Origin of the sequence: Lacticaseibacillus brantae DSM 23927 (assembly GCF_001436115.1) — a bacterium.
In the GTDB taxonomy this organism is placed as follows: Bacteria; Bacillota; Bacilli; order Lactobacillales; family Lactobacillaceae; genus Lacticaseibacillus; species Lacticaseibacillus brantae.
Window position 1 is genome coordinate 745,250 of record NZ_AYZQ01000001.1, and the last position, 55,528, is coordinate 800,777.

The following is a 55,528-nucleotide window of genomic DNA, read 5'->3' on the forward strand; positions in this document are numbered from 1 at the left end:
TTGTTTTCGATTAAGATTGACTGTTCAATCAGGTCAATCACATCATCGATAACATCAATCACGACCGTTTCAAAGCCGCTGTTCGTTGTACCGAGTTCAAGGATTAATTCATCCAACTGATCAATGACCGACTGCTTCATCGACCCGTCAGGATTTTGGATATTTTTCAGTTGAAAGTTTGGTAACCCAGCCTTCTCAGCGTTGTCATCTGTGTTGATAAAAAATGGATTTGGAAACCGTTCAGCGAGATAGCTCTTGCCCGACATGGTGGCACCCCAGATGAAAAATGTTCGCGGTGTGTCCATCGGTTTTTTGCGTTCGTTCTTTGGTAGTAGTCCCAATTAAATGACTCCTTTCTTTTTTGCCTGGTAGTATGCCCAGCCAGACTTATAATCGTGAGCCGTGGCGTAAAGTTGAAACTCTTGCAGGTTCTTCAACTCTGACGGCCGTTTACCGGCAATCAATTTGCTGGCGTTCTGCTTTTGCACCTGATGCACGATTTTTAATCGATGTGCAATCTCAGACTGGCGTTTCTTGGTTTGGTTGATTTCTTGTAAATCGCCATTAATCGTGACGACTTCACCACGTGCTTTCGGTAGGTCAGCACCACAATCTGGGCAGTGGCCGTCTTTGACTTCGGTCACATAAAACGATGAGAAACATACTGGGCAAACAACAACGTTTGGACTGGTGTTCTTTTCAGTCTCACGCTTGTTCTGTTTCTTGTTCTGCTCTCCGTCTAATGACCACTCGCGATAGTCAGTCGGTAAACCAAAGCGTTCGGCGTTTCTAACGTGATCTAAAATCACGGCTGTCTTGCCTTCACGCGGGTTCATCGCTCGCATTGCAAATTGTAGGTACAGCGACAGTGATTGAGTAGGCCGCAGTTGGATAACGCAATCCACGTTTGGTAGGTCCAGCCCCTCAGTAAATAACTCCACGTTCGTCATTACCGTGATATTTCCTGCACGAAAATCTTCAACAGCTTTAGCACGTTCCTCTTCAGGTGTCTCACCGTCAACTTCGACTGCTGCCACTCCTGCTGCATTAAACTCTTCCGCCAACCGTTTGGCTGATTCAACCGAGTAGCAATATGCGATTGCTTTCATTCCGTTAGCGTGGCGTTTGTACTGTTCAATCGCACTGCCGTAAATTTCAGACTTCAATGCACTGGCAATCGATTCATTCGTAAACTCACCATTGCGGCGTCTGAGCAATTCAGCATTGATATCAGGCGGTGCGTAATATTTAACCGGTGCCAGAAAGCCATTATCAATCAGCCACTGCACTGGTTTGCCTTGGATTAAGTCATCGGCGATAATGCCCAGGCCTTCACCAGATAGTCGGTAAGGCGTTGCCGTGAAAAGTAGCAGCACCGCATCTGGAAATGCTTCAATGATTTTTCGATATGTTTTAGCCAGCGCATGGTGCCCTTCATCAATGATGATTACTGCTGGCTCAGTCAGGCGTTTGATTCGGCGGCTTAATGTTTGAACCATCCCCGTTTGGCTGATAGTCATATCCACGCCCCACTTCTCGTAGGTGCCGGCAATCTGATCAACTAACTCTTTGCGGTGGACAACCGTCAAAACTCGGTTTCCCTTTTGCGTTGCCCGCTTTGCAATCTCGGCCATGATGACTGTCTTACCAGTGCGTGGTGGTTGCTGAACCACAATGCGGTGGTTTCCGGCAGCCATTGACTTGTAGATATTGTTAATCGTTTCTGTTTGATAATCACGTAGTGGCATTACTCTTCATCCGAATCAACATCCTGGATTTCCAGGTTGTCAAAACCATATCGAATCATCGTTTCTAAAATCGTGCGCATCGGGATACCCGTTTCCGCGGCCAGCATTTTAATTTTCTTGTGCAGGCTTAAACCAACAGTCATCATTTGATAGCCGGTCTCTTTCTCAAGTTGCTTTGTTAGCACTAAATTTTTGTTATTCATAATGTTGTCCTCCTATCGAATTCGTAGTGACTGGCCTTGCTTCAAAATTGCTCCTGGGACTTCCTTACCAGACTTCAAATCGTCCTTAATCTTCTTTTTGTCGGCGTGCCATTCATCGACATGCACCAGATAACTAACTGGCAGCTTAGTTTCGTCAACCAAATCAACTGCCGGCGGGTTAGCCTGGATGCCAAATGAAAAGTAGGGCGTCTTAAACTTCGTCTTGCCTGTCTGCTCCATGGCGTCTTGCAAGCGTTCCTTCAACCATTTGATGTTGTTGTCGATTGACTGAGCACGTTCACGGAGACGTTGCGCCTCAGCCTTAATCGTGTCGGATTGGCCCCTGAGTTCGGTGATGACTTTTGCGTAACCATCGGCCTTGTCTTCAATTGCGTCGGTGATTGACGCTAAGGTGTCAGATAAAACTTCTGGATCCACATCGCCATCCTGCATTAAATTGAGCAGTTTGCCGTAGTTCTCTGTTAGTGTGTATAATGTGGTCATGAGATAGTCTCCAATCTATTTTTCTTTGCCGTCTGAGGGTGCGACCTCGGCGGCTTTTTTGTATTTCGTTACGATACGTACCGCGTCACTATACGCTGCTAGTGAACCAAGCTGGTAAGCACGCTGCTGGTCTGTGCCGTCTGCGTAGTCATAAGCTTGCGTACGTGCGTTATCGGCTAGGTGCTGTAACTGTCGAATCGCTTCGTCCATAACTCTCTACCTCCAATTCACGTAACTTAATCTGAGTCAGTATCATCAGCCACTCCCACGTGTTGTCACCCGATAACACCTGATTAGTGGCGTTTTTATTTGCTTCGATGAGTGTTGTCACTCTGTCCATCTGTCTCTCCCCCAAACATGTCCATCATCAATTCTTTGAAGCTGTGGTAGCGTCCTAGTGCTCCGCCAATCAGTAATGCCATGAGCAAGCCGACCACTGTGGGCTGGTGCGTGATAAGCCAATTAATCATGTTTCTACCTCCTTGCGTGTGCGAGCGCGTGTTTAAATTGAGGAGATAACGCGATCAATCTCGCGTTTTGAAAAAAGAAGTTTGCCACCGTTTCTATGAAGCTGGAGCCCATGATTTTTGATCAAATTTTCTAAATTTCGGCGGCCCTTGCCAGCATATATTTCCGCATCTTGCCGGGACATCCACTCAGCGGCTGCGGCTTGAGTCTCTCTGCGAATGGTTAATTTAATTTGTTCTAGGTCTTCTGGAGCAAGCATTGGTATCACCACTTTCGTATGAGATAATTACCTCCAGGGAGGAGGTGTAAAAATGGATAACAAAATCGTAAAACCTTTGTTTTTAAGATCGTCATCAGATGGAAATTTCAGAGTAGGTACAAAAGATTCCGAAGCGTTCAAATTTTCTGAAGACATCACCATTGTTGTAGATTGGGAAACTCATCAGCTAAACATCATCGATATGGAAAATAAGACAGTTAAATCAAACTTGAAGGATTAATTTGTCTGATTGGTTTTCTCTAACCAGATAGAGCCCATCATTTGGACAATAAACTAGTAATCCATCTTTGCGTTCTGTACTGCGTTCCTCGCCCTGCATGGCTTGGAGCGCTTTTTTAATTTCATCAGGTGTGCCTTCGAGTGTTAATTTCATTGGGCCGCCTCCCTCTGCTTGGCATAAATCGTTTCGGCAACGCGAATGTCTAAGCCAAATTTGTCTTTAGCCGACATCAATTGCGTTGTGTCTTCCAGGATTGATTCCCTAGTAAGCATCATCTCGGGTGTCATCTCTGCCTTCTTGACCATCTTGGGATAGCCATATTTGGTAGAAACTGCCTTGTTAGCAATCGTGTTTGCTTTGATAAAGTCCAAACGAACGGGCCTTTTCAAGCCACGTGATAGATCAGCCATCATTTGCTTTTGATGTTCCTTGTCCAACATGCGGAAAATTTCAAACCCTTCAAGGCCAGACGATTTTCGGAGTTGTTTGATGACTTCAAAAACCCAACGCTGAAATTCAATGGCCTCTGCTTTCTTACTTTTAAAAACAAGTTTGTAGATGTTGAATTCGTTAATCACATTTGCTTGTTGCGCTCGCCCCATTGAATCGATGACCTTACTTGAAGTAACCCCATCTGGGTCTAATGAATTGACAGCTCGTGATGTTTGTTTAAGCCCAAGTGCAGAAGTAACATCTGTCGCCACTGCCCACCATTCACCGTCAACTTCAACAAAACGAATCGCGTAGCCGTTCCACTTTTCTATTTTCATTTACTCCCCCTAAAACTTCGGTTTTTCCGAAGTTGTGGACAAAAAAATATCGCTCACTGCGATTCCTAACACATCAGCAATATTTGCGATTGTGCTGTACTTAGCATTCCGCAGCATTGAGATGTTATGCTCGTAGTTGTAGATGGTTTTCTCAGTGACACCGGACTCAATAGCTAATTCTTTAACGCTGACATCTTTGATTAATCGCCACTGGCGTAGCGTCATCTTTTCTTTTACAGGTTGAATCATTTTCACGCCTCCTTTCGATAAATCGAGTATACAATTCGGTTTTTCCGAAGTCAATAACATAATTCGGATTAACCGAAATTTCTTTCAGAAAAGTATTTCCGTTTTTCCGAAGTTGTGATATAGTTTACCTATAAACGGAGGACATAAGAATGTTTTCAAACAACTTGAAATACTTACGCAAATCACGAGGATTAGATCAAGCACAATTAGCCGATGCATTAAACAAGAGTGCCTCAACCATTAGTGAGTGGGAAACTAACAAGTACACTCCAAAGATTGGTATCTTGGCAGATATAGCCGGATTCTTCGATGTTAAGCTTGATGATTTAATGAACGAAGACTTATCTCAAGCCAAAATGTTCACAGCTCCTAAGGCGACTATTGAAGACAATCTGAAAGATGAACTGCACGTTTCGACGTACCCGTATATCCCTGCTGAAATTGCCGCAGGTATCTTAACCTCAGTTGACCCATTCACTCATGAAGACATCGAGACAATCGAACTGTCAGACATCATGCTGGGCCGTTATGCTGGACGAAAAGATATTGTCATCATGAACATCAACGGTGAATCGATGAACCGCGTGATTCCAAACCACTCACTGATTGCTGTCCAAAAAGTTACTGATCCAGCTGATTTGAAAGATGGTGACATTGTGGTCTTCGCTGACAACGGGGAGTATTCAGTCAAACGCTTCTATGACGACAACAAAGCAAGCGTCTATACTTTCTCACCAGATAGCACCGATGAACGCTTCCGCCCAATGGTTTACCGGCATGAAGATTCTGACGGGCTCTCAATCTTTGGTAAAGTCGTCGTGTATACAGTTGTCCTTTAACCCACTTCAGCGGCAACCACGTGCAAGTCGTGGTGTGGGCGTTGCACCATAAAACATATTTGGAGGAGTCATTATGGCATTTTTGGGCGCTATATTTGTACTGATTTTACTGGTTGGCATTGTATGGTTGATTGTTAGCCTCATTCGTAAACATGGATGGAAAAAACCAGCCATCGCAATTGCGGTTGGTCTGGTTGGTTTTATTGTATCTGCTTCATTGACAGGCAACCCGACCTATGCCGGTGTGGAGGTAACCACTGAACAAAAAGATAATATTGCAAAACTTGTCAAAACCGAGAGCGATATTGCCTCTGATGTTAGCTCCAGCGATCAGGCAGGATATAACAAAGACGTAAAGAGTTATCGCACCACATACAAGGCCTTAGTTGGCAAAGATTTTAGCCGGGAAAACAACCTATCGAATGCCTTTGGTGCCTACAAAGGTGATAGTTATAATACGGCAAAGAGTGGACTTGGATCGGCGGTCTTTGTCTGGGCGCACGGCGATGTAGCAGCTAAAATCACTGGTAAAACTAGTGGCAAAGACTATAAAGCGATTATCAATCAGATGTACAAAGACTATTAAAAAAAGCCCACAACTGTTTGAGCGGTCGTGAGTAGTGGTAAAGATATCTATTGATAAATATATCTAACCATGGAGGGTAAAACATATGAAGCGAAGTTGGGTTATTGGAATTATTGTGGCAGTTATCGTCGTAGCTGGAGGCGGTTGGTTTGCCTATTCTCAGCACCAGAAACAAGTCGATATTGACCAGCACTCAGCTCCCTACTATTCTGACACTTCAAAAAAAGGTGAAATTTACGGCTCAGGCAAAGATATTTTGAACTCATATCAAATTGATCAGTTTTATAGTATTGCTCGTGGTGCTATCGACAGTCAAGTCCGTAAGGGTTTATCCGATCAACTAGACAATGAAAGTCTTTATGTTGAAAAGGTGAAGGGAAAAGGACGTTACTATATTGAGTATGTTTCAAAGCTAGATGCTGGAATAATTAAACGGAATTTTAGAACTACATTCACGGCAGGTCTCGAAACTGCTGACTTCCGAAAAAGTAAGACATTTAACATTTATAATTTTCAATCAGGCCTGAAAGATTTCGTTGATGAATATGATCCAGACTAAATAAAAAAAGCCCACCCCATTGGGTGAGCAGTTAAGGTGGTGATGCCAGATTTTTATCCCAATGCGTGTGCGAGCGTCAGAAAGGATAATCAAAAATGACAACCTACAAACAATATATCAAGAAAAACGGTGAAAAGAAATGGCGTGTCCAAGGATATCTTGGCATGGATCCAAAGACCGGCCTGCAAAAACGTACCACTTTAAACGGGTTTAACACTAAGATAGAGGCCAAAGATGCTTTTGAACGGGCTATTTACGATTTCAAATTCAATACCTCGGAACCAGAACCAGATAAACGAACGGTCCAATCTGTATTTGACGAATGGTGGCCAATGTACACTCAAACAGTAGAGTCAAGCACATCAAACAAAACTAAACAAATTTTCGAACATCATGTATTACCTAGTTTCGGGAGTATGTATATTAGCAAAGTTCAGATTATTGATGCAGAAAAATGGTCCCTTTCACTTGCAAAGAAAATGAGCAGCTACGGTAAGGTTCTTTCGTACGCTGGTATGCTCTTCAAGTTTGCAATGCGCATGGGTTACCTAACTAAAAATCCTTTTGAGTATATTGAGAGACCTCGGCGCCATAAAAAGGCTCAGCCATCGGTGACACAAAATTACTACTCAGTTGAAGAGTTACATGCTTTTGTGTCTGCCCTTCATAAATTGGCTAGTGATGAATCTTCATCCCGTTGGATAATGGCTCAGGCCTTTCTCTTATTGGCCGTATCGACAGGTTTAAGGCGTGGTGAGCTACTTGGGCTGAAATGGTCAGACCTCGACCTGAATGCCGGTAATTTGACTGTAAAGCGCGCTATCAAGCGTGATGCAAACGGCTCGTATGTTGGCGGCCCAAAGAATGAAAATGCCTATCGCACCGTTATGCTTGAACCAATGGTTATGAGCTCTCTTCAACAGCTCAGAATGCAGTCAATTCGACTTGCTGAATCGGAGGGGTTACCCGCAATCAGTCCGGATCAGTGGCTATTTCCTAGCAATAACAATCCGGATAAAGTGATAAGCTCTGATACACCTCGGAAATGGATGATGGATTTGTCTGAGTCAACTGGCGTTCGCCGAATCACAATTCACGGCCTGCGCCACACTAAGGCAACTCTTATGTCTGAGGCGGGAATTACCCCATCTGATATCGCTAAAATTCTGGGACATGCTAGCGGTGAGTTTACGATGAAGCATTATATCCATGCAACCGATGATGGCGTTAAAAAAGCCGAGTCAATTTATGGCCGGCTGTTAGAAAATGTAGTTGAAATGTAGTTGAAATCTCTAGCGAATAGATAGGATGTTGATAACACTGGGTTTTAAAGGCCTATCCGTCAACCCCCGTCATCTCCATTGTTAGAAGCCAAGCCGTAACCAGTTGGTTACGACTTGGCTTTTTTGTTTGCTGCTTATCACCCAGTCTGCCGAAAAAATGTGTGTAAACTTTGAAGATTGTGCGTGAATCCACAAAACTTCTGGATCACAGTTTTACGTAACCTTAACCGCGGCTAGTCACTGACCGTGCTATGCTGGAGCTATGAAAACCTACAAATTACCAGTCACCTTAGTCATCATGACGCTCCTAGTTCAGCTTCTGGCCACAAACTTCAGTTACATTGATTCAGCGGGTTATGTCCACGAGCCCGGGTTCTTTACCGTGCCTTTGGGCATATTTGTCATTTCTGGCTCGATTGTAAGAATTGTGTGGTTGCTGCTAAAACCTCGAGTCAAGAAAAGCCTAAATCGTTGACTTTCTGCGCAATCCCTCGAATAATTGACTATATTATTTGGAGGTGTTCACATGAATGAACAATCACGCTTTTTCTTAGAACCGAAAAAGCACACAGAATTTCCATTCCTTGATGGGAAAACTTCAGCAGGCCGCTTATGGGGCATGTTCTTTGGCGCAATCATTATCAGTTTGGTCATGCTCTTACCTCAGGTCCTTATTCCCGCTAGTGCAAGCCTGACCGTTGAAATCCTGGGCCAGATTATCCAATCAGTTGTGCCACTGATACTCTTCTGGGCACTCTATCGGTATGTCGGGCAAATTTCGATGCGCCAACTGTACAAGCGCATTACTATACGTGCATTAGGCTTTGGGATTGTAATGTTCGCGCTCAGTTCCGTTTACGCCGTCATTGTTGGCCTATTGCTCAAAGGGCAAACAACTGCCAATGCCAGCGCCGCTCAAGCAGCCCACATGAGTAAGAGTGCTCTGATTCCCAGTTACCTGTTAAATGAAGGGCTAGACCTCTTTAACCTGATGATTGAGGAACTCATCGCCGTTACTGCCTTCTTGGCAATTTTGGCCTTAGCTAATCACTACTGGCACTTATCTCGTAACGCCAGCATCTGGGTTGGGCTCGGAATTTCAATCATTGTATTCGGTGTGATTCACTTCTCTGCCTATGATTGGCACTGGGCCCAAATGATTCTCCTGATCGGGATGAGCCGCCTCTTTGACACAGGCGTCTACATCCGGACGAAGAACATCTGGATTTCTTATATCATGCACTTCGTTTGGGATACCATCCTGTTCACCATAGGTTTAATCACCAACCTAGGTGCCTAATTGCAAAAAAGCCTCGACAATTGTCGAGGCTTTTTTTATCGTGTTGAACGCGTTTGGAAAGTTCTGAACCCAAAGATGACGACAAGCCAGATCACAGCGAAAATCAAAGCTACCCTTGTTTGGGCGTTGAAGCACATCATGACCACTGTTAGAGCCAAGAAAGCTAAGACCAGGTAATCAGACCATGGATAAAACGGCATTGAGAACCCGGTTGCCTGCGGTTTCTGAGCTTTGAATTTCAGGTGAGCCAAGATGAGCATGACCCAAACAAACAAGAAACTGACGGTTGCGACACTAGAGACTAAGGCGAATACCGAACCCGGGAGCACCCCATTGAGAATTACGGCGACCGCAATGGCCGCAGTCGATGCCATGATTGCCCTGGCCGGCACCTGGCGCTTCGATAATTTTGCTAACCCATGCAACTTGCTGTTTTGCTCCGTCGAAGTCAATGAGAACAATAACCGCCCTGTGCTGAAAATGGCTGAGTTACAGGCTGAGGCAGCCGCTGTCAGGACAACGAAATTAATAATATCTGCCGCTGCTGGAATGCCAACGTTTTTGAATACCTGGACAAAAGGACTCGCATTGGTTGTGACCGCTGTCCACGGATAAATGGCCATGATAACAAACAAGGCCCCAACATAGAAAATAATAATTCGCAGCGGAATTTCATTAATAGCTTCGGGAATCACTTTCTGAGGATCCTTGGTTTCACTGGCCGTCAAACCAACCATTTCAATTCCAACGAAACTAAAGACTACCATTTGCAGCGACAATAAGAAGCCTTGAATCCCCTTGGGAAAGAATCCACCAAAGTTCACTAGATTACCAAGTGAAGCGGCGCCTTGGGGAGTTTTCCAGTGACCAATAATCATCACGGCGCCCAAGACAATAAGGCCAATAATGGCAACAATTTTGATCAAGGCAAACCAGAATTCCGCTTCTCCAAATAAGCCGACACTGACTAAGTTCATGACTAACAGAATGGCCAAGGCAATTAGTCCTGGTAGCCACTGAGGCACATTTGGTAGCCAAAAGCGGATGTATAACCCAATCGCAGTCACCTCAGCCATTGCGACAGCAATCCAGCAAATCCAATAGGTCCATCCTGTCACGAAGCCGGCTTTTTCGCCCAGGTATTGCGTGATGAATTCAATAAAGGTATGGCGATTCACGTCCGACATCAGCAATTCACCTAGTGCCCGCATTAGCAGGAAACAAATGCCACCGGTTAATAAGTAACTCAATAAAATGGCCGGTCCGGCAAGGTGAATTGATTGGCCGGCCCCCAAGAAGAGGCCCGTCCCAATTGTTCCGCCAATCGCAATTAACTGTACATGTCGACTTTTTAAATTACGCGCCAGTTCTGGTTCTGCTCCAGGTTCTTTCATCATCATTCCTCCAACTGTTAGTCAAAGTATACGCGGGAATGACACATTTGAAAAAGTACTTTTGTTCGAGATAAAATGAAATCTTTTCACCTTCAACTAAAAAAATTGACCGCGCCCCAAAGCGCCGGTCAATTTCTAATCACACAAAGTTACTAGGCTTGCCTATGGATTTGGTCTTCTGGAACAAACTTGGTTAATTCCTGCATCAATTCTGTGGTCGGCATCGAAAACTTCAATCGATTCACTACAATAGTCCCCACCTGCGACAGTAAGCGACTCTGATTGGGGCCGACTGCCTCAATCGTAAAACCGGTTAAATTTCCCAAAGGCCGGCTACTACCAAGACCGGCAATCACTGCGCTTGGCGTGATACCTTTCGGCCAGAAAGCAAAGACCAAAAACATGCCAAAAATAAACAAGTTGCGGACAAAACCATCCACGTCGGTTGCTGGGTAGAACCAGGCCACAAGCGCGGTCAAAGCGGCAATCAACAAATAGAATCCCCGCCGCCACCAACTGACAGTGGCCCAAAGCCGAACGCGCAAACGTAAGTACAACGTGCCGCCAATCGCAATTAACAAGATTAATAAATAAACCCAAGTGATGAGTGCCATTATGCCTCCTGCGTCAAAAACTTCGCCATACTAGGATCCTTGGCTAGGTCTGGACGACGTAAAATAATTTCTTTGATTGGCATATTGCGCACAATCTTATAAGCATGTTCATCCGATAACTCCGGCGCCGCATGCAAAATTGCTGCCCGCAGCGTAGAATCTGCCATCAAATCCCTAACCGGGGTTTCTTCCGGGGTTAGTTTTGGGGTGATAGGCGTTTGGCCGATTTCAGCGAATCGATGCACCAGCCAATCTTTTGCCAGATTAACCCACTGCGCAAAAGCTGGCTCAATCGCCTTCGCTTGACCATTAGCAGTGATCTGCGTCCCTAAAGCCAAGCCATGCTGACCTTTTTGAAAAAGGTGTAACTCGAGGGGGACCTCGGCCTCTTCAAGCGCCTTAGCAAAAATCAATGTGTTCTCTACCGGTACGAGGTTATCCTCGTAGGTCGTGAAGATAAATGTTGGTGGCAATCCAGGCTTAACCGCTTGGATTAAGTTAGGCGCCGTGATGTCCATGAACGCCGCAAATGAAGGCAAGGTCACAGGGTAGCCGAGAAGCAACGCCGCTGGCCGGGCCTTTGTGAGTACCGTCATCGCCACAGCCAAGTGGCCGCCGGCAGAAAAGCCAATCAAGCCAATACGATTCACATCAACCGACCATTCAGCAGCATGCTCATGAATTTGTGAGAACGCAAATTCGCCGTCTGCAAGCGCCGTCTCAAAATCTTTGAACGCAGCGACCGCGTACCGCAACACGGCTGCGTGATAACCAGCTGCCAGGAACTGCATCGCAATTGGTTCAGCTTCCCGATCACTTGTGAAATCATAACCACCGCCCGGTAACACGAGAATTAATGGGCGTGGCGATTGATCGGCCATCTCTTTGGAATCAGCCAATAAGAAAACATCCAGCCGGGTCTCCTGCTTGGCATTAATCGGAATGCTGAGTGTCCGCATAGGTTGCCTCCTAGTGTTGGTTGCTGAGCGTCATGACGTCCCGAGCAATCATCAATTCTTCATTGGTTGGAATGAGCAAAACGTCAACCTTTGAATCATCACTGGAAATTCGTTGTTCTTGGCCCATGACATCATTACGATCATCGTCAATCTTGGCGCCAAACACACTCAGACCATCGACAATCCGCTTGCGCATGACCTTGTCGCCCTCACCAATCCCGGCGGTGAAAATCAAGGCATCCACCCCACCGAGTTCGGCAATATAACCAGCCACATATTTGATGATCCGGTTGGCAAAAATATCAATCGCTAACTGAGAATCTGGCTGTGTGTCCCGTGAGTTCTCTAAATCACGCATGTCTGGAGATAGTTCTGATAACGCCAACAAACCAGATTCTTCATTCAAAATCTGCACCATCGCTTCAGGATCTGTAATGTTTAATTTTTGCATTAAGAATGCAACCAAAGACGCATCAATATCCCCACTGCGAGTACTCATCGTTACACCAGCCAATGGTGTAAAGCCCATGGAAGTGTCATAGGATTTGCCATTCTTAATGGCTGTGACTGAGACCCCACTGCCTAAATGCATGACGACCAAGTTCAAATCTGACAAATCCTTACCCAACATTTCAGCTGCTCGACCTGAGACATAACGATTGCTCGTCCCATGCGCACCATACTTGCGGGCCCCAAACTTGTCATAATATTCCCGTTTAATTGAATACAAATAATTCATTGGTGGCATGGTGGTATGGAATGAGGTATCAAAAACAGCGACTTCTGGCACATTTGGCAATAACTTACTGAAGGCCCGAATGCCATCGGCCTCAGCTGGATTATGCAGTGGCGCATATTCAGCCAAAGACTCAATGTTAGCCAAGGCTTTCTCATCGACCAGCACTGAGCGATCGAAAATTTCGCCCCCCGCAACAATCCGGTGACCCACGCCTTGAATTTCGGCATAATCTTCAATAATTTTCAGCTCAATCAGTTTCTTCAACAATAAATCGACCGCAATTTCTGGCGTCTTAATATCGCCAGTTTGAGAGAACTTCTGGCTGTCACCGTATTTAACCGTGAAGACAGAATCGGACAAACCGAGTCGGTCGACCATACCTGAAGCAATCACTTGTTCTTCCGGCATTTGGAATAACTTCCACTTCAATGTTGAACTACCTGAGTTAATTGCTAAAATTTTTGCCATCTGTGCCATCTGCTTTCTTTTCCGTCGCATTGCATGTGTAGGTTTAGATTTTACACATTGACGGGTAATTAACCGCGGATATTTTGGTCCGCCCAATGATTAATTTCTGACAAGAATTTAGAAAAGGCATCCTTGTCATTCAAATCGGGAAATTCTCCGAGTAAGACTTGTTTGGCTTGGACTGCTGCGCCACCCGGCCGTTGCAATACCAATAATGACTTTTGCGCGTTGGCGCTGGCAAACATCGTGGTTGGTAAAGTGAGTAAGCCTTGGAAATGCATGGCTTGCGTGAGCCAACTCGTCAAACCGTTTGCTTCTTCGGATTGGAAGACATTGCTTGGCACGAAGAAAAGACCTAAGCCACCTGGCTTCAACAGTTGCATACTTTGTTCAATTAACAAGTGGTGGGCGTAAGAGTGGCCCTCCTTTGCTGCTGTTGCAAAAGTTTTGGCGCGATCATCCAGCGGATAATAGCCCACTGGCAAATCTGAGACCATGATGTCCATGCCATTAAAGACTGGTGTATCAATGCCATCCTGATGAAATAACTGCACATCGAGGTGTTGCAAGGCACTGCTCATCCCCGCAAAAGCCAACAGGGTCTCATCATTGTCTACGCCAAAGCCTTTCACTGGGACATCTAGCGCGCTATGGAGTTGATTCATCACGGCATAGAGTAGATTTCCCGTGCCGACAGCTAAATCGCCAACAGACAGACTCGTCTTAATCGCAGGATAGAAAACCGTGACCAAATAACTCGCCAGGCTCGCCAGGGCATCTGGTGTGACTTGCTTGTTTGGTTCAATTTGATCTTGAGCAATAATCTTAACCAGCACCAATTGCCAAGCTTGGCGAATCTCCTCAGCACTAAAAGTATCCAGCGTGATTTGCGCATATAACTTCTCGAGCGCTTGAGTGGTGGAAGCATCTGGCAGACCATCCGCATGTGTGACCTCTCCACTCAGGAGGTTGTCACCCGTTTCAATCGCCGCTTCAAGTGCGCTAACATTCAAATTCCGACGCAACAGTGTGGTCGACTGATCCAGTACAGTGTACAAACTTTCTAAATGCGTGTTTGCCAAAAAAAAACCTCCCGTTTTCTACTACTTCTCAATTCTACTCAGGATACACCTGTTATTCAAGCGGTTACTTTCGCGAAACAACGCGCTTCATTTCTTAGACCTGGACACCCACAATTCCGTCATTCGCGCGTCATTCAATCGGATTTGAATTCGATACTGTGAGGCATATTGTTGATAACTCCGAATCAGAAATAAACTGATCGCCGCGGTAATCATCAATAAGACCACCACGCTCAAAAGCGCACTAGCTTCACGCCGCTTCATCGAATCTGACCCGTGTAAAGGCGACCGTGTTTGCGCAGCAGGTAACGCACGCCGTCATCTGTCGTAAAAGAAATATCATCAATTCCTAATAGTAATGGCATATGACCACCTTTATCTGTTGTTAGCCGCAACATGACTGCCCCATTGCCCCGATAGCGTTCCAATTGATAAACCTTATCTTCAGCCGTAAAGTCCAACCGATTACTCGTGACTTGGCGGACAGATTTATTTACCAGTTGTTGCTCCAACGTGGCATCAAGTTTTAACACGGCTAAGATATCTGCATCTGGTGACCCGTGAGTCAATAATTGTACCATTGGTCGCCAGAACAGGGTCAGGGTGATTAACAAGCCTAAACTAATAATCACCTCAATCATGCTGAATGCTGGCCGGTGCTTTAAAAAGATAGGTTTTATCATTAAGAATGACCTCGACTTCAGTTGTTTTCATTCGAATGGTCCCTTTTTGATCGACAAAAACCATTGATGTTAGACCGCGGTCACCAGACTTCAGCGCTGCAATCGCCATTTGTTGTGCGATGGCATACTGCTGCAGCGGTAACACTTGTTGGTGATAATAAGTGTTGAGGATTAATAACCAACCCACGACTAAGGTCAATACCACCAGCGCGGCCAGATGTTCCACCAACAACACTGCTTTTACCTTTGAATATCTAATTCCCCCCACCCCATTTGAAAAGTAATCCGGACATAACTGCCTGTTGGTCGGCGTAGCATAACCGTCTTGGGCTGCGTGAACATTTCGCTTCCAACCACTACAGTTGCTTCGGTCCGCTCAAACGTGGCTGGAATGGTTAGGCGCACGGCCCGTTGCGGATTCCCGACGTAGAAAATAGCAGTATGATTAGTAAACTGAACCCCGCCGCCCTGCCCCCGGGCCTGCACTAATGTATTTTGCCAATGGGCTTGAAGCGCCTCAAAGAAACGATCTTCAATCAAAATGTTTTGGACTCGGCGACTTAACCACAGGCCGCCCAAACTGACCGCGATAAAGATGCTTAACACCGCGACAACTTCAATCAGCGTGAACGCGGGCCGTTTCATCGCGGTAACACAAATTTCGGCGGTGCCGGGGTCAATTGATACCGCGCGTGGCCATCTTCCAGGGCCTGTCGCTGTTTATCACTAATCACTGAAGCAGAGACTAAGGCTGCTGGGCTATCAAAATTACTCCGATCGAGTTCTAATCGCTGATAATCCACTTCTATTTGCATATTCACAGTTTGAATCATGGCTTCAAGATTCCGTTGGTTCGCTTTCTTGAGCTGACTGTTGACCGTCATGACGACTGTTAATGTCAAAACAATAATAATACTCAACGCGGCAATCACCTCAATGAGCGTAAATCCCGGTCGTTTGCGACGCATTATCCCACCTCCATCATTTGATACATCGGCGCTAAAACCTGTAGATATGTCAACACGATTTGTATACCTAGGCCTAAAAACATCACCGGTTGCACCCAAATGATCACGCGCTCAATCTTTTGTTGCAAGCGATCAAACCATTGTTGCGTCAGAATTTTGACCGCGGCGGTAAAGCGTTCCGAAGACTGACCCAACGTCACGAGATTAAGCAACGCCTCGGGTACCAGTGGATGCTTGAGCGCATTGAGCAAGGATTCACCGCGGGCCAACCGGGCGCTAATCTGGTGTCCCACCTGCTGGAGCGCCAAATCAGGAATGGTCGCCAAATACGTCCCGTACGTGACCAAGTCTTGGCCAGCTTGAATAAACAAGCGGGCCCCTTCAAGAAACTCAAATTGATAAAAAAGTCGCCAAATCGATCCAATGATTGGACTGCCCAGCCGAATCCTGAGGCGTCTTTGTACTGGCAAAATCCGCCAACCACACCAGACTGCCCCAAAGCCTCCAATCATCCCTACCGGCCAGATAGGGATGGTGGCAGCTTGCCCCAGGCTAGGCAAAATAACAACAGAAACACCAACTTGCAATCCCAGCATCAACACCAACAAAATGACAGGATACAGCATGAGCTGCTTCAACCGTTGGCGTTGGCGACTCATCATCTCCAGGGTCTCGCTCACGATACTGAGTGTGAGGGCTAATTGGCCGTGAACTTCCGCTAGGGCCACTTGGGTGACCACAACAGAAGTAAATTTCAGTTTCGCCAAGACTTCAGCCAATGGTCGACCCTCGTCTAATGCCGTTTGCACCGCGACCACCACTGACTTCAATCTGGGTGCCGTCACAGCCATGTAACTGAGGGCGGCTTTTAGTGAAAATCCCGCGGTTAAAAGAGCCGCCAATAATTGGCAAAAGGCTTGCTGCTCAGCTAATTTCATGCGTTGCCTCCCCATCCTTCCAGGTCCAGAGATCTACCTGAGGATAAATTGTCTCCTCACTCATCAGGCTCACTGCGGCGGTTACGGTCACTGCGGCGGCGACCAGACTTGCATTTACACCTAAACTCATCAATCGCAAAGGCACATCCAACGGGTGACGGGCATGAACAGTCGTTAAAACAATGTGGCCACTAATGGCAGCCTCGCATGCCACACTCGCTGTTTCACGGTCTCTGATTTCGCCAATTATCAGGCAATCCGGTCGATGCCGTAGGGCCGCTTTCACCAATTGGCCATAGCTCATTTCAGCGGCAGCGTTGACCTGGAGTTGCAAAAAATCAGGCGCATCGATTTCGACTGGGTCTTCAATACTCATGACCATTTTAGCTGGCACCAACGTTTCGGCCAGTTGATACAGGAGTGTCGTCTTCCCAGAACCAGTCGGTCCGCTGAGGACAAACAGGCCTCGACGCCCCAGCAAATGCTGCATCTGAAGGAAGCTTGCCTGCTGCTGAACCGAAATTGGTGGAATGCCAGCAATCAAGCGGATAACGAGTGATTCTTGTTCGTGATAGTCACCAACCGTACTGAGACGCAAAGCCATGCCGATTTCGTCGGCATAGAATGCCCCTCCTTGAACACGCCGATGCTCTGCCACATTCATTCCCGCCCGGAACTTAAGATAATTAATCCATCTATCCCCTTTGGTCTCGTTAATCTGGGTCTCAGCGCCAATTCCCGTCGGCATCCGGAAGGAAAGCCTGTAGCCAACCGGACCGGGCAAAACATAGACATCGCTTGCTCGTTGTGCAATTGCCGTCAAAAGTAACTGCCACAGTTCATCCATCTTCTCACCTCACTTATCCAAAAATTACGCAAAAAAACCGCCAACAAAACGTTAGTCTTGTTAGCGGCTTAATCAGCAGTCAGTTAAATTCTGACTCTAGTCTTCATCTGGCCAGTCAGCAGCAGTATAAACATCTTGGACATCATCATCGTCTTCAAGGGCGTCAATCATGTTCTGGAAAGTTTCTACCTTATCTTCTGGTACTGGCACAAAGTTTTGAGGTACCATGGTCAATTCAGCAGTGGCTAAAGTAAAGCCAGCAGCTTCCAAGGCATCCCGGACTTGAGTGAAGTCTTTAGGATCGGTGTAAATTTCGAATGCTTCATCACTCGTCTGTAAATCTTCGCCACCTGCTTCAAGCACAGCTTCAAGCATTTGGTCTTCGTCGACATCCAAACCTTCGCGGTCAATGACAATGTAACCCCGGCGGTCAAACAAATAGGACACCGCACCGGCGCCTGCCATTGTGCCACCATGACGGGTAATTGCCACACGAACAGATGAACTGGTCCGATTGCGGTTATCTGTTAAAGCGTGAACCAGAACAGCAACACCGCCGGGACCATAGCCTTCATAAGTGACTTCATCATAGTTCGCAGCGTCTCCGCCTTCAGCCTTATCTAATGCACGTTTGATATTTTCTTTAGGCATGTTAGCTGCTTTAGCCTTATCCATGACCAAACGTAATGCTGGGTTACCGCTAGGGTCAGGACCACCTTGCTTCGCAGCCATGAAAAGCTCACGTGAGATTTTTTGGAAAATTTTTCCGCGCTTAGAATCCTGGGCGTTTTTACGGCCTTGGATGTTATGCCACTTGGAATGTCCTGACATGATAAACCCTCTTTCCTGAAATAGTAGTCCTTACAAACGTTAGTAGTATACCAAAAAACTAATCGCTAAACAATCGTTTCTAGTGTTTTCTTGCCTGCCGCCAAGTCCAGACAATCACGACTGCCACCAGGCCAGCCACCGTGTCGAGCATCACATCCTGAAACATCGGAGACCGATCGCCGGTCAACAACTGGTGAAACTCGTCATACGCCGCAAGCCCTGTGACCATGATTGGCGGAATCACCAACGCCGCAGAACGGCCACGTAAGTATGGCTTTAAGCCGATAGCTAAGCTGCCGCCCAGGGCAAAGTACGTCAACACATGAGCGCCTTTACGCACAAAGAACTCGACAAACTTGAAGTAACCCAGATGCGTTATGCTGATAACCTCCCCAGCATAATGAAAATGGATACCATTCAGTTGAGCTGCCAGCGGCCGGCCCGCCAGGACGCGTGCCAACCATGGCACACTGGTTTGTTGATGGTAAGTCATGGAGGAACTGATAAATAGAATGAGTAAGATCACACCACTCACGATGAGACCCCAATTAAGCTGTCGTTTCATGCGTCTCCCTCGTTTCTCGTCTCAGCATAGCACATCACCGAGCGATTAATGTATAATGAGAATCATTCATTTAATCTCATCTTTATCTAAGGAGTGTTCACATGGCCTATCCTATTAATTGGAACCTTGATCGCATTTTCCCCGGTGGAATTGACTCCCCACAATTGAAGCAGCGCCTAAGCGAATTAGCAACTGCCCTGCCAGCCTTTACCACGGCAGTCAATGTTTGGCAGTTTGAAACGGATCAACCGACCTTTGCTGGCTTCTCTGCGCTGTTGACAGAAAGCGAACGTCTCCAAAAGGGCATCGCCACAGCCGGTACCTTTGCCAATATGATTCTATCTGCAGACGCGAAAAATCAACAAGTTGGCCCAGTGTTAAGCCAGATTGCGGATTTAGACACGACTTATCAAGCGGCGATGACACCCTTAGTGAAGAAATTGGTGGCCTTAACGGCGGACCAATTTGCCCAACTGATTGCGGTGCCAAGTTTTGCTGAGATTCGCTTCAACCTCAGCGAAATCCGACAGCAGGGGCAAGAATTGCTAGATGATGCGACTGAAGCACTCATCACAGCCTTGGCCATTGACGGATACAACGGCTGGAGTCAACATTATGACACCCTCAGTGCAAATTTAAGTTTTGACGTTGATCTGCCAGACGGTCCAGTGCAATTGTCCGCTGGCCAGGCCCAAAACAGGTTTGAATCTGATCTCGATGCTGACAATCGAGCCAAAGTGTTTAACGTGTGGGAACAGACCTGGCAAGCCAACGCCCCGATTTTCGCTGACACGCTCAATCACTTGGCTGGCTTCCGGCTGACAAACTATCGTGCACACCACCAAAGTGACTATATGGCCAAGCCCCTGGAATTAAACCGGATGCAACCAAGCACCCTTAATCAAATGTGGTCGACCGTCAGCGCCAACAAGGGACCATTTGTTGCCTACTTGCAACAAAAGGCCAAACTTTTGGGGCACACTAGCATGCCATGGCAAGATCAATGGGCGCCTGTTGTGGTGGGCGACTTCACTCCAAAAATCTATACCTTTGACGAAGCTGCTGAATTTATTATAACTAACTTCAAGAAATTCTCTCCTAAAATGGCTGACTTTGCCCAACAGGCTTTTGAGCACGGCTGGATTGAGGCTGAAGACCGCCCAGGCAAGCGACCAGGCGGTTATATGACCAGTGTGCCAGACATCAAAGAAGGCCGAATTTTCATGACCTTTGACGGGTCAGCTTCTGGCGTCTCCACCTTAGCCCACGAACTTGGCCATGCCTTCCACTCCAGCCTATTAGAGGATCTGCCTGCTTTACGGCAAGACTATGCGATGAATGTGGCTGAAACCGCCTCAACATTTGCTGAACTCATTGTGGCCTCGGCAACGGTTGAGGCCGCCAGTTCGCCAGAAGAAAAACTCAACTTGTTAGACACCAAGATGAGCAACCCAATTGCCATGCTCCTTAACATTCACGCCCGCTATCTCTTCGAACGTAAATTTTACGATGCGCGGCAACATGGCACTGTCACTGTGCCCGCCTTGCAAAGTATGATGCAAGCGGCTCAAGAAGAAGCCTACGCAGGGGGGATCACCAGTTTCGACCCAATGTACTGGGCCGACAAACTCCACTTCTTTATTGATGATGTACCCTTTTATAACTTCCCCTACACATTTGGCTACTTGTTCTCAAGCGGCATCTATGCCAAGGCCCAAACCACGCCCAACTTTGAGGATCAATACATCGCCTTATTGATTGATACAGCGAATATGTCCACTGAAGACCTGGCCAAGAAGCATCTCGGTGTTGATCTCAGCCAACCTGCATTCTGGCAACAAGGCATCGATTTAGCTGCCAAAGACGGTCAGGCGTTCATTGACCTGAGTCAAAAGTATCTTAAGTAATGTTTCGAATTTAAAAAGCCACCGGCAGAACGTCATTTTGTCGGTGGCTCTTTTTAATCATTCAAACTCAGAACTACGGTGCCCACTAAAATCAAGGCAATCCCACTCAATTTGAGAATTGAAATCGGTTCATGCCAGCCCCACCAGGCAATCAATGTGGTCAACACCATCCCAATTCCGCACCACAGGGCATAAGTGACACTTAAAGGAATCGTGCGCATGGCGAGCGCTAAGCAATAAAAGCAGACACCATACGCGACTAACGCCAAGATTCCGGGTGAAAGCCGGCTAAAGCCACGAGATAGTTTCAATAGACTGGTTCCGGCCAATTCGCCGACAATGGCGACACCCAGCAGCAGATAGGCCCGCATCAGTATTCCCCTTTCACTTTGAAATAAGATCCGCGAATCGTGCCAGCTAGCTTAGACTTCTGGCGTGCAAATTTAAAGTTTCCTTCCAGTTCACTGGGAACTGGCATGCCATCACTCAATTTGAAGCCAACCGCGCGTTTGCCGGCATCATCGAGAGCGTACATCACATTCACCACTAAACCGTCAGCAAAAAAGACATACGCAAAACGAATTCCAGCCACCGTAAAGTCAGTCACTTCAAGCGGGTGGGCAGTAAAATGTAAGTCGCGCTCGGCTAGGACGCGGTTGACCCAATCGAGAACTGCGGGCGCTTCACTCGCAGGGACGACGGTAAAATCATGATTATACTTATTCTTGAAATAGCGCGCTTCGTTAGCTCGCAGCCCCGCGAGCGCCGGAGCCACTGGTGAGTCAGTCAGACCAACCGTTGATACAGTTTTAAAATCGACTTGATAACCCATAAAATCCCTCTCTTTTTGAATCCTGAATCTAGTGTACCCCGCGAGCAAACGACACACAAAAAAAGCGAACTACCAGGAAACTGGATAGTTCGCAATAAGTCAATCCTAGGCTGGATCATACGAGCGCTCAATGGCATTTAACATCCGAGTAAAATTCTTCTTGCGCTTAACTCCGACTAAGAAGCCAGCGATTTTCTGATTCATCGCTTGAATCGGACTGCGAAATTCAGAAGTTTCTTCATAGGTCACCTGCGTCTTGTTATCAGTAGTTGGCAGCATATCATAGCTGACTTTGAAAATTCCGCCGGTCGTGGTGGTCTCAAAGTGATAACTGCTGTTGATGACATTTTTGGTAATCTTGACTCGCGCTTTATGTCCCCGAGAGAAGTCTTTTTTGTATTCAAAGCCTTGAAGTCGTTCGGGTCTCAAGCTTTGACCAGTTTGCTGCTTAATATCATACAAAACTGAATCAATCACTTTAGCATAAAAATAAGTCACCGGAATATTTAGGGTTTGAACAATTTTCATGACTGATTCTCCTTTTGATCTTTCTTTTGATTATACGCCCGTTTGTCCATGATGTATTCATAGACGCCAATGATGACGACAACCAAACCGACCAGAAGCAACGGCCAGTTGGTTCGCATCTGTTGGCCGACTGGACTGAAGGCGATAATCATAAACCCTAGGCTCATGATGAACAATCCACGCTTTTTCATTGGCATTAGGCAACCACCGTGCTGAAGAAAATGACGCCGCCCCATGGCGTGGCTTTGATTAATTGCTTAGCCAAAGCCGCGGCTGCTTCTTTATCAGCCATGCTCGTTTCAAAGTAGAGTTTAATGCCAACCTTCTTATTAAAAGTGAAGGTCACGTCATCTTGCGAGTAATTGGTCAATAAGTCCTTAATTTCGTCTTGTTTCAGTGCTGAATTAATCACGATCATAATGCGTGTCCTCCTTTGATTGTGTGCTCGTGTGGAAAAAGGCTGACCTTTTCCCACACCAACAGACAATTGTCTGTCAGTGAAATTCGTTTAATCTTCCAAATTAGGATTGATTTTGTTCGCCGCGATAACAAACGGTGCCCAAATGGCAAACCCAATGAAGGCATTAAACAGTTGAAGTAAAGGCGCTCGCCAGTCAAATCCGGTGGCGAGGAATGAGTTAATAAATGGTGGCATCACCCAGACCGTTTGAACTTTGATTGGTGATACCCAACCCCATTGGATGACCCAATAAGCGATTGTAACCATCACAACTGGCGCCACGATAAACGGAATAAAATACACGGCATTCAATACGATTGGCATCCCAAACATGACAGGTTCATTGATTTGGAAAACCCCTGGGGCAATCGCCAAATTGGCCACCGCCCGTTCGTCTGCCCGCTTACTGAAGATAAAGATTGCAATGAGAAGCAAGACAGTGGAACCGGCACCACCAATCCAGGCATACATATCAAATGAAGACCGGGTCCAAAGATAACGCACCGTTTCATGCTGAGAGAAACGATTAATGTTGTCTAATTGAGCAGTCAACCAAATGGAATCGAGGACTGGTCCCAATACGTTGGTCCCGTGAATCCCAAAGAACCAGAATAGTTGCACCAGCAACGTGAGCAGTAAGACGGCGCCGTAACCTTGTGACAAGTGCAACAGTGGTTCTTGGATGGTCTTGTTGACCCAATCAAGAAAGACTTGGCCGTCGAAAATCTGCGTCCAGGCATAAGTGAAAATCCCAATTGCGTAGAGGGAAACAATCGCAGGAATAATTGCTGTGAAAGCTTTTGAAACTGCCGGAGGCACTGAATCCGGCATTTTGATGGTGACGTTCTTGCGCATTAACCAGATATAAATTGCTGCGGCCGCACCGCCAAGAATCATAGCAGTAAACAAACCAGTCGATCCGAATTGGGCGCCAAAGTTGAAATAGCCCCACGCATTGGTGGTAACCGTTTTATCAGCAACGGTGGCGCCGGCATCGGTGAGAATACGGGCCGCTGAACCAGATAACGCTTTGCCTAAGGTCAGCGTTGCGGCAGCAGATTGTGTCAGACCCATCAGAAATGCGCCTAAAGTAACAATCCCACCTGCCAGTGGCTCGACCTTGTATTGCAGAGATAAATTATACCCCCATGTGAAAGCAAAAATTAAACCATAAACCGCTAATGTGGCGGTCCAAACCTGACTATTGACCCCAATAATGGGCTGCATCGCGTTGACGAAACCGTCCATGTGATACTGACCTGGAATATCCCGTAATAGGGCGTTTAATAATACCGCAATTGATCCAGCCATGGTCGCAGGCATAGTGGTGATAAACGCATCACGCAGCCCAACAAGCCAACGAACCGAGCCAATTTTTGTCGCAACCGGAACAATATATTTTTCCAGCCATGCAATAAGTCCGTTCATCGTATGTTCCTCCCAAAAAAGTATTTAAATGTGGCTTTAAGCCCGCATTTACAGTAATGAGCTCGACTAAGTTACCAGCTTGGTCGATTAGTTCAGAGGGACGCCGGCGATCTTCTTGTACAGATCAACCATTTCGCCCGCTAAGTCGCGGAACGTGATCGCATTCATCATGTGATCTTGACTGTGTACCATCAGCAGGGTCACTTTGACATGGTCACCCTGCGCCTCTTTAGTGAGCATGCCAGTCTGAGCGTTGTGCGCCTCGGCCAAAAAGCCGTCCGCCTCTTTTAATTTCGCTGCAGCTTGGTCAAAGTCACCAGTTTTGGCCGCCATGATTGCTTCCATGGCACTACTTTTGGCATTGCCGCCATTGATAATTAAACCCATGACGGCTTCCAGATTAGCTTCCTCTTCAGCCATCTAATCCCTCCTTCTATTGTCCTGTGCTTTAAGTGTACCCGGTTAAACTACCCGCTGTCACGCATAACTAGCATTATTAAACGTTTTCGATAGCTTAAAACGGTTACATTTATTCAATTAAACAATATAGGCTGTTATTTTTTATTAGCACAGTCCTTATATTCAATATGCCATTGCCACCAGGCCATGTCAAAGGGAATTTGGCGCGTTTTGCAAACGGTTACACTGACCGATTTAGCGAATAAAAAAGAAGTGCGCCAACTGACACACTTCTAGCAAGTAGACCACCCCGCCTAATTATTTTTCTTCGGCTGGCGCTTTCCTTTATTCTTTTGATCCCGGGCACGATGTTTCTTATGTTTTGGCTTTTCAACGACCGGTTTAACCACGGTTGTTTTCGACTTTTGCACCACTTTTGGCGCGACAACTTGTGGTGTCTCGCTGTCAGGAGTGACTTCTTGCTCTCGCTGTTCTCGCTTTGGCGGAGTAGTCGTCAGTTCACCGTCCACCAAATAGCCACGCTTAATCAAATACTCGGGGAAGCTTTTCTTCAAATCTCTGCGGTCGTGATCATCCCCAAGGGTAATCACATAACCACTGGCTCCCATTCGCCCAGTGCGACCGGCGCGGTGAATGTATGCTGCCTGACGCTTGGGGACATCGAAATTAATAACGGCAGGCAACCGCGGAATATCCAAGCCCCGCCCAGCCAAGTCCGTCACTAATAACAGCGTTAGTTTACCAGCACGAAAATCTTGGAGGGCTTTCTGGCGAGCAACCTGGCGACCATTCCGGGATAGCACAGCAAAGCTAACGGCCTGATGGCGCAAAATGCCGGCGGCTTTCTCAAGGCTTGCATTCTGGTTGAAAAAGACCAAGGCCTGAAACTTAGGCAGATGCGCTAACCGTCGCAGCCAGTCGACTTGATGCTTGCGGTCAGTTTGGATAAATAAATGCGCCACGGGGCCTTGCGTTTGGTCTTGATCACGAACGTCAAACCAAGTGACCTCCTGGCCGAACCATTTCTCAAGTTCACGCATGATGGGACTCGCCGTCGCTGAGAAAAAGGCTAATTGAACATCCGCAGGCGCGCCCATCACAATCTGCCGAACTTGATCGAGACCAGGGTCACGTAACAATTCGTCGGCTTCATCGACGACGATAGTCTGTAGACCGGCAAGCTTAATCCGCCCACTGGTAATCAATTCCAGTAATCGGCCAGGCGTGGCCACAATCACTTCTGGCTTAGCTTTGAGTTTCTCAATTTGGCGTTTGACATTGGCTGATCCTGTCACCCCCTGTAGTTGGGCCCCGATTGCTTTAGCGTAGGGGGTGAGCACATCCCGGGTTTGAATCGCTAGCTCTTGTGAAGGGGACAAAATCAGAATTTGTAAACCGTCACCAGGCACAACTTTTTCAAGCAAAGGCAAGCCAAAAGCCAAGGTCTTCCCTGACCCAGTCGGTGCCAAGCCGACCAATGAGGTATCTTGTTTCAACGGTTGATAAACCGCTTCTTGAATCATCGTTTGGTTCGTGAAACCAGCTGCATCCCACAGTGGTTTAAAGGGTGTCGCAATTGTCAAAATGTTTCTCCTATTCTGGGTCGCCGGCAAAGATAATGCCAGCAGATTGGCGCAATGTGCCCATGACAGTATGAACCTGCTGGGCTAATGCGAATTGTTTCGTGAAAAAGTCGCGGTCGTGGTTCTCAATCGCTTGACCAAAAGCTTCTGCTTCAGCCACCATCGGATTAGGTAAAACCGGACGGCTCAAGTTCTGCTCGGCATCGCCTGATACTAAGGTCACCGACTTTAAATCGCCGACCGGATCAAACACAAGCGTATCTTTATCTGTATAGATTTCTGAAGCCAAATAACTATTGCTGGTTTTGCCAGTAATCAAGTTAACCGCGAATTGTGGGTATTGCAATTGCATCACCCCATCGCCATCCACGCCGCTATCCAGTAAATGGGCACGATAGGTTGCGATGTCAGGCATACCAAACCATTTGACGGCAGCATACACCAGATAAACCCCTAGGTCCATCAAGGCGCCGCCCGCAAACTTGGCTGAAAAGACATTTGGATTCTTGCCATCAATATAAGCGTCGAATTTGGAAGAATATTTCTTATAGCTCAAAGTGGCCCCAGAAATTGGGTGCTGGTGGACAAAATTATCAATGACAGCGAAATTGTCTTCGTATAGATGGCGCGCTGCTTCAAAGAGGAACAAATCAGGATGGTCTGCTAATGCGTCACGCAAAGCATCGAGTTGTTGGGGATGAGTGACAAGTGGTTTCTCTACAATGGCCGATTTGCCGGCTGCCAATGCCATCACCGCTTGTTGCGCGTGAAAGCTATTGGGACTAGCAATATAGACCACATCAAAATCAGCCGCAAAGAAATCATCAAGGTCAGTATACAATGCTGCCGAGGTCTTAATCTGTTGCGCAAAATCCGCGGCAGTTTCTTGATGGCGCGAATAAATTGCAGTCACTGCGTAACGGTTCGTTTGGTGTGCGGCGTCAACGAACTGTGCGCTAATCCAACCGGTCCCAATAATGCCAAGTTTTAACATCGAATCGCCCCTTTCTTCTTCATTGTATCAGTCACACTCAACAAAATCAGTAATCAGTTTTCCCGCAAAAAAAATTTTCGTGCTATGATTAAAGAAACCCACAAAGGAGGAAACGTCGTGGCCCGATTTAACCGTTTGAAACAAGCACTTTCCCAACTCGTGCACCCGAAAAGGGAGCCACCAATTCATGAGATTAGTAATCCCGCACTCGAATTGGCTGAGAACTTCACGGGTCACTACGCCTTCCTTGATGAGCAGACCAACAAAAGTCATCAGCTCATTATCGGCCCTGATCTGACCATCAAAATTGATGGCCGAGCGCTCCCCGGTCAGGTGATCGGCGTGACGACCTCGGCTTTGACTTTCCTTGATCATTATGGCTTTCAGCTCATTATTACCTGTGAAGCTGGGGTCCCTGTGAGTGTATACGATGAAGCCGAAGACGCCACCTACCAGATTATTACCCCAGAATAGAATTAACAAAGAGGCTGCGACGGACCCAACAGGGTCACGCCGCAGCCTCTTCTTTGTTGATTTACTCGTTTAGTTTAGCGAGTGCCGCCTTTGGCACATCTTTTTTAGGGACGGCCTCCCAGCTAGTCACACCTTTTTTATCATTATAGGTCAACTTTAAATACGCATTGCGCTTCAAGGGCCGAGTTTTATGCCCGTTGAATTCAAGCTGAATCCCATTACCACTTTCGTCATAACCCTTTTGATTGTACTGATAGTCAATGAACGCATTACCGTTATCGTCTTTTTCGTTGAGTTTCTTACCGTCATTGACAATTTGCGTGTAATAAGCCGTCCCACCGTAATTAGTCACTTCGTAAATTTTCAGGCCGCCAAACACCAAAACAATGAGCACGAGCAGGCCGATAATAAATTTCTTCATCACTTTCACCTCGAGATTATTATCTCAGGTTGGGGTTCGAGATACCATGGTTTGAGATAACAATCAACGAACAGTTTTGTTAGTTGCGGCTGCAAAGGCAGCTTGACTGCCGACAAACACGGCTGATTGATACCGCGGGTCGTCCGTCCCGGGCAGCGGTGCCCCATTTGAATATTGCCAGAATGTCGCAGCTTTAGGCCGGCTGGTGCTGATGACCCAGCGGCCAACAGTGGTCGGCAGAGTTTTAACCCGAGCAAGCATAGCCGGCGTGCCCATGATCACAAAATTTCGATTAAACCGAGTAGCGACCTGCTGCATAAACGTATTCACAGACGCGGTTAACTGCGCGTCACTGGGTAAATCTGCCTTATAGGCCACGAGATAAATCCCAATGGGCAGCGTCCCAACTGCACTCACCTTGCTGATAAAGTGCTGAGCCTGCGCGGTCGGGGTACTATCAAAGCTAAAATAATGATAAACCCCTAGTGGCAGTCCCTGCCCTTGGGCGCGATCATAGTTGATGGCAAATTGATCATCAACATAACTTGCGCCTTCAGTCGCCTTCAGATAAACAAACATGTTCGCCGAAAAACTTGAGAAATCCTGTGGGCCATCTGATTGATCCAGCCGCACGCCCATAACGGGATAGGTTCGACTGCTTGGCCGTGGATTGCGATTCAGCCACCAGGTGACGCCAAGGACAACCAAAGCCAACGCCAAGACGATCGCTGCGATTGTGACTAACCGTTGCCGCCGTGAATATGTTTCTGTATAGATTGGTCGTTTATCGTTCATAGTCCCCTCCTGGCTCTAACAATAAAAATTATAGCGCAACTCAATTCAAAAAGTCGGCTTCCCGCCAAAAATCAGCCCCAAGCCCGACCATGATTCGACATTGACCAATGTCCGCTTGACTCCCATAATAGCGGTAGAAACATAAAGGAGTGAGGACATGCTTGATGATCGGCTGCTTGGCCTGACCTTTACCTTAACCAGTGCGGCAGAATATGGCCAAGTCAGTTTCTTTGGCATTCGATACCAATACCATTTGTTGCGTCCGGCTGAAATCGGCACGCAGGTGATTGTCTTGCGCCATACCCCACGATACCTGGAAGTCGTGGCTGCCGATTCAGTATTGGCTTATTAGGAGGAGTAATAATGAATCTTGTGCTATTAATTGCGTCAATTGTGATCATTTTATTGATTCTTGTCGTGCTTTTTACTAGTGTCGCGATTATCCATACGGGGGAAGTTGGCATTGTGGAACGCCTTGGGAAATACACTGAGACCTTGGAACCTGGCTTCCATGTTGTCTTGCCCCTTATTTATCGCATCACAGAAATTGTAAACATGAAGCAAATTCCGCTGAAGGTCGATGAACAAGAAGTCATCACCAAAGACAATGTGGTCGTCCGGATTTCAGAGACCTTGAAGTATCACATTACCGATGTCAACGCTTATGTCTATCAGAACAAAGATTCCGTTCTTTCAATGGTCCAAGACACTCGCGCCAACTTGCGGGGAATAATTGGCAATATGGATTTGAATGATGTGCTGAACGGTACTGAGTCTATTAACCGGACACTCTTTGAACAGATTGGTGAAACGACTGCCGGGTACGGATTGAATGTTGACCGGGTCAATATTGATTCGATTCAAGTCGACAGTACCATCCAAGACTCCATGAACAAATTGCTCCGTGCTTCTCGGGAACGGGAAGCTAATATCATGGAAGCTGAAGGCCACAAACAAGCTGCCATTGCCAAGGCCGAAGGTGAGAAACAGGCCACCATCCTTGAAGCTGAAGCCAATAAACAGACCCAAATTCTACAGGCCCAAGGCCGCGCCGAGAGTCAGCGCTTGATTGCTGAATCGATTCACGATCAAATTGATTCCATTAAGACCGGATTAACAGAAAACGGTGATTTATATCTGCAGTTTAAGAATATCGAGGCGTTAGAAGAATTGGCCAAAGGCACATCTAATACGATTGTCTTACCAAGTTCTGCTATCGATTCACTTGGGTCCCTCCCCGCTGTTGGCCAAGTCCTTGCCAACTCAGCCGTCAAAACCAACAAAGACTAATCACAAAAAAACCAGCCCAATAGGCTGGTTTTTTTAATACTATTTTTTGTCCCCAAGATGACGCTTCTTTGGTGCAACGTGTCAAAGCTTTATATTTATGCGGCATCGAGCGTGAGTGCATTTATTTTTTTGGAGCTTCTGAAGCCGTTGGTGCACTGGGGTCAGCGACACTCGACGTTTCAGACTGTGCCGTTGCGGATGGTTGTGTGGCCTCATCAGCTGCCGAACTGTCAGCGCCCGCAGGCGTTTTCACACGGAAGAAGAACTTCATAAAACCATTACTTTCAGCTTTGACGGTGAATAAGTCCGTTGGTAACACGGCCATAATCAGGAAAATCAAACCAAAGACAAGGGTGACCCAATTAGTTAACCAAGGCTGGCCTGCAAAACCCGGCCGGCCATAAGGGCCTTCATATGCAAGTTGTGTGGCCATCCGCTGTGCCATCACGATCACTTCCAACACCACCATCACCGCCCAGATGACGAGCGTGCCGCGGCCACGAAGACCGACATCACGAGATCGCCGGACGGACAGCGCTAAATCTGGCAGGAATAAGGCTAAGCTTGATAAGATTAGCAGCGCGATAAACACAATCATCGCGGTAATCACAGTCGTGCTGCGTTCACCCGTGAAAAACTGCATGCCGAAATTCACCACGCTAACAGTGGTCCCAGTGAGTAAAATGCCCATCCAAACGCTAACGACTAAACGCATCCACCAGTAACCGGCACGAGTTGAACGCCCGTTAAATTCAATGTAACCCCGCCAAAAATCTTTAAAGGCTTGACCAAATGACACTTGGCCAGGTACTTCCATAATCTTCTTCATCATTTCCTCCTCCAGATGCCCAGTTGATTGAGACATCAGTTCATCAACCAATATAACATGTTATAGGCATGTAAGCGACTGAAAACCAGGATTGACAAGGCTTACAGCCAGAAAAGTTGCACCAACAGCCGGTAGAAAACGAGAATTACCCGGGAGTGATGATGAGGCTCAAATTGCGGCTTTGACTCGAGCCCTAACGTGTGCAAACTCGCAACGAGCGGAATTTTCTGTCTTTTGGAACGCGATTAACCTCTATTGTTCGAATATTAAAAAGCGGTTGGGCCCAAAACATCATTTTGGGCCCAACCGCTTTTGTCTTCGCTATTACCGTGTGAGGACAGTGATACTTTCAATATGCTGCGTTTGTGGGAACATATCCACGGGTTGAGTCGTGTGGGCTTGATAACCAAAGGCACCGAGACGATTGATATCACGCGCCAACGTAGCGGGATTACATGAGACATAGACAATCTTCTTGGGCTTCATATATCCAGCCGCATCGATGAACGCTTCATCTAAACCCTTCCGCGGTGGATCAACCATGAGGACATCGGCTTTTAGACCGGCATCCTTCCATTGCTGCATGACCTCTTCTGCCTTGCCGACAGTGAAATCAACGTTCTTAATGCCATTGATTTTCGCATTTTCGCGAGCATCTTCGACAGCTTGTGGCACGATTTCAACCCCGTACACCTGCTTGGCATGCCGGGCCATCGTCAGCGAAATGGTCCCAATCCCAGAATACGCATCAATCACGACTTCATTACCGGTCAGACCAGCCTCTTCAACTGCCCGGGTATATAACACCTCAGTTTGGGTGGGATTGACTTGATAGAAACTTAAGGCAGAAATGTGGAATTCACTACCCAACAAATGATCCGTCAGATAGTCCTTCCCGTACAAGGTTTTGGTCTTAGGGCCAAGAATGACATTAGTCGCCTTCGGATTGTAATCTTGAACAATACTGGTTACTTCTGGCAAAGCTGAAGTAATGCCAGTAATAATCTCTTCTTCATATGGCAGCGCCCAGGCCCGAGTGACTAAGACAACCATCATCTCATGACTGTAATACCCCCGGCGCACCATAATATGCCGAATTAACCCACTGTTATCTGCTTCGTTGTATGCGGGAATGTGATACTGCCGGAGCAAATCACGGACGACCAGAATGGCTCTATCAATTTCAGGGTCTTGAATATAAAAATCTTCGATCGGAATCAAATCATGGGTACGTTTCTTATAGAATCCTGTTTCTAAACGACCATTAATTTCCCGGACTGGGATTTGCGCCTTATTCCGATAGCCCAATGGATCAGCCATCCCTAAACTTGGCAGAACCTCGATGTTAAGATGGGCTTTCTTGTAAAGTTGGCGAATTTGATTTTCTTTGAAAGTCAATTGTGCAGGATAGGCCAAATGATGGAGTGGAGCAATCCCTGTTTGTGTGTATTCGCGACCAACAGTTTCCACCCGATCAGGCGATGTCGTAAGACGCTTGGTCACTCGAGCAAAACCAAATTGCTTGAGCGTCTTGATGACGTGAATTTCACTTCTCTCACCTGGCAACGCGTTGTCAATGAAAAGCGGATAGCCATCAACCTTGGCGACCCCCAGGCCTTCATAAGTTAAATCTTCAATTTCGACAGTTAAATCCTGATTCTTTTGTACTGGTGTTTGAACCAAAGTGTAGTCTCCTTTTTGTCTGAATGCTCTCAGCAGTATATCACATGTCAGCCTGAAAAATAAGTCACGCTCATCTCGCCACGCAAAAAGCCGAGTCCAGCAGAGCTGGCATCGGCTTTTAGCAGTGCTTATTTTTGGCTGTCATGATGATGGCCAATTTCACCATCACCATCGATATCTTGTTGGGAAATCGATTCAACTTCTTCAAGATACTCGGCGCTGGCAGACTGATCTGGCCCGATGTTCTTAGATGGAATTTCGTCGACATTGGCATACATTTCAATATGCTGGCGTAAATTGACGAAATGCATTGGTGAATCACCACCATACTCGCCGTCCAAATTAATCTTCATCGGTTCTTTATCGGCGAGACTCACGGTTAATTCCCGTGTCTTCGTATAAATAATTTGGGGATCATCCACATGCCGCCCGCCGTTGAAGACCAAAGCCATCAAGCGGAGAAATTCAGCCATGTTACCAGTTTTAACAATAATCAGTGAGAAACGCCCATCTCCCAGGGCAGCATCGGGTAAGATTTGCTCAAAGCCACCAATCGAGTTTGTCATCCCAAGCAAGAACATGCTGGCGGGGCCTTCATAAACCCCGTCATCATATTCTAAGCGCATTTCTTCCGTATGCACGGCCGGCAACATCTCTGCGCCCTTAATCAAATACGCGAGGTAGCCAAAAATTGACTTAAATTCCGATGGCACGGCGTAGGTTAATTCCGTCAGCAGGCCGCCGCCGGCAATATTCATGAAATAGTGATTATTGGCTTGGCCGATATCCATCCGCAACGTTTGTCCTTTAAGGATAATCTTAGCCGCATCAACTGGATTTTCGCGAGGAATTCGAAGCGCACGCGCATAGTCATTGGTCGTCCCAGCAGGGATAATCGCCATTTTTGGCCGCTGAGGGAACCCAGCAATGCCGTTGACCACTTCATTAATTGTCCCGTCGCCACCCGCGGCCACAATTAAATCAAAGCCTGTTTCTGTCGCCCGAATGGCTTCATTCTTAGCTGAAAATGGTTCTGGTGTGGTTTGGAAGGCACTACTTTCGTAGCCTGCTTCTTCCATCACTGCTAGAATGTCGGCCACGAATCGCTTTAAGCCTTCATTACCTGCTGTTGGATTGTAAATTAACCGTGCCCGTTGCGTCATGGTGCTACCCCTCTATCATTATCGTTTATTTAATTCAGTTAACAGAATGTCATTGACTACCTTTGGATTAGCTTGACCGTGCGTTTGTTTCATAATCTGTCCGACTAAGAAACCGACAGCCCGGTCCTTCCCGTTATGGAAGTCATCGATACTTTGTTGATTATTATCGAGAATTTCATCGATGATTGGTGTCAGAACGGCTGGATCAGACTCTTGAATCAGACCTTTAGCCTTGACCCAAGCGGCTGGATCCGTGTCATTCTTAATAATTTCTTGGAAGACCTTTTTAGCAATCTTGCTTGAAATCGTGCCGTCATCGATTAATTCGATCATACCGGCGAGATGAACTGGTGTTAAGGCAACATCCTTGAGTTCTAAATGGTTTGCATTCAAATACCCTGAGACTTCACCCATCAGCCAGTTAGAGGCCTGCTTTGGATCTGCGCCTGCTGTCACGGTGGCTTCAAAGAAATCAGACATTTCTTTGGTAGCCGTCAAAACGCCAGCGTCGTATTCTGGAATCCCCATCGCGTTAATATAACGTTCGCGCCGCTTAGCTGGCATTTCTGGTAGGCGTCCTTGGGCAGTCTCAATCCATTCTTTAGAAACGGTCACAGGTGGCAAATCAGGTTCTGGGAAGTAGCGATAATCATCTGCGCCTTCCTTCACCCGCATCAAAATGGTTTCCTTGGTGTTGGGATCATAGCGCCGGGTTTCTGGCCGGACACTGCCACCTGACAACAGTAAGGCTGACTGGCGGTTTTGTTCATAAGTCAATCCATCGCGCACGTGGGCAAAACTATTCAGGTTTTTGATTTCAGTTTTGGTCCCAAACGCTTGTTGGCCGATAGGCCGGACAGATAAGTTGGAGTCAACCCGCATAGAGCCTTCTTCCATCTTCACGTCAGATGCCCCGGTAAATTGGACGATTTGACGCAAGGTTTCCAGATAAGCGTATGCCTCTTCTGGTGTCGCAATATCGGGCTTCGAGACAATTTCGACCAGCGGTGTTCCCTGCCGGTTTAAATCGACATAGGAATAACCGTCGTCTTCGTGCTGGTTTTTACCGGCATCTTCTTCAACGTGTAATTCCGCAATCCCAATCTTCTTCTTGTGACCATCAACCTCAATTTCAACCCAGCCATTCGTTGCCAGCGGCGCTTCGCTTTGAGTAATTTGGTAGGCCTTGGGATTATCAGGATAGAAGTAGTTCTTCCGGTCAAAATGAGTCACCGGTGTAATCTCAGCGTGTAAGGCCAGCGCGACCATCAAGCCTAATTCATAGGCCCCGCGGTTAATGCTTGGCAAAACGCCGGGGAAACCCCAGTCAATGACATTGGTTTCAGTATTTGGCTCCGCCCCATAACTGACAGGACTTGGTGAGAACATTTTCGATTGGGTTTTTAACTCAACATGGACCTCAAGGCCAATTGTTGTTTCAAAATTCATTAGGCTTGCCCCCCTGGAATCTGATCCACATAATTGTTGGCATCTTCAAATGCGGCCCCCGCTTGATACAAGGTGGCTTCATCAAAATGCTTGGCAATTAATTGTAAGCCCACAGGCATCCCGTCAACGAAACCGGCAGGCACCGACATTGCAGGTAAGCCGGCCAAGTTCACAGGAATGGTCAGAATATCATTCATATACATGGTCAATGGATCAGTCACCTTATCGCCAATCTTAAAGGCTGGCGTTGGGGTGGTCGGTCCGATAATGAGATCGTAGTTTTCAAAGACTTGTTCAAAGTCGCGGGTAATCAAGGTCCGCACTTGGCCTGCTTTCTTGAAGTAGGCATCATAGAACCCAGCTGACAACGAGAAAGTCCCCAACATAATGCGCCGCTTGACTTCGGCACCAAAGCCTTCAGAGCGGGACCGAACATAAACATCGTCCAAGGTCTTGACGTCTTGGGCCCGGAATCCGTAGCGAATCCCATCAAATCGTTGCAAGTTTGAACTGGCTTCTGAACTCGCAATGATGTAGTACGCAGGAACGGCATACTTGGTGTGCGGTAATGACACTTCTTCCACAGTCGCACCCATAGCTTCAAACTGCTTAGCTGCTGCTTGAACCTGAGCCACGATGGCGGCGTCGACCCCGTCGCCCAAATATTCTTTAGGTAGGGCAATCTTCATTCCAGTGAGATCTTGGCCAATTTTGGCACCCAAATCTTCAGCGGAACGGTCAACCGTCGTGCTGTCTTTGTCATCATGACCAATAATAGTATTCATCACGGGCACTGAGTCGCGGACGCGACGAGTTAAAGTCCCAATGGCATCTAAGCTAGACCCAAAGGCAATCAAGCCCCAGCGTGAAACGCGACCATACGTGGGTTTAAATCCAACAACGCCATTAAAGGCTGCTGGTTGGCGGATGGAACCACCGGTGTCAGTCCCCAAGGCAACAACCACTTGACCACTGGCCACTGATGCCGCCGAGCCGCCGGAAGAACCACCAGGCACTTTGGTATGATCCCAGGCATTTTTGGTCACTTGAATCGCCGAGTTTTCCGTTGAGGAACCCATCGCGAATTCATCTAAGTTAGTCTTGCCGACATTAATTGCCCCCGCCGCGGTCAACTTCTCAACAACCGTGGCATCATAAATGGGCACAAAATTCGCCAACATCTTGGAACTGGCCGTCGTCTTCAGCCCCTTGGTGACGATGTTGTCTTTAATGGCTACTGGAACACCAGCTAAGGGTTGATCTGTGGCAATACCGGCTTGATCAACAGCTTCTGCCTGCTTTAAAGCGGCTGCAGTGTTCACAGTGACGAACGCCTGCACTTCAGGGTCAATTTGGCTAATGCCTTCAAGGGTTGATTGAACTAAATCAACACTTGTCAATTCGCCATTGGCTAACTGGTGATGCAACTTCTCGATATCGGTTTTGAAGTAATCCACTAGTCTTCCTCCTTGTCGATAATTGCAGGGACCTGAATCAAATTGCCCTTTGAGGTTGGCACATTTGCCATCAACTCATTTAGAGGGGTTGGTGTGCTGGCAACATCTTGGCGCATGATATTTTCCAGATGGACACTTTGGGTTGTCACTGGAACATCAGTCGTGTCGACACTTTCTAGTTGGTCGACCATATTTAAAATTTCATCTAATTGTGCGGTGAATTGATCAAGTTCTGCGTCACTAAATTCCAGCCGTGCAAGTTCCGCGACGTGGGCGACATCAGCTTTTGAAATCATAATATCCCTACTTTCTTAAACCGTTGTTTAGTGTACCACAACAAAATTGATTAATAGCTGTCAAAAATGTGGGAATAAAAACTCTTATCACCATTCGCTCGTGACAGAAAGGCTTGTGTGCCTTGAACCGATTGAATCGTGATGTCGATTGGGACCCCACTTGGAAGTAACTTGTTGGCACTGGTGCCGACATACTGGGTGAAACTCATAATTTCTGTTTCGCCATAGAACTGGGTATTGATTGTAATCTTCATCCCAGCCAATTCTTTATCGACATAATGGACTTGGGCCGTCGTCCCCGCCAATGTTGGGAAGAATGAGTTGATTTGGGTGGTGAAATTACTAAAGTCATTGGCCACATTAGTGTTCAAGGCTTTATTATTCCCGACGACTGGCAAGACTTCATTCTGTTCATTTAAGTTCTGCCAGGTGCCAAGGTTGGTGCCTGATTTTGCGACCGTATAATTGCTGAAAGTGCCACCAACGAGACTGTCACTTTCGGCTTGGACATACAGGCCGATCAGAATCGGCGTGTCTGCACTCACCCCGTTCATTTTCCGCAAGCGCTCAACGACTTTCTTGGCCATTGCTTCACCCTTCTCGGTCAACGTGGCATTAGAAATTGTGGTCGAGAATTGGGCGCCGTATTGGGTCTTCGTGTAGTAGTCGACTTTGTTCAATCCCAAGGCAATTGAAATACCCCCGAGCTTCATGCCATCGCCACTATCAACCATGTAGTCTTGTTCCAGCACCTGTTGCAAGTAGATAGGATTGCGGGTATCAGGATCTTTCTTGCCATTGTCTTTGGGATTAAGGCCATCAGGATTCGAACTACTTTCACGACCTAACCAATTACGGGCCACACTGGTCGACAATAATTGGCCTTCTTGAAAGACGTATTTCTGAGGCGAAAATTGTTCCTTAGACAAATTGAGCAAGCCATTTTCCATGCTCTTGATATTATAGGTGTTTGATCCCTGTGTATTCTGTTGGAGCGTCAAGCCCCGGGCAGACGAAATCTGATAACGACCGTTTTTAATCACACCCTGATACATATCCGAAGTCACGGCACCTGTGGTTTGATAAGCGCTGGACTTGGTCCCACTCGTTGAGCCTGAGCCTGAGTCAAAGTTCAGTTTGCCACAGGCACTCAAGAAGATAACTAGACTGAACATCAGTCCGGCAAGTAATGTTTTTTTCATTGAAAAGAGGCCTCAATCCTGTTTTAAGTTTGTTAACAGTTCTGCTTCTGCCATGATAGGCACATCAAGGCTTTGCGCTTTCGTTAATTTACTGCCAGCGGCGTCACCAGCGACCAATAAATCAGTCTTCTTCGAAACTGATCCCGTCACTTTAGCTCCCAAAGCTTCTAATTGTTGTGCCAATTCAGGGCGGGAGAATTCACTGAATTTTCCGGTAATAACCACAGTTTTACCACTGAAGACACTATCAGCCACGGGCGCGCTTGTGCCATGATATTGCATGTTGACGCCCACCTGTTGTAGCTGAGCGATTAGCGCCTGCGCCTCGGGCGTATCGAGATACGTGCGTAAGGAATCGGCAATGATAGGGCCAATCCCATTGACCTCACTGATAGCCAGTGTATCTGCGGCCATAATGGCCGGCAAGTCCCCAAAGTGCTCTGCTAAAATTCGAGCCGCTTTGCCGCCGACGTGGCGAATCCCCAAACCAAATAGTAACCGTTCAACGGAATTCTGCCGACTATTATCAATGGCGTTTAACAAATTATTAATTGATTTATCCTTGAACTTCTCCAGGCCCGCCAAGTCCTCAGCCGTCAAAGTATACAAATCGGCCACATCTTTGACCAACTTCTTGCTTTGCAACTGAGCGACAATTTTTGGTCCTAGCCCATCAATATTCATCGCATTCCGGGAGGCAAAATGCGTTAACTGTTCTGCCATCTGTGCTGGACACATTGGATTAATACAGCGTAAGGCGACTTCATCATCCAAGTGGACAAGGTCTGAGCCACACGATGGACATTGGGTCGGAATCGTTAGCGGTTGGCTCTCTTTTGGACGCAACGCTAAAACTACCGTCGAAATCTCAGGGATGATATCGCCTGCTTTGTGGAGCAGCACGGTATCGCCTAATCGAATATCCTTATCGGCAATGTAATCCGCATTGTGCAATGAAGCTCGGCTAACAGTTGTCCCGGCTAACAAGACTGGATCCATCACGGCCGTTGGGGTGACGACCCCGGTGCGACCAACAGTCCACTCAATCGCGTGAACCACCGTCTGGGCTTCTTCTGGTGGGAATTTGTATGCAATTTCCCAGCGCGGGACTTTAACCGTATTGCCCAAAGCTGTTTGAGTCGCCAAATCGTTCACTTTTAGAACGACCCCATCAATCCCATACGCCAATGCATCTCGGTCGGCCGTGTACCGGGTAATGTAGGCTTCAACATCGGCCATCGCCGACCAGACTTCAGCAGTCGGATTAGTCGTAAAGCCAAGACTTTGCATGAACGCTAGGGCCTGGTGCTGTGTTGTGACATTAAACCGTTCTGGTTCAACCAACGTATAAATAAAGGTCGCTAATTGACGTTCAGCTGTCACCTTGGCATTGAGTTGGCGTAAACTTCCCGCAGCAGCATTTCTCGGATTAGCGAATACTGGCGCGCCTTCTGCTTCTCGGCGTTCATTCAGACTGGCAAAAGCGGCCTTGGGCATGTAACATTCGCCTCGGACCTCAAGACTGACTGGTTGCTTCAGTTCATGAGGAATATCAGCAATCGTTAATAAATTTTTGGTGATGTCTTCACCGACAGTCCCATTGCCTCGAGTTGAGCCCTGGACCAGTTTACCGTTCTCATAGACTAGTGAAATCGCCAAACCGTCAATTTTGAGTTCAACATTGTAGTCAATTGATCTATCCAACCCCTTGACCAAACGATCATTCCATTGACTTAGTTCGTCAAACGAGAAGACATCTCCCATTGAAAGCATCGGAATGTCATGGGCCACTTTATTAAACGCTGGATTGACGGCATCCCCCACTTGTTGCGTTGGCGAATCTGGGCTCACCAAGTCGGGAAAAGCGGCCTCTAATTGCTCCAGGTCCCGGTATTGTTCATCATAGACATGATCTTCAACACTGGGCGCATCATTGGTGTAGTACTCGGTACGCCACTGGTTCAACTGGGTGACTAACTGGGTAATGGTTTGTTTAGCTTGTGCTTTAGTATAGTCTGCTACAGGTTTGGCCAACATCAAAACCGCCTCCTATGCTTTCACAATTGGGGCAAAGGCAGCCAAGAGCCGCTTGACCCCTTGTTCTTTAAATGCAATATCGAGTTCTTGATCGTCTCCACTGCCATTAACTTTAACGACAGTCCCGACGCCCCACTTACGATGTTCCACCTTATCGCCTGGCTGCCAGTCGGTGTTGCCTGCCCCAGTCGTTGGCGCCTTGGCCACCGTTGCCGGTGTGCCTGTTCGGCGTTGGTCATAACTTGGATTAACAGCTCGTTGGGTACGATCAATAAATGGAATCCCGGTCCGTTGGGCCACATCGGGTTGATCGATGAGACTTTGGTCAATTTCTTCGATGAAACGACTGGCCGGATTGTTTTGCCGGCGTCCGTAGAGTAAGCGACCATAGGCATTACTTAAGTAAAGTTTCTGTTTGGCCCGGGTAATCCCGACATAAGCCAAGCGTCGTTCTTCTTCGAGTTCATTCTCGTCCATCGCCGCTCGACTCAATGGGAACAGGCCCTCTTCCATCCCGACCAAGAACACGATCGGGAATTCTAGTCCTTTGGCAGCATGCAGCGTCATCATCGTCACTTCTTGGGCATCATCTTCAATGTCATCTTGATCGGATAACAGGGACAAATCAGCGAGGAAGTCGACAAAAATATCACTGTCTTCGTTTTCTGGTTGGTAATGGGTATCAAAGTTCTGGGTTACAGTCATTAATTCTTGCAAGTTATCAATCCGGGTTTCCGCCTCAACCGTCTTGGCCGCTTGTAACGCCGCGAGATAACCGGTGTCGTCCAAAATGGCTTGCATCAAGTCAGTGACCGAGGCACCGGAGCGTTTATTGGCAATCATTTCAATCCGCCGGCCGAAATCAGCTAAGGCCGTGCGCGCCTTGCCACTCACACCAGAGAGTTCCGCGTTGCGCGCAGCTTCGAGCAAGGACCAGCCATTTTGCTGGGCAAAGGCCGTGAGCTTATCAAGACTCGTGCCGCCAATCCCGCGTTTGGGTTCGTTGACAATCCGGTTAAAACTCATGTCATCATCCGGATTCACGACTAGGCGGAAGTAGGCCAGCACATCCCGAATTTCTTTGCGGTCGTAGAACTTATGTCCGCCGACCATCTTATACGGAATATTAGCCTTCACAAAGGCTTCTTCGACCGCACGCGATTGGGCATTAGTCCGATACAGAACCGCGAAATCACCCAAGCGATGGGTCTTGGCCTTCACGGCGTCTTCAATTTGGCGAACCACATAGAGCGCTTCATCGGTTTCACTCTGAGCCCGATAATAAGTGATCTTCTCGCCTTCACTATTCTCTGTCCACAATGTTTTTGCTTGACGATAACTGTTGTTCTTAATCACGTCGTTTGCTGCCGACAAAATGGTTTTAGTACTCCGGTAATTTTGTTCCAACAGAATCACTTGCGCATCCGGATAGTCCTTTTGGAAATTCATGATGTTTTCCATGTTGGCTCCCCGCCAACCATAAATACTCTGGTCAGCATCCCCAACCACACACAAGTTATGGAAGCCATCAGCCAACAAGTGAACCAATTGATATTGGGCTTCATTGGTGTCTTGATATTCATCCACATGGATGTATCGGAACTTATTTTGATAAAATTTCAACGTGTCTGGATCTTGCTGGAACAACACAATGGTCTGCATGATTAAGTCATCAAAGTCTAAGGCCTGATCACTGGCTAACCGCTTTTGATATTCGGCGTACACCTGGGCCACGATTTGTTCAAAAGGCCCCGCTGCTTCCTTGGCATAGGCCTTAGGGGTCAGCAAATCATTCTTGGCGTTGCTAATTGTGCCTAAGATTGACTTGGGATCATAACGCTTAGGATCAAGATTTTGGTCACGCAAAATATGTTTAATTAGGGTTAATTGCTCAGCGGGGTCAGCGATGGTGAAAGCCCGATTAAAGCCGAGCTTTTCAATATCCCGACGTAAAATGCGAACACATAGCGCATGGAACGTTGAGACCCAGACATCTTGAGCGGCCGTGGCATCCAGTAGCTGGCCCACCCGGTCTTTCATCTCTTGAGCGGCCTTGTTCGTAAACGTAATGGCCAAAATTTGCCAAGGATTCACATTTTTTTCTTCGATGAGGTACGCAATCCGATGTGTTAACACCCGCGTCTTGCCTGAGCCGGCCCCAGCCATGATCAGCACTGGTCCTTCAGTCGCTAAGACTGCCTCAGATTGTTTGTCGTTCATTCCTTTAAGTAGGGCTGTTGTTGCCATCGGTATACTCGTCCTTTCATTCACATGCACATAGAAACAGATAGGTTAATTGTACCAAAAATTCACTAGTCATGGGACGTTTGCAATCAGAAAGTCCGGCGCATCCGTATCCACTTGATTCACGCAAAAAAGAAGCTTCACCGAACGGTTGGTTCTGGCGAAACTTCTTTTTTATTTTATTCTAAGCCGACACGATGAAAAATATCATCGACGTGTCGAAGATGATAATGGTAGTCGAAGGCTTCGTCCAAGTCGCTGGGCGACAGGCGGGTCGTCACTTCTGGATCAGCTTCAAGAAGTGTTCTGAAATCACGTTGTTCATCCCAAGCCAAAGCTGTCTTAGGTTGAACCAGATCATAGGCCGCTTCACGGCTGAGACCTTTTTCGATTAGCTTTAGCATGACCCGCTGACTGAAGATCAAGCCATGCGTCTTTTGCATGTTGGCTAACATCGTTTCAGGGAAAACATCCAAATTGCTAATGATGCTGGTGAAGCGATGCAAGATATAATCCAACAACCCAGTCGCATCAGGCAGAATCATTCGTTCAGCCGACGAATGCGAAATATCGCGTTCATGCCATAAACCGACATCTTCTAACGCCGGTGTGGCATAACCACGAATCACGCGGGCCAGACCGGAAACATTCTCACTCCCAATTGGATTACGCTTATGGGGCATGGCACTACTGCCCTTTTGTCCCAGATTGAAATGTTCTTCAACTTCGTGGACTTCTGTCCGCTGCAAATGGCGGACTTGTAAGGCAAAACGTTCAACCGATGTGGCAATTAGCCCTAAGGTTTGGATGTAGTCAGCGTGCAAATCCCGGGGGAGAATCTGGGTGCTAATTTCTTGCGCGCGTAAACCAAGATGTTCTGTCACATAGGCTTCTACTTCAGGAGGCGTATTGGCAAAAGTCCCTACCGCCCCACTAATTTTACCGGCTTCAACCCCGGCCGCCGCGCGATCAAAACGATCCCGATTGCGTTTCATCTCTGAATACCACGACGCGACAACTAAACCAAACGTTGTCGGTTCAGCATGCACGCCATGGGTGCGGCCCATCATCACAGTATCTTTGTGCGTCAATGCTAGCTTCTTGAGTGCAGCCAATAAGTCATCAATATCTTGGCGCAGAATCGCGTCAGCTTGCTTAATCACGTAACCTTGCGCGGTATCAACGACATCAGTACTTGTGAGCCCATAGTGCACCCACTTCTTCTCAGGGCCGAGGCTTTCTGAAACGTTGCGGGTAAACGCCACAACATCGTGACGGGTGACCGCTTCAATTTCTTCAATGCGGTCCACATCAAAAGTGGCATTGGCCCGCAGTGCAGCGACATCTGCACTCGGAATCTCGCCTAATTCAGCCCACGCTTCAGCAGCTAGGATTTCAACCTCCAGCCATGCGCGGTAACGATTCTCTTCAGACCAAACCGCAGCCATATCAGAGCGACTATAACGTGGAATCAAATGTACGCCTACTTTCTTTCTTCAATGTGAAAATGTCCGGTAGCATTGACTTCACGGACAATCGTTGGCAAATCGCCTATTATCTGAATATCGCCGATAAAGTGATTCCCTTCTGGATAGAATGTGAATCGCCAATCGGGCTTAATCTGGACTTGGGTCATCACAGCATCGGCATCCCCTGGTAAGACTGGCAACATGACTCCAGGATTTTGAGGGCGGACAGTTGGTAATGGCCAGCCCAGAATGGCCCGTAAATGGAGTTCATAAATAGAGTAACCGGTAGTCGTCGTCATCAACATGCCATTAAAGGTAGGCATGGGAATAATCCGATTGACGTACAAGGTCCCGCTTTGGTTGACCAGCAATTCCAGGCCAAAGACGCCGGTATAGTTGATGGCCTTGGCCAAGCTGGTCGCAATCCGACTCACCTCGGCTTGAGTGGCCACACTGACCCGAGCAGGACTAATGTCCGCCCGGAGTTTTTGCCGATGCATATCTTGCTCAATCACTGGGAAAACCTGAATGTCATCGCCTGCTTTAGCAGCAAAGACCGTTAATTGGACCGGATGATCTAGCCAAGCCTCGACGATGTACGGCCGCTCCTGCAAAAGCTGGCGAACCGCGTCAATATCAGACCACTGGGTCAGTTTGATTTGCTGGTCAGTCCCAAACCCTTTTTGCATCGGTTTGAGAATACAAGGAAAGCCAACTGAGTCCACAGCTGACTCAATATCATTTTGGGTTAAGACCTGTGCATAAGGCAGGATGTTGAGGTTCTCATCCTCAAAAAAGACGCGTTCTAAATAACGATCTTGCGTCACACTCAATAAATCTGTTGTGGACGGGAGCTGAGCCGGTGTGGTCAGCGACTGCAATAAATCACCATCAACAAACTCATCGATGAACGTCACAATGGTACTCAATTCTGCGACTTGCGCGAGGACAGCACCATTAGTCATTTCCCCAACCAGGGGAATGTCAGCGACTGTCAGGGCGATATCTGTTTGACTCGTCGCAAGAATGACGGTTTTGAAGCCTAAGGTGTGGGCGGTTTGCGCCAACATAAATGCACTCAAGCCGCCACCAATAATCCCTAACGTCGCGTCCGGCTTAATAAACTGCGCCATACTGCATCCTCATTTCTTGATTAGGATTTGCTCGATTCATTCAGCCCATCTGCTTCTTCCATTTCTGGCTGTGGGGTCTTTGAATTAAAGAGCCAGTTTAATAATACCGCACTCAGACTTGCCATGAGTATCCCTGAGCCAAATAATAATTGGATGGTTTTCGGTAAGAACTGCACAATTGACGGCTGCACAGTAACCCCTAAGCCTAGGCCAATAGAAATGGCCGCGACCAGTAAATTCTTATCATCATGGAAATCAACTTGTTGCAACATCCGAATGCCCTGCACGGCAACCATGCCGAACATCACGAGCATGGCGCCTCCTAACACAGGTGCAGGAATAATCGTCGCTAAAGCGCCAATCTTAGGCAGTAACCCAAGAATAACCAAGAAAATCGCAGAAAAAATAACTGGCTTGCGGGTTTTGATTCCAGACAATTGCACTAAACCGACGTTTTGCGAGAAGGTCGTGTAAGGGAAGGTGTTGAACAAGCCACCGAGTAAGACAGCTAAACCTTCGGCACGATACCCCTTCTTTAAATCTTGTTCACCAATTTTACGTTCAACAATATCACCAAGGGCAAAGAAAACCCCGGTACTTTCGACCATGGACACCAGTGAAATCAGAATCATGGTGGCAATGGAACTCCATTCAAAATGCGGGACACCAAAGTAAAATGGTGTCGGGATGTGGAACCAGCTTGCTTCAGCGACGGGAGCAAACGAGACTTGGCCAAAGAATCCGGCTAAGACTGTCCCGCCAACCAAACCAACTAGAATCGCAATTGACCGTAAAAAACCCCGGCCCCAGACATTGATGGCCAAAATCAAAAGGACGGTAAACGCACCTATTAACAGGTTCTGGAGGCTACCAAAGTTTTTGGCCGTCGTACTGCCACCGCCAATATTCTGGAAAGCCACTGGAATCAAGCTCAACCCAATGACCGTGATCAAGGTCCCCGTCACCAACGGTGGAAAGAACCGCCGCAGCTTCGCAAAGGCACCCCCGATGAGGAAAACAAACAGACCAGCGGCAATAATTGCGCCGTACATGGTTTGAATGTCAAACTTTTGGCCAATCATAATCAGTGGCGCGACTGCCTGTACAGCGCAACCCAAGACCACTGGCAGGCCAATGCCAAAGAAACGATTGCTGAAGATTTGTAAGGCGGTCGCCACCCCACACATGAAAATATCAATAGAAACTAAGTAGGTCATCTGTTCTGTGTTGAAGCGCAATGCCGCGCCAATCAGAATTGGCACTAAGACAGAACCTGAATACATCGCCAATAAGTGTTGCAGCCCTAAAACCGCCGCTTTAGGTGTACTAACTTCTGAATTCAATATGTATGTCCTCCTAGGCTTCAGGGGCAAAAACGACTTGGCCGTTTTCAAAAGCAGCAATCCGCGCCAGTGATTCCACATGGATTTGGCGTTCATCCAATAATTGGCGTCCCTTTTGGAACGTTTTTTCGATGACAATTCCCACACCACTTAAGGTTGCCTGAGCTTGACCGATGATTTCGATTAAGCCTTCAACAGCTTGGCCATTGGCTAAGAAGTCATCGATAATCAGGACGTTGTCGTCAGCCGAGAGAAACTTTTTAGAAATTGAGATTTCATTAGAGGTCTTCTTGGTGAATGAATAGACGGTTGCAGTATAGAGGTTGTCTTTTAAAGTCAGGCTCTTGTGCTTCCGTGCAAAGACAACCGGCACGTGAAAGGCCATCCCTGCAGCTAAAGCTGGTGCAATACCTGAGCTTTCAACTGTCAGAATTTTTGTGATGGGCGCGTCTGCGAACCGACGATGGAATTCTTCACCAAGGGCCATCATCAAATCAGGATCAATCTGATGATTCAAAAAATTATCAACTTTCAAGACGTCAGCACCCAGGACCTGCCCGTCTTCTCTAATGCGATCTTCTAACAGTTTCACAATACGCGCTCCTTTGAGAATAAATTTTCATTAGCTTACCACAAACAACGGCCTGACTCAACCGCTGCTCCGGCGATTATCTGGATTTTCCGAAATCTAAATTTGCGGACAAAAAAAGGATTAAGCGCGATTTAACAGGGCTCAATCCAACAAGCTAGCAATTATAAGACACATGAAATGTTCGGTTTCTGCGGTTTAAACTAGTCATATTGATCCAAATGGTACGTCTCCACCAGGTTAATCAGTTTAGCCGGGTAATCGGGATCAGTTGCGTAACCACTAGTAGCCAAGGCATGAGCGGCGGTTTGATAATCTTTGGCCGCAAGCACTGCCTGGTACTGTTTGGCGTTCCAACTGGTCCCATTCACGAATAACAAGGCGTGGTCTTTCATTGAAGCTGCATCGTCGGCATATACGCGGAAACGCGCTTTAATCGTCACCCATTGGCCGTTAACGTACTCCTTAGTCGTCATCTCTTTAGTGTTAGCCACTGAGTCCCCTTTGATGCCAAACAGGTTGTGGTACTCACTAGCCAAGGTACTCTTACCCCAGTCACTTTCAAGAATGGCCTGCGCTAAAGTTACACTAGGAAGAATCCCATAAGCCGACTGCAGCCTTTTGGCATAAGGTGCGTGGGTCTTAATAAAATTTTCTTTTGCAGCAAGAACAGCAGCCTGTTCGGCTTTTTGTTCTTCAGCTTGTTCCTGCTGAGTTTGATTTTGATGTAAAACAATCCCGCCGCCGAGAATGAGGACGGCTAAGATGACCCACAATTGCGTTGGGACGGTGTTCTTCTTTCTTCTGGCCACAAGATACCTCGCTTATTATTGTTGATTTGCCCAGGTCAGCAAATCAAGTTGATGTGTTTCTAACTGGGTAGCCACACTTGCTGGGACTGCAAAATCTAAGACATCCAGTAAGCCGAGCACATACTCTAGGCGGACTTGTAAATGAATTGTCTGCGTGCCAGCCTGATCAAGCTTCACAAACCGGGTCGATAATCCTGGTGACTGAAGCCAGACTTTTGCGACAGCCAATTTAGCTGCATTAAACGCTCGTGCGAGCCCAATGGCATCATCACTGAATTCTGGCACTAATTTCTGAACCAGCATCCATTCATAATCTGTTAGCATACTGCGTAATTGGCGCTTTTCAGCGTGCGATAAAGTCCCAGTGGTCGTGCGATTTTGTTGCCACTTGCGGATACGGATACCCGCAATTTGTTGAAGAAACTGAATTAGCATTTCATCATTCATGACAATCACCTCAAGTCCATTGTAGCAATTTTGGCAGTGAATGACTCAATTTTCCGCCCAATGAATGCGCTTGAGTAGTCAACATGTTACCATGGCATTAAGTCAATTGAAAGAAGGGTCCTTATGTCTCAATACCGTTTTGGAATTGTTGGGCTTGGGCGCATTGCGCACTCCTTTGCCAAAGCCTTCCCAAAAGATCAACAACTCGTTGCCGCAGCCGCGCGCGATTTACCACGTGCACAAGCATTTGCCGAGCAATATCAGCTTCCAAAAGCTTACGGCAGCTATGACGAAATGTTTGCCGATCCGGACATCGATGCAGTTTACATTGCGACACCGCATAATTTTCACTATGCCCAAATTAAAGCCGCCCTACTGGCTGGCAAGCATGTGCTGGCCGAGAAGTCCATCACCTTAAATCTTGGGGAACTAGACGACCTCATTGCCATTGCGCACGAGCGTAATCTCATTTTGATGGAAGCCCAAACAATCTACCACATGCCACTCTACCCGGCCTTGATGGAGAAAGCCAAAACCTTGGGCCAACTCAAAACAATCCAAGTCAGCTTCGGATCATATGCACCTAACCGGCCTGATGACCGACTACTAAATCCTAATTTAGCAGGTGGCGCACTGCTTGACATCGGAGTCTATGCGTTGAGTTTTGCGCGGCGCTTCATGACGGCCACACCAAAGTTAGTGGCGACTGAGATGACGAAAACCACCACCGGTGTGGACGGACAATCGAGCTTCTTGCTGACTGATGAACATCACGAACAAGTCACTGTGGCGTTAAACCTCCAAGCCAAAATGCCAAAGCAAGGTATCGTCGCCTACGAAGAAGGCTTTTTCACCGTAGATCAATATCCTCGCAGTCAGAATGCCACTTTCTTCACGCCAGATTTAACGCCTGACCTCATCGAAGCTGGTCAAACGTCTCAAGCCTTAGCCTATGAGGTTGATGATTTTGCCCAAGCTATTGCGACCGGCAATAATCCAACCCTGGCTTGGACCCGCGATGTGATGACCATTATGACGCAAGCACGCCAACGTTGGGGTTTCAACTATCCAAACGAGACAATGTTTGACGTTTAAACACCACCATATCTTGAAGGTGAACCCCATCGACAACGATGGGAGCCGGATAGTCAAGGAAGAAACCCTTAATGATATGGTCAAACCGGAACCCATTCTTGAGATAAAAGGCAATGTTGCCGATATCGGCATCGCCAGTCCCCACAACCATTGTGGCATAACGGTCACTCAGCCGTTGCAGAAAATACTGCAACGCTTGGGTGGCTATTTGTTTGCGGCGCATTGAGGGGATGACAGCCAGATTCTTGAGCTCAACAGTTTTGTTGCCGCCTGGAATAAACAATAAGGCAATGACCGCCACACCATCGAGCCAGCCAATGTAAAGCTCTCCCTGCTCAAAGTACGCTGCTACTTTAGCGGGATCATCATCGGCGAGAGCTAGCAAGGGCAAGAAAGGTGCGCGTTCTGCAGCTTGAATCAGTTGGAATTTCATCATACCTCCTAAGGGACAAAAAAAGCTGCGACCTACCCCTAAGGGTAAATCGCAGCCTCTATTGATTGAAAGAATCAATCTAAGCCGTTTAAGCTGTTAATTAGTCTTTGTTGACGTTAACTGCTTGAGGGCCGCGGTCGCTTTCTTCGATATCAAAAGTTACGGCTTGGCCTTCTTCGAGGGTCTTGTAACCGTCGCCTTGGATAGCTGAGAAATGTACGAATACATCGCTACCATCTTCGCGAGTGATGAAGCCATAACCTTTTTCTGCGTTAAACCATTTAACTGTACCGTGTTCCATAGAGAACATCCTCCTTGCGCACAAAGCGCGTTTTAATAGTGCATTTTCTGTTTGGCGCAAATGGAAGAAGTCCGAGGAACATTGCAACCATGGCCGTTCAAAAAGTACATTGTTAGTGTATCATCTAAATCAAACTTTTACAAGCCCTGGGCTCCTATTATTTGAAATCGTTTTCCAATCAGCTTTATCTAGCATTCTGACTGGCTTTACGCTAGGATAAACTAAAGAAAGGAGTCCGCCATGAAACGCATTTTACTTTTTATTACCCTTGCCGTTGCGCTAGTCGGCTGCTCAGCTGGTGAAAGCCAACAAAAACAGGTGAATACCACTGCTAGCGATGTCATCACGGCCACGAAAGCGGCAAGTTCTGCCCTGACGACCATTAATGAAACCACGACATCCCTGCCTAGTGAGTTCCAACGTGCTACCGAAAAATCGGCCACCCCTTTGACAGCGGACTCTAAACCCATCAAACCATTATTAGCCAAGCGGGAACAAGCTTATCAGCGCTTAATTGATATTCAAAGCCAATTAAACCAAGCTGCTGGGACCCTGTCAAAAGCCAAGAATCAGGCCAATGGCCAGTTACCTCAAACCGAATTAACAACCCTGCTCGCCAGTTTAAAGTTGATTCAACTGGATCATAAGACCCTGTTATCCTACTATGATGAAGTGACTACCGCCGAAACAACCCTGTTTGACGGCGTGAAAGCTGAAGACGATTCTAAAACCATCAACAGCGACCTAGTCGCTCTGAACCAATATGCCAGTACTCTTGGTCAACAGATTGATATTAGTTTAGCCAATCTCGATGCCGCCGCTGCCAATGCCAAAAAGCTGACAAAAGCCATCGCCAATAGTACCGATCAATAAAGACGGGTGCCTCGATAAATTTTCGAGGACCACCCGTCTTTTTTTTGGCACTAAAGCCCTAACGTTTAAAGCGAATTAGTGCCTGGCCCAGGATTGGCGTAATAATCCCAGCTGACACAACCTCAACAATCGCATTCCCCAGAATCAAACCAATCAGCAACACAAAAAACGTCTCGGATGTTGACCCAGCAATGACTTGAGTCGAATGCCCCATGTACATGCTCCAAGTGAAAAGCACAAAGCCAGCCGTATTAGTCATTGCCCCTAATATGCCAGCAACACTCATTTTGACAGTACCCCACACGCCGGTCCGCATTTGCTTGGCAATTTGGTTAAAAATTAAGCCCGCCACCAGACCAACCAAGATGCGAGGAATAATTGCGATGAGCGGATTACGAAACAGCAGAATCGTTAACGGATCGGTCGCCATGGTGTACGCCCGAATGAGGGAACTCACACCCCACACGCCACCCAGAAACATTCCTTCCTTGGTCCCGAGGATGATGGCCCCCAGAATCACAGTGAGATGAACCGTGGTGATAGCTGGCAATCCAGGAATCGTAATATTGCCAAAAAACGGTATGAAACTTTGCAAAATGATGATTGCACTGAGAATACCCAAGACGCTGATTTCATAGGCAGAACTACGTTTATTCATAGCCGCACTCCTTCTCTTAGTGCCTACATTGTAGCATCTAAATTCATTAGTGCACAAAAAAGGAACCGATGCACCCTGCACTGAGAGTGGCTCGGTTCCAAAGAATTTGGTTAGTCAAAAACCATTTGATTATGATACAGCTCGGCATAGAAGCCGTCTTCTGCCAACAGTTGTTGATGAGTTCCCTGTTCGATAATATCGCCGTCTTTGAGAACGACAATTTTATCGGCATTCAAGATGGTCTTCAATCGGTGAGCAATCACGAAACTAGTCCGGCCCTGAATCACGTTATCCATGGCTTTTTGAATTTTGGCTTCAGTGACAGTATCAACGTTTGAGGTGGCTTCATCCAGAATCAGCAGATTCGGGTTAGTGATGATGGTCCGCGCAATTGACATCAGTTGCTTCTGACCAGCGGAGAAGATCGAGTTCTCATCACTGATTGGTGTCTGATAGCCTTCTTCCAAACTCATAATGAAATCGTGAATATTGGCTTGCTTGGCCGCATCAATCATCTCGTCGTCAGTGGCATCGGGTTTCCCAAATTTAATATTGTCCGCAATAGTACCTGAGAATAATTGTGGATCCTGAAGGACGATGCCAACATGCCGCCGCAATTCATCTAACTTGAACTCGCGAACATCGGTGCCATCAAAGGTGATCGCCCCACTATCGACATCGTAGAATCGATTAAGCAAATTCATAACCGTTGTTTTACCTGAGCCTGTAGGTCCAACCAAAGCCACCATTTCACCTTTATCCACTTCGATATTGACGCCGTGCAAAATTTCCTTACCAGGTAGGTAACTGAAATGCACGTCGTCCAAGAGGATTTTGGATTTCAACCCGTCCAACGTTTTGCCATCAGCTGGATCAACTTCGTCAGGTTGCTCGCGGACCTCATTAATCCGCCGTGCACCTGTGATTGCCAATTGAATCATATTATACAGCGAGGTCAACGATGTGATGGGCTGGTAGTATTGTTGCGCATATTGGACAAAGACCACAACCAATCCCAGTCCGGCAGCTTGAGATAAGGATCCGTGCAAGACTAACCAAGAGCCAAAGAAAATCACAATCGCCGTGTTTAATAGCGAGAGGCCTTGAAGTAGTGGATTCAAAATCCCAGACCAGATTTGGCCGCGAAGTGCTGACTGACGCACACGCTGATTATAGCCTTCAAAGCCTTTAATCGAGTCTGCTTGCAGGCCATTGGTAATAATGATTTTCTGACCGGTAATCTGCTCGTTAATGTACCCATTCAAAGCCCCAATGTCATCCTGTTGCCGATCAACTGAACGACCGGCTTGTTGAATGACGATGGCAGAGAGAATCAAGGCCACTGGTGTGGAAGCCATGGTGACCCAAGCTAATTCGACATTTTGATTGAACATCATGATGACAATTCCGATGAACTGGGCAATACTCATGATGATTTCAAACAATGCCTGGTTCATGGCATTGAAAATATTATCGAGGTCAGACGTGTACCGAGCGAGAATATCGCCATCAGAGTGCTGATCAAAATAACTGACCTGCATGCGTTGCATCTTCCGGAACAGGCCGATCCGCATGGTCCCAGTCGACTTACCGGAAACTTGCGACAACAATAACGAAGAAATCAACATTGTTGCGGCATTGCCTAAATAGAGCAGGACGAAGATGACCATGGTGTGATTGAAAGCATCAAAGCTAGCGGCTTTCCGGGTCATTGGGTTCATCCATTTGCCCAAATATTCAGCTAATTGTTGAATCGCCTTCCCCATATACGTTGGGGCCTTCACAGAGAAATACGTGGCAAACCCTAATAAAACAAAAACCGTCAAAAAAGTGAGCCAATACCGCTTTAGATAGTGCCAATAGAATTTCCCAGCATTCTTTAAGTCTTTCATGGCTACACCTCCTCAAGCGCTTTTTGGGTTTGGTAAATTTCTTGGTAGGTAGGGTTGGTCTTCACCAGTTCAGCATGACTGCCTTGCCCAATCAGCTGGCCATCATCTAACACTAGAATTCGATCGGCTTTGATAATTGATGAAATTTTTTCAGCAATAATAAACGTGGTGGTCCCATTGAGTTCTTTATTCAGTGCTTGTTGCACCAGCTTCTCTGAGCGGGCATCCAAAGCACTCGTGGAATCATCCATAATCAAAATGTCTGGTTTTCCAATCACGCCTCGAGTAATCGCCAACCGTTGCTTTTGACCACCAGAGAAATTGGCAGACCGTTCTTCAACCGGCGCATCGAACTTCTTATCCAACCGATTAATGAACTCGGCACTCTGAGCAACATTGGCTGCCCAGTTCATTTCTTCCAAAGTCGCGTTCGGTTTCCCTTGCCGCAGGTTCTGCGCAATGGTCCCAGAGAAAATTGTTGCCCGTTGTAGCACAAATGAGACTGCGTGCCGCAAAGATTGCTCGTTGACATCTCGAACATCTTTGCCACCAACTGTCACTTCCCCTGAATCAGGATCAAACAACCGTGGAATGAGCTGTGCTAAGGTCGATTTCCCAGACCCGGTCGCGCCAACAATCCCAATCATTTCCCCCGGAGCGACTTCAAAACTAATGTCTTTCAAGGTTGGCTGTTCGTCACCAGGATAAGTAAAGGTGACATGATCAAACCCAACGCTGCCGGCAAGATGTTCTTCAGGCACGTCTGGGAAGGACAACATCGGTTTCGTATCGAAGACTTCTTTGATCCGGCCCAACGACACCACTGCCCGCGAGGCAAAGGTCATCATGAAGCCCCCAATAATAATTGAGAACAGAATCTGCATCAAATAACTGATGAACGATGTGACAGCCGCTAAATAGGTTGGATGCTCAGTAATCATGCCACCCACCATATAAATCGTTAAGGCCATCGCCAAATTAGCAAACAAGAAGAATGCTGGCATCAAAATTGAGAACAAGTTCCCAATTTTAATGGTCAAATCGCGCATCTCATCACTGGACTCTGAGAAGGTTTTGATCTGATTTTGTTCCTGAACAAACGACTTCACGACCCGAATGCCCATGAGGTTTTCACGTGCCAAAGTGTTCACGCGTTCCACCATTCCCTGCATTGAACCGAAATACTTGCCCATCCGTGTAAATGAAAAGGCTGAAACCCCAACAATCAGTAACATCATCACAATAATAATCCACCAAAGATTCGGCAGCGTCATAATGGCCAAGGCAAAGGCCCCGATGAACAGAATTGGAATCCGGGTCAATTGTTGGAACAACGCCATCACAATTTGTTGGACTTGGTTAATATCATTGGTCATTCGGACAACTAAATTAGACGCGGAAAACTGTTCAACATTCCCATAAGAGAACGTCTGAATTTTCTTATACAGATCTTCGCGCATATCCGTGGCGACATTGAGGGCGATTTTCGCACTATAGACCGTGTTAATGATCCCCGCGACAATCCCGATGACCGCCAGCACAATAAGAATAATCCCATTGTTAAAGACCGTATCGTTATCTTTTTTAATGATTGCTTCTAAGACTTGTTGCAATAAATGTGGCTGCCACAACGTTGCAAAGGCAACAACAAGAACCGAAACAATTGCCCAAGTGATATTCCATCGCTCGCGCTTAAAATATGGCAATAGTGCTTTCATAAAATCCCTCCCATGGTCACAAGTCCATCAATCGTACCAAAAGGGACCTGCGACTGCAATAAAAATCCACTCGGCGCCCATCAATTGCCGACTGTTAGCGTACAAAAAAGCGCCTGCCTTAGCATCAGTCTTGCGCCCTAATCGCGTATACAAAAAAAGAGACCGCTCCCCCAGCG

At 47.1% G+C, this 55,528-nt stretch carries 68 protein-coding genes (1 of these 68 only partly in view); 13 read left to right on the forward strand and 55 right to left on the reverse strand.

Features of this window, described 5'->3' with window-relative positions; translation table 11 throughout:
• From FC34_RS03755 to FC34_RS03780, 7 genes are all read right to left on the reverse strand, one after another.
• Positions 1-341, reverse strand: partial view of an AAA family ATPase gene (locus tag FC34_RS03755; RefSeq protein WP_057894038.1) — the beginning only. The gene continues 388 nt to the left of window position 1, outside the view; 341 of the gene's 729 nt are visible here — the first part of the coding sequence; it begins with the start codon at positions 339-341; its stop codon lies off the left edge, out of view.
• A complete protein-coding gene (locus tag FC34_RS03760; protein ID WP_083479221.1) occupies positions 342-1,748 on the reverse strand; it encodes a DEAD/DEAH box helicase in 1,407 nt (468 codons plus the stop codon).
• Positions 1,748-1,951: a hypothetical protein gene (locus FC34_RS03765; RefSeq protein ID WP_057894039.1), complete on the reverse strand. Its 204-nt coding sequence runs from the start codon at positions 1,949-1,951 to the stop codon at positions 1,748-1,750. The genes FC34_RS03760 and FC34_RS03765 overlap by 1 nt, the downstream gene beginning before the upstream one ends.
• Positions 1,952-1,963: 12 nt before the next feature.
• The gene (locus FC34_RS03770) at positions 1,964-2,455 is read right to left on the reverse strand and encodes a siphovirus Gp157 family protein (protein ID WP_057894040.1); all 492 of its coding nucleotides are present in this window, start codon (positions 2,453-2,455) and stop codon (positions 1,964-1,966) included.
• Positions 2,456-2,470: 15 nt separating this feature from the next.
• Positions 2,471-2,665 (reverse strand): hypothetical protein, encoded by a 195-nt coding sequence (locus FC34_RS03775; RefSeq protein ID WP_057894041.1) that lies wholly within the window; start codon positions 2,663-2,665, stop codon positions 2,471-2,473.
• 95 nt (positions 2,666-2,760) lie between these two features.
• Positions 2,761-2,925, reverse strand: a complete 165-nt coding sequence (locus tag FC34_RS09625) for a hypothetical protein (protein ID WP_157052218.1) — start codon at positions 2,923-2,925, stop codon at positions 2,761-2,763.
• A 32-nt stretch (positions 2,926-2,957) separates the two neighbouring features.
• Positions 2,958-3,182 carry a hypothetical protein gene (locus FC34_RS03780; RefSeq protein ID WP_057894042.1) on the reverse strand — a complete coding sequence of 75 codons (225 nt, stop codon included), beginning with the start codon at positions 3,180-3,182 and terminating at the stop codon, positions 2,958-2,960.
• A gap of 52 nt (positions 3,183-3,234) precedes the next feature.
• Between FC34_RS03780 and FC34_RS03785 the strand changes: the two genes are divergently transcribed.
• Complete coding sequence (locus FC34_RS03785; RefSeq protein ID WP_057894043.1) at positions 3,235-3,423, forward strand: hypothetical protein; 189 nt, start codon at positions 3,235-3,237, stop codon at positions 3,421-3,423.
• Here FC34_RS03785 and FC34_RS09630 read toward each other — a convergent pair.
• The 3 genes from FC34_RS09630 to FC34_RS03795 are packed head-to-tail and all read right to left on the reverse strand — an operon-like array spanning position 3,406 to position 4,442.
• Positions 3,406-3,576 carry a hypothetical protein gene (locus tag FC34_RS09630; protein WP_157052219.1) on the reverse strand — a complete coding sequence of 57 codons (171 nt, stop codon included), beginning with the start codon at positions 3,574-3,576 and terminating at the stop codon, positions 3,406-3,408. The genes FC34_RS03785 and FC34_RS09630 overlap by 18 nt on opposite strands.
• Positions 3,573-4,193: a BRO-N domain-containing protein gene (locus tag FC34_RS03790; protein ID WP_057894044.1), complete on the reverse strand. Its 621-nt coding sequence runs from the start codon at positions 4,191-4,193 to the stop codon at positions 3,573-3,575. Before FC34_RS03790 ends, FC34_RS09630 begins: the two co-directional genes overlap by 4 nt.
• A gap of 9 nt (positions 4,194-4,202) precedes the next feature.
• Entirely contained in the window at positions 4,203-4,442 is a 240-nt protein-coding gene (locus FC34_RS03795; protein ID WP_057894045.1) for a helix-turn-helix domain-containing protein, read from the reverse strand.
• Between the two features lie 149 nt (positions 4,443-4,591).
• Between FC34_RS03795 and FC34_RS03800 the strand changes: the two genes are divergently transcribed.
• The 6 genes from FC34_RS03800 to FC34_RS03820 all read left to right on the forward strand — a co-directional run bounded on the left by FC34_RS03800 (position 4,592) and on the right by FC34_RS03820 (position 9,009).
• A complete protein-coding gene (locus FC34_RS03800; RefSeq protein ID WP_057894046.1) occupies positions 4,592-5,281 on the forward strand; it encodes an XRE family transcriptional regulator in 690 nt (229 codons plus the stop codon).
• A gap of 73 nt (positions 5,282-5,354) precedes the next feature.
• On the forward strand, positions 5,355-5,867 hold the full coding sequence (locus tag FC34_RS03805) for a hypothetical protein (RefSeq protein WP_057894047.1): 513 nt from the start codon (positions 5,355-5,357) through the stop codon (positions 5,865-5,867).
• A gap of 85 nt (positions 5,868-5,952) precedes the next feature.
• Complete coding sequence (locus FC34_RS03810) at positions 5,953-6,426, forward strand: hypothetical protein (RefSeq protein WP_057894048.1); 474 nt, start codon at positions 5,953-5,955, stop codon at positions 6,424-6,426.
• A gap of 95 nt (positions 6,427-6,521) precedes the next feature.
• The gene (locus tag FC34_RS03815) at positions 6,522-7,709 is read left to right on the forward strand and encodes a tyrosine-type recombinase/integrase (protein WP_057894049.1); all 1,188 of its coding nucleotides are present in this window, start codon (positions 6,522-6,524) and stop codon (positions 7,707-7,709) included.
• 262 nt (positions 7,710-7,971) lie between these two features.
• Positions 7,972-8,184: a DUF3955 domain-containing protein gene (locus FC34_RS09535; RefSeq protein WP_083479222.1), complete on the forward strand. Its 213-nt coding sequence runs from the start codon at positions 7,972-7,974 to the stop codon at positions 8,182-8,184.
• 51 nt (positions 8,185-8,235) lie between these two features.
• Entirely contained in the window at positions 8,236-9,009 is a 774-nt protein-coding gene (locus tag FC34_RS03820) for a CPBP family intramembrane glutamic endopeptidase (RefSeq protein WP_057894050.1), read from the forward strand.
• A gap of 35 nt (positions 9,010-9,044) precedes the next feature.
• Here FC34_RS03820 and FC34_RS03825 read toward each other — a convergent pair whose 3' ends face one another.
• The 14 genes from FC34_RS03825 to FC34_RS03885 form a co-directional block, all read right to left on the reverse strand.
• Entirely contained in the window at positions 9,045-10,409 is a 1,365-nt protein-coding gene (locus FC34_RS03825; RefSeq protein ID WP_420805033.1) for an amino acid permease, read from the reverse strand.
• A gap of 146 nt (positions 10,410-10,555) precedes the next feature.
• Positions 10,556-11,017, reverse strand: coding sequence for a hypothetical protein (locus FC34_RS03830; protein ID WP_057894052.1), 462 nt, complete (start codon positions 11,015-11,017; stop codon positions 10,556-10,558).
• Positions 11,017-11,976: an alpha/beta hydrolase gene (locus tag FC34_RS03835; RefSeq protein ID WP_057894053.1), complete on the reverse strand. Its 960-nt coding sequence runs from the start codon at positions 11,974-11,976 to the stop codon at positions 11,017-11,019. The genes FC34_RS03830 and FC34_RS03835 overlap by 1 nt, the downstream gene beginning before the upstream one ends.
• A 10-nt stretch (positions 11,977-11,986) precedes the next feature.
• The gene (locus FC34_RS03840) at positions 11,987-13,183 is read right to left on the reverse strand and encodes an acetate/propionate family kinase (RefSeq protein WP_057894148.1); all 1,197 of its coding nucleotides are present in this window, start codon (positions 13,181-13,183) and stop codon (positions 11,987-11,989) included.
• A gap of 68 nt (positions 13,184-13,251) precedes the next feature.
• Positions 13,252-14,265, reverse strand: coding sequence for a class I SAM-dependent methyltransferase (locus FC34_RS03845; protein WP_057894054.1), 1,014 nt, complete (start codon positions 14,263-14,265; stop codon positions 13,252-13,254).
• An 87-nt stretch (positions 14,266-14,352) separates the two neighbouring features.
• Complete coding sequence (locus FC34_RS09635; RefSeq protein ID WP_157052220.1) at positions 14,353-14,529, reverse strand: hypothetical protein; 177 nt, start codon at positions 14,527-14,529, stop codon at positions 14,353-14,355.
• Positions 14,526-14,948, reverse strand: a complete 423-nt coding sequence (locus tag FC34_RS03850) for a ComGF family competence protein (RefSeq protein WP_083479223.1) — start codon at positions 14,946-14,948, stop codon at positions 14,526-14,528. Before FC34_RS03850 ends, FC34_RS09635 begins: the two co-directional genes overlap by 4 nt.
• Positions 14,899-15,174, reverse strand: a complete 276-nt coding sequence (locus FC34_RS03855) for a hypothetical protein (protein WP_157052221.1) — start codon at positions 15,172-15,174, stop codon at positions 14,899-14,901. The genes FC34_RS03850 and FC34_RS03855 overlap by 50 nt, the downstream gene beginning before the upstream one ends.
• Positions 15,175-15,188: 14 nt before the next feature.
• Positions 15,189-15,593: a hypothetical protein gene (locus tag FC34_RS03860; RefSeq protein WP_057894057.1), complete on the reverse strand. Its 405-nt coding sequence runs from the start codon at positions 15,591-15,593 to the stop codon at positions 15,189-15,191.
• On the reverse strand, positions 15,590-15,916 hold the full coding sequence (locus FC34_RS03865; RefSeq protein WP_057894058.1) for a prepilin-type N-terminal cleavage/methylation domain-containing protein: 327 nt from the start codon (positions 15,914-15,916) through the stop codon (positions 15,590-15,592). The genes FC34_RS03860 and FC34_RS03865 overlap by 4 nt, the downstream gene beginning before the upstream one ends.
• Positions 15,916-16,854 (reverse strand): type II secretion system F family protein, encoded by a 939-nt coding sequence (locus tag FC34_RS03870; protein WP_057894059.1) that lies wholly within the window; start codon positions 16,852-16,854, stop codon positions 15,916-15,918. The genes FC34_RS03865 and FC34_RS03870 overlap by 1 nt, the downstream gene beginning before the upstream one ends.
• A complete protein-coding gene (locus FC34_RS03875; protein ID WP_057894060.1) occupies positions 16,841-17,701 on the reverse strand; it encodes an ATPase, T2SS/T4P/T4SS family in 861 nt (286 codons plus the stop codon). Before FC34_RS03875 ends, FC34_RS03870 begins: the two co-directional genes overlap by 14 nt.
• A 96-nt stretch (positions 17,702-17,797) precedes the next feature.
• Positions 17,798-18,532, reverse strand: a complete 735-nt coding sequence (locus FC34_RS03880) for a YebC/PmpR family DNA-binding transcriptional regulator (RefSeq protein ID WP_057894061.1) — start codon at positions 18,530-18,532, stop codon at positions 17,798-17,800.
• Positions 18,533-18,611: 79 nt separating this feature from the next.
• Complete coding sequence (locus FC34_RS03885; protein WP_057894062.1) at positions 18,612-19,097, reverse strand: VanZ family protein; 486 nt, start codon at positions 19,095-19,097, stop codon at positions 18,612-18,614.
• Between the two features lie 101 nt (positions 19,098-19,198).
• Between FC34_RS03885 and FC34_RS03890 the strand changes: the two genes are divergently transcribed.
• Positions 19,199-21,004, forward strand: coding sequence for a M3 family oligoendopeptidase (locus tag FC34_RS03890; RefSeq protein WP_057894063.1), 1,806 nt, complete (start codon positions 19,199-19,201; stop codon positions 21,002-21,004).
• A gap of 53 nt (positions 21,005-21,057) precedes the next feature.
• Here FC34_RS03890 and FC34_RS03895 read toward each other — a convergent pair whose 3' ends face one another.
• The 9 genes from FC34_RS03895 to FC34_RS03935 form a co-directional block, all read right to left on the reverse strand.
• The gene (locus FC34_RS03895) at positions 21,058-21,375 is read right to left on the reverse strand and encodes a DMT family transporter (protein WP_057894064.1); all 318 of its coding nucleotides are present in this window, start codon (positions 21,373-21,375) and stop codon (positions 21,058-21,060) included.
• Complete coding sequence (locus FC34_RS03900) at positions 21,375-21,836, reverse strand: hypothetical protein (protein ID WP_057894065.1); 462 nt, start codon at positions 21,834-21,836, stop codon at positions 21,375-21,377. The genes FC34_RS03895 and FC34_RS03900 overlap by 1 nt, the downstream gene beginning before the upstream one ends.
• A 105-nt stretch (positions 21,837-21,941) precedes the next feature.
• Positions 21,942-22,364 (reverse strand): DUF3284 domain-containing protein, encoded by a 423-nt coding sequence (locus FC34_RS03905; RefSeq protein ID WP_057894066.1) that lies wholly within the window; start codon positions 22,362-22,364, stop codon positions 21,942-21,944.
• Complete coding sequence (locus tag FC34_RS03910; protein WP_057894067.1) at positions 22,361-22,561, reverse strand: hypothetical protein; 201 nt, start codon at positions 22,559-22,561, stop codon at positions 22,361-22,363. The genes FC34_RS03905 and FC34_RS03910 overlap by 4 nt, the downstream gene beginning before the upstream one ends.
• Complete coding sequence (locus tag FC34_RS03915; protein ID WP_057894068.1) at positions 22,561-22,782, reverse strand: hypothetical protein; 222 nt, start codon at positions 22,780-22,782, stop codon at positions 22,561-22,563. Before FC34_RS03915 ends, FC34_RS03910 begins: the two co-directional genes overlap by 1 nt.
• Before the next feature lie 90 nt (positions 22,783-22,872).
• Positions 22,873-24,252 (reverse strand): PTS sugar transporter subunit IIC, encoded by a 1,380-nt coding sequence (locus FC34_RS03920; protein WP_057894069.1) that lies wholly within the window; start codon positions 24,250-24,252, stop codon positions 22,873-22,875.
• 87 nt (positions 24,253-24,339) lie between these two features.
• On the reverse strand, positions 24,340-24,672 hold the full coding sequence (locus FC34_RS03925) for a PTS sugar transporter subunit IIA (RefSeq protein ID WP_057894070.1): 333 nt from the start codon (positions 24,670-24,672) through the stop codon (positions 24,340-24,342).
• 293 nt (positions 24,673-24,965) lie between these two features.
• Positions 24,966-26,255, reverse strand: a complete 1,290-nt coding sequence (locus tag FC34_RS03930) for a DEAD/DEAH box helicase (protein WP_057894071.1) — start codon at positions 26,253-26,255, stop codon at positions 24,966-24,968.
• A gap of 10 nt (positions 26,256-26,265) precedes the next feature.
• On the reverse strand, positions 26,266-27,249 hold the full coding sequence (locus tag FC34_RS03935) for a Gfo/Idh/MocA family oxidoreductase (RefSeq protein ID WP_057894072.1): 984 nt from the start codon (positions 27,247-27,249) through the stop codon (positions 26,266-26,268).
• A gap of 117 nt (positions 27,250-27,366) precedes the next feature.
• On the opposite strand from FC34_RS03935, the gene FC34_RS03940 reads away from it, so the two are divergent.
• Positions 27,367-27,723: a DUF4828 domain-containing protein gene (locus tag FC34_RS03940; RefSeq protein WP_057894073.1), complete on the forward strand. Its 357-nt coding sequence runs from the start codon at positions 27,367-27,369 to the stop codon at positions 27,721-27,723.
• Positions 27,724-27,784: 61 nt separating this feature from the next.
• On the opposite strand, the gene FC34_RS03945 is transcribed toward FC34_RS03940, so the two are convergent.
• Both FC34_RS03945 and FC34_RS03950 read right to left on the reverse strand, forming a co-directional pair.
• On the reverse strand, positions 27,785-28,144 hold the full coding sequence (locus FC34_RS03945; protein ID WP_057894074.1) for a YxeA family protein: 360 nt from the start codon (positions 28,142-28,144) through the stop codon (positions 27,785-27,787).
• Positions 28,145-28,207: 63 nt separating this feature from the next.
• Positions 28,208-28,939 carry a GH25 family lysozyme gene (locus FC34_RS03950; RefSeq protein WP_057894075.1) on the reverse strand — a complete coding sequence of 244 codons (732 nt, stop codon included), beginning with the start codon at positions 28,937-28,939 and terminating at the stop codon, positions 28,208-28,210.
• 157 nt (positions 28,940-29,096) lie between these two features.
• Here FC34_RS03950 and FC34_RS03955 point away from each other — a divergent pair, with 157 nt between their 5' ends.
• Positions 29,097-29,291, forward strand: coding sequence for a hypothetical protein (locus FC34_RS03955; RefSeq protein WP_057894076.1), 195 nt, complete (start codon positions 29,097-29,099; stop codon positions 29,289-29,291).
• 11 nt (positions 29,292-29,302) lie between these two features.
• Positions 29,303-30,229: an SPFH domain-containing protein gene (locus FC34_RS03960; protein ID WP_057894077.1), complete on the forward strand. Its 927-nt coding sequence runs from the start codon at positions 29,303-29,305 to the stop codon at positions 30,227-30,229.
• Positions 30,230-30,350: 121 nt separating this feature from the next.
• Here FC34_RS03960 and FC34_RS03965 read toward each other — a convergent pair whose 3' ends face one another.
• The 15 genes from FC34_RS03965 to FC34_RS04035 form a co-directional block, all read right to left on the reverse strand.
• Positions 30,351-31,061, reverse strand: coding sequence for a DUF805 domain-containing protein (locus FC34_RS03965; protein ID WP_162259764.1), 711 nt, complete (start codon positions 31,059-31,061; stop codon positions 30,351-30,353).
• Positions 31,062-31,382: 321 nt separating this feature from the next.
• Positions 31,383-32,741 carry a 23S rRNA (uracil(1939)-C(5))-methyltransferase RlmD gene (gene rlmD / locus FC34_RS03970; RefSeq protein WP_057894079.1) on the reverse strand — a complete coding sequence of 453 codons (1,359 nt, stop codon included), beginning with the start codon at positions 32,739-32,741 and terminating at the stop codon, positions 31,383-31,385.
• 128 nt (positions 32,742-32,869) lie between these two features.
• The gene (locus FC34_RS03975; RefSeq protein WP_057894080.1) at positions 32,870-33,904 is read right to left on the reverse strand and encodes a diacylglycerol kinase; all 1,035 of its coding nucleotides are present in this window, start codon (positions 33,902-33,904) and stop codon (positions 32,870-32,872) included.
• Between the two features lie 18 nt (positions 33,905-33,922).
• The gene (gene gatB / locus FC34_RS03980) at positions 33,923-35,353 is read right to left on the reverse strand and encodes an Asp-tRNA(Asn)/Glu-tRNA(Gln) amidotransferase subunit GatB (RefSeq protein WP_057894081.1); all 1,431 of its coding nucleotides are present in this window, start codon (positions 35,351-35,353) and stop codon (positions 33,923-33,925) included.
• Entirely contained in the window at positions 35,353-36,810 is a 1,458-nt protein-coding gene (gene gatA, locus FC34_RS03985) for an Asp-tRNA(Asn)/Glu-tRNA(Gln) amidotransferase subunit GatA (protein WP_057894082.1), read from the reverse strand. The genes gatB and gatA overlap by 1 nt, the downstream gene beginning before the upstream one ends.
• The gene (gatC, locus tag FC34_RS03990; RefSeq protein ID WP_057894083.1) at positions 36,810-37,106 is read right to left on the reverse strand and encodes an Asp-tRNA(Asn)/Glu-tRNA(Gln) amidotransferase subunit GatC; all 297 of its coding nucleotides are present in this window, start codon (positions 37,104-37,106) and stop codon (positions 36,810-36,812) included. The genes gatA and gatC overlap by 1 nt, the downstream gene beginning before the upstream one ends.
• 50 nt (positions 37,107-37,156) lie before the next feature.
• Positions 37,157-38,308: a CamS family sex pheromone protein gene (locus FC34_RS03995; RefSeq protein ID WP_057894084.1), complete on the reverse strand. Its 1,152-nt coding sequence runs from the start codon at positions 38,306-38,308 to the stop codon at positions 37,157-37,159.
• Between the two features lie 12 nt (positions 38,309-38,320).
• Positions 38,321-40,345, reverse strand: coding sequence for an NAD-dependent DNA ligase LigA (ligA, locus tag FC34_RS04000; protein ID WP_057894085.1), 2,025 nt, complete (start codon positions 40,343-40,345; stop codon positions 38,321-38,323).
• Positions 40,346-40,357: 12 nt separating this feature from the next.
• A complete protein-coding gene (pcrA, locus tag FC34_RS04005; protein ID WP_057894086.1) occupies positions 40,358-42,592 on the reverse strand; it encodes a DNA helicase PcrA in 2,235 nt (744 codons plus the stop codon).
• 176 nt (positions 42,593-42,768) lie between these two features.
• Positions 42,769-44,064 carry an adenylosuccinate lyase gene (gene purB, locus FC34_RS04010; RefSeq protein WP_057894087.1) on the reverse strand — a complete coding sequence of 432 codons (1,296 nt, stop codon included), beginning with the start codon at positions 44,062-44,064 and terminating at the stop codon, positions 42,769-42,771.
• Between the two features lie 8 nt (positions 44,065-44,072).
• A complete protein-coding gene (locus FC34_RS04015) occupies positions 44,073-45,191 on the reverse strand; it encodes an ATP-grasp domain-containing protein (protein WP_057894088.1) in 1,119 nt (372 codons plus the stop codon).
• Positions 45,192-45,211: 20 nt separating this feature from the next.
• Positions 45,212-46,534 (reverse strand): nucleobase:cation symporter-2 family protein, encoded by a 1,323-nt coding sequence (locus FC34_RS04020; protein WP_420805034.1) that lies wholly within the window; start codon positions 46,532-46,534, stop codon positions 45,212-45,214.
• A 13-nt stretch (positions 46,535-46,547) separates the two neighbouring features.
• A complete protein-coding gene (locus FC34_RS04025; RefSeq protein ID WP_057894089.1) occupies positions 46,548-47,126 on the reverse strand; it encodes a xanthine phosphoribosyltransferase in 579 nt (192 codons plus the stop codon).
• Positions 47,127-47,326: 200 nt separating this feature from the next.
• Positions 47,327-47,935, reverse strand: a complete 609-nt coding sequence (locus FC34_RS04030) for a glycoside hydrolase family 73 protein (protein ID WP_057894090.1) — start codon at positions 47,933-47,935, stop codon at positions 47,327-47,329.
• Positions 47,936-47,950: 15 nt separating this feature from the next.
• Positions 47,951-48,382: a hypothetical protein gene (locus FC34_RS04035; RefSeq protein ID WP_057894091.1), complete on the reverse strand. Its 432-nt coding sequence runs from the start codon at positions 48,380-48,382 to the stop codon at positions 47,951-47,953.
• 123 nt (positions 48,383-48,505) lie between these two features.
• On the opposite strand from FC34_RS04035, the gene FC34_RS04040 reads away from it, so the two are divergent.
• Positions 48,506-49,477 carry a Gfo/Idh/MocA family protein gene (locus FC34_RS04040; protein WP_057894092.1) on the forward strand — a complete coding sequence of 324 codons (972 nt, stop codon included), beginning with the start codon at positions 48,506-48,508 and terminating at the stop codon, positions 49,475-49,477.
• On the opposite strand, the gene FC34_RS04045 is transcribed toward FC34_RS04040, so the two are convergent.
• Together FC34_RS04045 and FC34_RS04050 are read right to left on the reverse strand one after the other, a co-directional pair.
• On the reverse strand, positions 49,443-49,913 hold the full coding sequence (locus FC34_RS04045; RefSeq protein WP_083479226.1) for a GNAT family N-acetyltransferase: 471 nt from the start codon (positions 49,911-49,913) through the stop codon (positions 49,443-49,445). The genes FC34_RS04040 and FC34_RS04045 overlap by 35 nt on opposite strands.
• A 97-nt stretch (positions 49,914-50,010) precedes the next feature.
• Positions 50,011-50,211, reverse strand: coding sequence for a cold-shock protein (locus FC34_RS04050; protein ID WP_057825052.1), 201 nt, complete (start codon positions 50,209-50,211; stop codon positions 50,011-50,013).
• Between the two features lie 240 nt (positions 50,212-50,451).
• Between FC34_RS04050 and FC34_RS04055 the strand changes: the two genes are divergently transcribed.
• Positions 50,452-51,084 carry a hypothetical protein gene (locus tag FC34_RS04055; protein ID WP_057894094.1) on the forward strand — a complete coding sequence of 211 codons (633 nt, stop codon included), beginning with the start codon at positions 50,452-50,454 and terminating at the stop codon, positions 51,082-51,084.
• A 58-nt stretch (positions 51,085-51,142) separates the two neighbouring features.
• Here FC34_RS04055 and FC34_RS04060 read toward each other — a convergent pair whose 3' ends face one another.
• The 3 genes from FC34_RS04060 to FC34_RS04070 form a co-directional block, all read right to left on the reverse strand.
• Positions 51,143-51,742: an ECF transporter S component gene (locus FC34_RS04060; protein ID WP_057894095.1), complete on the reverse strand. Its 600-nt coding sequence runs from the start codon at positions 51,740-51,742 to the stop codon at positions 51,143-51,145.
• A 110-nt stretch (positions 51,743-51,852) separates the two neighbouring features.
• Positions 51,853-53,634: an ABC transporter ATP-binding protein gene (locus tag FC34_RS04065; protein WP_057894096.1), complete on the reverse strand. Its 1,782-nt coding sequence runs from the start codon at positions 53,632-53,634 to the stop codon at positions 51,853-51,855.
• A 2-nt stretch (positions 53,635-53,636) separates the two neighbouring features.
• On the reverse strand, positions 53,637-55,352 hold the full coding sequence (locus FC34_RS04070; RefSeq protein ID WP_057894097.1) for an ABC transporter ATP-binding protein: 1,716 nt from the start codon (positions 55,350-55,352) through the stop codon (positions 53,637-53,639).
• Positions 55,353-55,528: the final 176 nt, after the last annotated feature.

Excerpts from the sequence above, each read along its gene's own strand:
- ligA (WP_057894085.1), bottom strand. The coding sequence starts at position 40,345 with ATGTTGGCCAAACCTGTAGCAGACTATACTAAAGCACAAGCTAAACAA.
- FC34_RS09535 (WP_083479222.1), top strand. The coding sequence starts at position 7,972 with ATGAAAACCTACAAATTACCAGTCACCTTAGTCATCATGACGCTCCTA.
- FC34_RS04040 (WP_057894092.1), top strand. The coding sequence starts at position 48,506 with ATGTCTCAATACCGTTTTGGAATTGTTGGGCTTGGGCGCATTGCGCAC.
- FC34_RS03825 (WP_420805033.1), bottom strand. The coding sequence starts at position 10,409 with ATGATGATGAAAGAACCTGGAGCAGAACCAGAACTGGCGCGTAATTTA.
- FC34_RS04015 (WP_057894088.1), bottom strand. The coding sequence starts at position 45,191 with ATGGCGCAGTTTATTAAGCCGGACGCGACGTTAGGGATTATTGGTGGC.
- FC34_RS03900 (WP_057894065.1), bottom strand. The coding sequence starts at position 21,836 with ATGGGTTATCAAGTCGATTTTAAAACTGTATCAACGGTTGGTCTGACT.
- FC34_RS03995 (WP_057894084.1), bottom strand. The coding sequence starts at position 38,308 with ATGAAAAAAACATTACTTGCCGGACTGATGTTCAGTCTAGTTATCTTC.
- FC34_RS04045 (WP_083479226.1), bottom strand. The coding sequence starts at position 49,913 with ATGATGAAATTCCAACTGATTCAAGCTGCAGAACGCGCACCTTTCTTG.
- FC34_RS03905 (WP_057894066.1), bottom strand. The coding sequence starts at position 22,364 with ATGAAAATTGTTCAAACCCTAAATATTCCGGTGACTTATTTTTATGCT.
- FC34_RS03830 (WP_057894052.1), bottom strand. The coding sequence starts at position 11,017 with ATGGCACTCATCACTTGGGTTTATTTATTAATCTTGTTAATTGCGATT.
- FC34_RS03810 (WP_057894048.1), top strand. The coding sequence starts at position 5,953 with ATGAAGCGAAGTTGGGTTATTGGAATTATTGTGGCAGTTATCGTCGTA.
- FC34_RS03875 (WP_057894060.1), bottom strand. The coding sequence starts at position 17,701 with ATGGATGAACTGTGGCAGTTACTTTTGACGGCAATTGCACAACGAGCA.
- FC34_RS03770 (WP_057894040.1), bottom strand. The coding sequence starts at position 2,455 with ATGACCACATTATACACACTAACAGAGAACTACGGCAAACTGCTCAAT.
- FC34_RS09625 (WP_157052218.1), bottom strand. The coding sequence starts at position 2,925 with ATGATTAATTGGCTTATCACGCACCAGCCCACAGTGGTCGGCTTGCTC.
- FC34_RS03820 (WP_057894050.1), top strand. The coding sequence starts at position 8,236 with ATGAATGAACAATCACGCTTTTTCTTAGAACCGAAAAAGCACACAGAA.
- FC34_RS03795 (WP_057894045.1), bottom strand. The coding sequence starts at position 4,442 with ATGATTCAACCTGTAAAAGAAAAGATGACGCTACGCCAGTGGCGATTA.
- FC34_RS03910 (WP_057894067.1), bottom strand. The coding sequence starts at position 22,561 with ATGCCAATGAAAAAGCGTGGATTGTTCATCATGAGCCTAGGGTTTATG.
- FC34_RS04060 (WP_057894095.1), bottom strand. The coding sequence starts at position 51,742 with ATGAATAAACGTAGTTCTGCCTATGAAATCAGCGTCTTGGGTATTCTC.
- FC34_RS04035 (WP_057894091.1), bottom strand. The coding sequence starts at position 48,382 with ATGAATGATGAAATGCTAATTCAGTTTCTTCAACAAATTGCGGGTATC.
- FC34_RS03920 (WP_057894069.1), bottom strand. The coding sequence starts at position 24,252 with ATGAACGGACTTATTGCATGGCTGGAAAAATATATTGTTCCGGTTGCG.
- FC34_RS03780 (WP_057894042.1), bottom strand. The coding sequence starts at position 3,182 with ATGCTTGCTCCAGAAGACCTAGAACAAATTAAATTAACCATTCGCAGA.
- FC34_RS03790 (WP_057894044.1), bottom strand. The coding sequence starts at position 4,193 with ATGAAAATAGAAAAGTGGAACGGCTACGCGATTCGTTTTGTTGAAGTT.
- FC34_RS03880 (WP_057894061.1), bottom strand. The coding sequence starts at position 18,532 with ATGTCAGGACATTCCAAGTGGCATAACATCCAAGGCCGTAAAAACGCC.
- FC34_RS03775 (WP_057894041.1), bottom strand. The coding sequence starts at position 2,665 with ATGGACGAAGCGATTCGACAGTTACAGCACCTAGCCGATAACGCACGT.
- FC34_RS03870 (WP_057894059.1), bottom strand. The coding sequence starts at position 16,854 with ATGAAATTAGCTGAGCAGCAAGCCTTTTGCCAATTATTGGCGGCTCTT.
- FC34_RS04070 (WP_057894097.1), bottom strand. The coding sequence starts at position 55,352 with ATGAAAGCACTATTGCCATATTTTAAGCGCGAGCGATGGAATATCACT.
- FC34_RS03765 (WP_057894039.1), bottom strand. The coding sequence starts at position 1,951 with ATGAATAACAAAAATTTAGTGCTAACAAAGCAACTTGAGAAAGAGACC.
- FC34_RS04065 (WP_057894096.1), bottom strand. The coding sequence starts at position 53,634 with ATGAAAGACTTAAAGAATGCTGGGAAATTCTATTGGCACTATCTAAAG.
- FC34_RS04050 (WP_057825052.1), bottom strand. The coding sequence starts at position 50,211 with ATGGAACACGGTACAGTTAAATGGTTTAACGCAGAAAAAGGTTATGGC.
- FC34_RS04055 (WP_057894094.1), top strand. The coding sequence starts at position 50,452 with ATGAAACGCATTTTACTTTTTATTACCCTTGCCGTTGCGCTAGTCGGC.
- FC34_RS03785 (WP_057894043.1), top strand. The coding sequence starts at position 3,235 with ATGGATAACAAAATCGTAAAACCTTTGTTTTTAAGATCGTCATCAGAT.
- FC34_RS03860 (WP_057894057.1), bottom strand. The coding sequence starts at position 15,593 with ATGAAACGGCCCGCGTTCACGCTGATTGAAGTTGTCGCGGTGTTAAGC.
- FC34_RS03935 (WP_057894072.1), bottom strand. The coding sequence starts at position 27,249 with ATGTTAAAACTTGGCATTATTGGGACCGGTTGGATTAGCGCACAGTTC.
- FC34_RS03865 (WP_057894058.1), bottom strand. The coding sequence starts at position 15,916 with ATGCGTCGCAAACGACCGGGATTTACGCTCATTGAGGTGATTGCCGCG.
- FC34_RS03815 (WP_057894049.1), top strand. The coding sequence starts at position 6,522 with ATGACAACCTACAAACAATATATCAAGAAAAACGGTGAAAAGAAATGG.
- FC34_RS03890 (WP_057894063.1), top strand. The coding sequence starts at position 19,199 with ATGGCCTATCCTATTAATTGGAACCTTGATCGCATTTTCCCCGGTGGA.
- FC34_RS03805 (WP_057894047.1), top strand. The coding sequence starts at position 5,355 with ATGGCATTTTTGGGCGCTATATTTGTACTGATTTTACTGGTTGGCATT.
- FC34_RS09635 (WP_157052220.1), bottom strand. The coding sequence starts at position 14,529 with ATGAAGCGGCGTGAAGCTAGTGCGCTTTTGAGCGTGGTGGTCTTATTG.
- FC34_RS03800 (WP_057894046.1), top strand. The coding sequence starts at position 4,592 with ATGTTTTCAAACAACTTGAAATACTTACGCAAATCACGAGGATTAGAT.
- FC34_RS09630 (WP_157052219.1), bottom strand. The coding sequence starts at position 3,576 with ATGAAATTAACACTCGAAGGCACACCTGATGAAATTAAAAAAGCGCTC.
- FC34_RS03960 (WP_057894077.1), top strand. The coding sequence starts at position 29,303 with ATGAATCTTGTGCTATTAATTGCGTCAATTGTGATCATTTTATTGATT.
- FC34_RS03965 (WP_162259764.1), bottom strand. The coding sequence starts at position 31,061 with ATGATGAAGAAGATTATGGAAGTACCTGGCCAAGTGTCATTTGGTCAA.
- FC34_RS03975 (WP_057894080.1), bottom strand. The coding sequence starts at position 33,904 with ATGACGCAACGGGCACGGTTAATTTACAATCCAACAGCAGGTAATGAA.
- gatB (WP_057894081.1), bottom strand. The coding sequence starts at position 35,353 with ATGAATTTTGAAACAACAATTGGCCTTGAGGTCCATGTTGAGTTAAAA.
- FC34_RS03915 (WP_057894068.1), bottom strand. The coding sequence starts at position 22,782 with ATGATCGTGATTAATTCAGCACTGAAACAAGACGAAATTAAGGACTTA.
- FC34_RS03950 (WP_057894075.1), bottom strand. The coding sequence starts at position 28,939 with ATGAACGATAAACGACCAATCTATACAGAAACATATTCACGGCGGCAA.
- gatC (WP_057894083.1), bottom strand. The coding sequence starts at position 37,106 with ATGATTTCAAAAGCTGATGTCGCCCACGTCGCGGAACTTGCACGGCTG.
- FC34_RS03840 (WP_057894148.1), bottom strand. The coding sequence starts at position 13,183 with ATGGCAAAAATTTTAGCAATTAACTCAGGTAGTTCAACATTGAAGTGG.
- FC34_RS03885 (WP_057894062.1), bottom strand. The coding sequence starts at position 19,097 with ATGAAACGACAGCTTAATTGGGGTCTCATCGTGAGTGGTGTGATCTTA.
- FC34_RS03925 (WP_057894070.1), bottom strand. The coding sequence starts at position 24,672 with ATGGCTGAAGAGGAAGCTAATCTGGAAGCCGTCATGGGTTTAATTATC.
- FC34_RS03850 (WP_083479223.1), bottom strand. The coding sequence starts at position 14,948 with ATGATAAAACCTATCTTTTTAAAGCACCGGCCAGCATTCAGCATGATT.
- FC34_RS03945 (WP_057894074.1), bottom strand. The coding sequence starts at position 28,144 with ATGAAGAAATTTATTATCGGCCTGCTCGTGCTCATTGTTTTGGTGTTT.
- FC34_RS03760 (WP_083479221.1), bottom strand. The coding sequence starts at position 1,748 with ATGCCACTACGTGATTATCAAACAGAAACGATTAACAATATCTACAAG.
- FC34_RS03955 (WP_057894076.1), top strand. The coding sequence starts at position 29,097 with ATGCTTGATGATCGGCTGCTTGGCCTGACCTTTACCTTAACCAGTGCG.
- FC34_RS03895 (WP_057894064.1), bottom strand. The coding sequence starts at position 21,375 with ATGCGGGCCTATCTGCTGCTGGGTGTCGCCATTGTCGGCGAATTGGCC.
- pcrA (WP_057894086.1), bottom strand. The coding sequence starts at position 42,592 with ATGGCAACAACAGCCCTACTTAAAGGAATGAACGACAAACAATCTGAG.
- FC34_RS03835 (WP_057894053.1), bottom strand. The coding sequence starts at position 11,976 with ATGCGGACACTCAGCATTCCGATTAATGCCAAGCAGGAGACCCGGCTG.